Below are 57,441 nucleotides of genomic sequence, written 5' to 3' on the forward strand. Positions count from 1 at the left end.
AGTCGCCGGCTTGGCGGGCCGACCCGGCGGGGCGGGCCGGGATGCGGCAGGCTGGGCACATGCGCCTGGCGACCTGGAACGTGAACTCGGTGAAGGCCCGGCTGCCCCGGCTGCTGGACTGGCTCGCCGGCACCGCCCCCGACGTGGTGTGCCTGCAGGAGACCAAGTGCCCGGACGGGGCCTTCCCGGCCGCCGAGGTCGGTGAGCTGGGCTACGAGGTGGCCAGCCACAGCGACGGCCGGTGGAACGGGGTGGCGATCCTGTCCCGCGCCGGCCTGACCGACGTCACCGTCGGATTCCCCGGCGAACCGGGCTTTCCGCAGCCCGAGGCGCGCGCCATCTCCGCCACCTGCGCCGGCGTCCGGGTCTGGTCGGTGTACGTCCCGAACGGCCGGGCGGTCGACGACCCGCACTACGCCTACAAGCTGGCCTGGTACGCCGCGCTGCGGGACGCCCTGTCGCCGGAGGTGGCCGCCGGTGGGCCGGTCGCCGTCTGCGGGGACTTCAACGTCGCCCCGACCGACGCCGACGTCTGGGACCCGGCGCTCTTCGCCACCTCCACCCACGTCACCCCCGCCGAGCGGGCCGCCCTGGCCGCCCTGCGCGACCTCGGGCTCAGCGACGTGGTGCCCACCCCGATGAAGGGGCCGCACCCGTACACCTACTGGGACTACCGGGCCGGCATGTTCCACCAGAACAAGGGCATGCGGATCGATCTGGTGTACGCCTCCGCGCCACTGGCCGCGACGGTCCGCTCCGCGTACGTCGACCGGGAGGCCCGCAAGGGCAAGGGCCCCTCCGACCACGCCCCGATCGTGGTCGACACCGACCTCCCGCCGGCCGTCGACACGCCCTGACCCGCCGCCCCGGGGCAGCGCCGCCGTTGCCCGCCCAGGGGGGCGGGACGCCCCGGCTGGACGGCTGGCGGGTCGGGACGCCTTGGCGGGTCGGCTGGCGGGGCGGGACAGCTTGGCGGGCGGGACGCCTTGGCCAGGTCGGCTAGCGGGGGTGGGACGCCTTGGCCAGGTCGACGAAGCCGCGCCACGCGCCCGGCGTGAAGGTCAACATCCCGCCGTCGCGGTCCTTCGTGTCGCGGACCAGGACGACGCCGGGCAGGTTGTCCGCCACCTCGACGCAGTTGCCGCCGTTGTTGCCGCTCCTGGTGCTCTTGCGCCACCGCGCACCGGTCACGTCCATGCTGCCGCCACCTTCCGAATGAGATCCAGGGACTGCGCCCGAGGCAGGGCCTCCCCCACTATGCGCGCCCACCGCTGCTCCAAGGTAGCGATATCCTGACGCTGGTCGATGATCTGCGCCCGCACCTGACCGTCCACATGCGCCACCCGCGTCCCGTCGTCGAGGTCGGCCACGATGAACGGTCCGCCGAGGCCGGCGTACATCCCGGTGTCCGCCGGGACCACGTGCACCTGCACCGTCGGCAGCTCGGCGCACTCGGCCAGGTGGGCGCACTGCTCGCGCATCAGCTCGGGCCGCCCCCGCACCGGCCGGCGGAGCACCGCCTCGTCGATGACGGCGACCAGCAACGGCGGGCGGGCCCGGTGCAGGACCGACTGCCGGCCGATCCGCGCCTTGGTGAGCTGATCGACCTCCTCCTCGGTGAGCGCCTCACCCGCCAGGGTCGCCCGTGCGTAGGCTTCGGTCTGCAGCAGCCCGGGAATCCAGGCCAGCTCGAACCCGCGCAACGCGATCGCCTCACGCTCGATGTCGGCCCACCGGCGGAACCACACCGGCTCGCGCCGCCGCAGCGCCTCCGGCCACAACTCCAGGACGTCCCTGCCCAGCGCCATGGCAACCTGGGCGCGGTGGCGGGTCTGGGGAATCCGTCCATGGCTCGCCCACCGCGCGGCGGTCTTGGGGTCGACCCCCACCCGGGAGGCGAGACTCTCGGCGGTCTCGCCGCTCTGGGTCATCGCCTCGATCACTGCCCGATTCATCCCGAGTCCCCTCCGGACGTTCTGAACGGTCGCCGCCATCCTGCTACGCGGTGTGTTCGGACCGCAACTCTCGGCAGGGTGGTTTTCAGAGCGACGCCGCCGGTCGGTGTGAGATCCCCACCGGTCGCGTCTGCCGAGGGGCCGCCCGGTAGGAGGGGACCGGACGGCCCCTCCTCCAACACCCCACGGACAGAAGGGACCCCGCCGTGCCCGAGGAGCAGCCGAAACCACCACCCGCCCCGAACCCACCGCCCCCGCCGCCGCCCCCACCACCCGCGCGCCCGAGCGTCCCCGGCCCGATCGGTCCGTTCATCCCGCCCTACCGGGGGCCGGGCCGGATCACCGGCGTCGTGCCGGCGCACCGCTGGGCGGGGCGGTGCAACCGGGGGCCGCAGTGCCCGGGGTAGCCGTCGCCGCCGGTGACCTGCTACACCTGACCAGGGAGGCGAGCGTGCAGTTCAGCCGGCCGATCACGGTCCGGGTCATCCGGGTGCTGACCGACTGGCACACGTACGACGGGTGGGTGTGGATCGACGCGTACGAGCTGAATGGTGCCGGTGACGCGGTGCGGCGGCGGACCCTGTTCCTGATGGTTGATTCTGCTGTCCCGGTTGTCGGTGGAGGCGACCGACCACCTGACGCAACTCGACAGCGGTCGCCAGGCCGACCTGACCGACCGCTTCCTGACCTGGGCCCGTCCACCCGCCGACTGACCGTCCCGCGCTGGCCGCGCTGCTCCCCACCACTCTGCCGGCGGCTGCCCGCCCCCGCCCGCCACCCGCCCGCCACCCGGCCGGCGACCGGGCGACGCAGCCCGCACACCACGCACCGCCCCGGGTCCGCCCGCCGCATCCTGCACGGCAGCTCCGCGTCGCGCGGGCACCACCGACGGCGTACGGCCAGGCTGGCCGCCGGACGGCCCCGGCCGCAGGGGCGGGGCTAGGGTGGTGGGATGGCAGTCGTGAAGATCAACGCGATCGACGTCCCGCCCGGTGCCGGCGAGGAGTTGGAGAAGCGGTTCGCCGCGCGGGCCGGCGCGGTGGAGAACTCCCCGGGCTTCCTCGGCTTCGAGCTGCTGCGCCCGGTCGCCGGGGAGAGCCGCTACTTCGTCTACACCCGGTGGGAGACGGAGGAGGCGTACCAGGCGTGGGCCGCCGGGCCATCCCGGGCCGCGCACGCCGGTGGTGAGGGTGGCGAGCAGCGGCGACCGGTCGCCTCCGGCGCGACGCTGCTGGAGTTCGAGGTGGTCCAGCAGGTGACCGGCAAGGGCTGAACAGCGATGCCGTCGGGCCGCGCCGGGACTCCACCGGCACCGGCCCGACGGGGAGCCGGCACCGTCAACCCGACGGGAAACCGGCACTGTCAGCCCGACGGGGAGCCGGCGCCGTCAGCCCGACGGGGACCGTCCGACGACGTCGACCTGCCACGGCCGTACCGATCGACATGGCCGACGCTACCCGCAGGAGTAGACGGCCGGCGGACGGTCAGAGCCAGGGCAGGACGGGCGCGGTGGCGGGGGCGGCCAGCCGCGCGAGCCAGCCGGCGATGCCGGCGGCACCCTGCATGAAGCCGGGCTCCGGCGGCAGTTCCGGCGGGGTCCTGGCGTGCGCGGTGTTCGACCAGGTGCCGCCCGCCGGGGTGGACACGGTACGGGCGAGCACGTCCTCGGCGAGCGTGTTCGCCCAGGTGAGCAGCGCAGGGTCGGCGGCGTCCTGGAAGCGGTCGACCAGCACCTGCCCGACCCCGGCGGTGCCGCAGCAGCGGGCGAGATTGTCCCAGTACCCCGGGTACAGCCGTTGCGGGACACGGCTGTCGCGCAGCGCCCCCAGGCACTCCTCGACGGCCTGCCCCCAGCGGGGCTGCGGGTCGACGGCGTCGAGGAGAGCGAAGAGTCGCACCGTACCGGTCGGGCCGTGGCACCAGCCGAAGGTGACCGCCGGGCGGTCCGGGCGGGGCGGAACCAACAGCGGCAGCGCCCATCCGCCGGGGCGGCGGCCCAGGGCCAGCAGGCCGTCGGCGGCGCGGACGGCGATGTGGTGCAGATCGTCGCGATGCAGGGTGACGCCGGCGGTGGCGAGGACGTAGGCGACGCCGGCCGTACCGTGGGAGAAGCCGGGCATCAGGCGCTCGTCCCCCGCCCGCATCCGCCAGTGCGGCCCGTCGGGCTGTTCCTCGGCCAGCCCCACCAGCCCGTCGGCGAGGACGTGGGCCGCCTGCACCACCACGCTGTCGGAACCCTCGTCGAGGGCGTCGAGGAGGGCCAGCAGGATGCCCGCGTCGCCGGAGATGATGTCGGCACACCGGCCCGGGTCCACTGGTCGGTGCAGCAGCCGTTCGGCGATCCCTGCCGTCACCGACGCGGCGGTGTCGAGGGCGGCCCGGTCGCCGGAGACCCGGGCCCAGGCGCGCAACGCGACCGCCACCCCGGCCCAGCCGTCGAACAACCCGTCGTCGGGCATCGTCGAGGCGTCCGGCTCGTGCCGGGCAAGATGCACCAACCGGCCCCGGGCACCGGCCGCGACCCGGTCGAGCGCCGACCCCGCTGCGGTGGCGACGCCACCGTCCGTCGTGGTGACGGCAGGATGGCGGCCGGTGGCCATGGCCTCGGCACAGCCGAGCAGCACCCCGGCGGTCCCGGCATAGAGATCGTCGAAACGTTCGCCTGCCTCCTGCCACCCCAGACCACCGTCGGCGGGCACCGCCACCGACTCGATCCAACTGAACGCCTGCCGCACCACGTCCGCCGTCACCGCGCCGATCCTGCCACCGCCGCCCGACGGTGTCCCCGCAATATCGTGCGCGGCACGGGCCGCGTCGATCAGGGGGAACAGGGCCCGGCGCCTGCGGGCGCGGGGTCGGGGGGAACGGGGTCCGGCCGGCGCCTGCGGGTGGCGTCAGGGTGAGCGGGTTTCGGCCAGCGAGGCGAAGGCGACGACGTTGTCGGCGTAGCCGGTACGCCCGCCGGTCCACTGGCCGCCGCAGGTGATCAACCGCAGGGCGGGTGCTCCGCTGTCGCCGTAGACCCGGTCGGCGGGTAGGGCCGACTTGTCGAAGAACTCCACCGAGTCGACCCGGAACACCACCACCCGGCGGTCGTCCCGGGTCACCTCGATCCGATCGCCGGGCTTGAGCTTGCGCAGGTCGTAGAAGACCGACGGCCCGTCCTTCGAGTCGACGTGGCCGACGATGATCGCCCGGCCCGGCTCACCGGGGGTCGGGCCCCGGTCGTACCAGCCGGTCTCGTGGTGCCGGTCCAGCGGTGGGACGTCGATCGACCCGTCCCGGGCCTGACCGACCGGGGCCACCGGGGCGGCCACCCTGATCGCCGGGACGGTGAGCCGGACCGGTCGGCTGGCCGGCAGGCTGCCTGGTGGGGGGCTCGTTCGGGCATCGGCCGCCGGACGCTGCGGCGGCGTGTCGGTCCAGTCCAGTGGCCCGACCGTGCGCCCCAGCCCGGCACCGGTGGCGAAGACCCCGAGCAGCACCAGCAGCACGGCCAGCGGCACCGACCAGGGACCACGCGTCGGCCCCGCACCCGACGGGGCCACGGTCGACCCCGCACCCGACGGGGCCACGCCCGCTGGCGACGGCGCACCGGCCGGGCCACCGTACGGCGGTACCGGCGTGGCGGGGGGCGTGGTGACGGGCGGCGGCGGGGTGGGGTGGAAGATCTGCAGGCCGGAGGTGGGCGGCTGCGGGGTCGGGCCGTTACGGGGACCTGAGGGGACCGGCGGTGGGGGCATGGTCAGCTCCCGGCGACGCCACGCGGCCGACGGGCCGCCACGATCCCGACGACGGCCCCGGCGATGGTCAGTGCCAGCCCGCCGGGCACCAGCAGCCCACCGGGCAGCCCGCCGCCGGTCGCACCACCGAAGCCGGTGTGCGGCCCGGGGCTCGGCTTCACCTTCTTGACCACCTGGAGCGCCGTCGAGGCGGTCGCCCCGTCCGGGCATTCCAGCTTGATCCGGTAGTTGCCCGGCCGGACCCGGTCCTTGACCATCGGGGCGGCGGTGAGCAGCCCGTGCTGCGGCTGCACCTGGACCCGGCCGAAGGCGTCGGAGACGACGGTCGCCGGGATCGAGTTGTCGTGGCAGCTCGCCTCGATGCCGACCAGGTAACCCGGCTCGACGGTGCCCGGGGTCACCTCGACGAAGAGCACGCCGGGCGGCGGCTGCGGGTCCCCACCCTGGTCCGGCGCGGGCTGACCGGGCGCGGGAACCGCAGCGGCGACCGGCACCGCAACCACCGGCACGGCGACCAACGGAGCAGCCGCCGAAGGAGCGGCGGACAGCGGGGCGGCGTGCCACAGCGCGGGGACGAGGGCACCGACGGCGACCGCCAGCGCGGTGCGGTGCAGCGCGATCGACACCATTCCCCCTTCCGGCGCCCCCGGGCAGCGCCGGACCGACCCGGACGCCGACCTGCCGTACGGGATGAATCGTCTCACCCTCCGCCCGACGGCACCTCCGATACGGCGGAACCGTCGCGTACGCTCGGGTCGCTGTGACCTCCATCGACCCGAACCCCGCCGTCCCGGTGGCCCCGCCGGCCACCGGGATCCGCACCTTCCATCCCCGTCGGGGTCGGATGAGCAGTCGGCAGACCGACGCGCTGACCCGACTCTGGCCGGCGTACGGGATCGGGATCGCCGACCTCGACGGGCCGGTCGATCCGGCCGGGTTCTTCGGCCGCAGGGCCCCGGTGGTGCTGGAGATCGGCTCCGGGATGGGTGACGCCACCGCGGCGATGGCCGCCGCCGACCCGGACCGCGACTACCTGGCGGTCGAGGTGCACACCCCGGGCATCGCCCACCTGCTCGACCTGGTGCAGCGCCACGGTCTGCGCAACGTCCGGATCGCCGAGGGCGACGCGCTGGACCTGGTCCGGGCCATGCCGCCGGGCTGCCTGGACGCGGTGCACGTGTTCTTTCCCGACCCGTGGCCCAAGTTGCGGCACCACAAGCGGCGGATCATCCAGCCGGCGCACGTGGCGCTGCTGCGCTCCCGGCTGACCGGCGGCGGGACCCTGCACTGCGCCACCGACTGGGCCGAGTACGCCGGGTCGATGCGCTCGACCCTCACCGCCGACCCCGAGCTGGACGACGTGTACGCAGGCTATGCGCCCCGCCCCGACCACCGCCCGGTGACCAAGTTCGAACGCCGGGCGCTGACCGCCGGCCGCCCCGTCTTCGACCTGATCCACCGCCGCCGCCCCTGACCGACGAGGTCTCCGCGATCGGTGCGATACCGCCCGGCCGGCGGTGTCCGTCCGCTGGCGATGCCGCAGCTCAGCGATCCCGCGACTTCGACCCGCCCCCGACCTGGGCGAGGCCGGCCGGACCACGACAGGCGGGGGCGGGTCAGGCCGCAGCGGCCGGGGGCGGGGTGGCCCGGCTGGCGTGCGGGGTGGTGGTGCGGGCACGATGGGGGCGCTATGACGCTGACTGCCGCGCTGCCTCGAAGCGCCGACCCCGACACCCTCTTCGACGCGTTCGCCGGCTGGGCGTCCGAGCGGGGGCTGGACCTCTATCCGCACCAGGAGGAGGCGGTCATCGAGATCGTCTCCGGCGCGAACGTGATCATGAATACGCCGACCGGTTCGGGCAAGAGCCTGGTCGCGATCGCGGCGCACTTCACCGCCCTGGCCGACAACCGGACGAGCTTCTACACCGCCCCGATCAAGGCCCTGGTGTCGGAGAAGTTCTTCGCGCTCTGCGAGGTGTTCGGCGCGGAGAACGTCGGCATGCTCACCGGCGACGCCAGCGTCAATGCCGACGCCCCGATCATCTGCTGCACCGCCGAGATCCTGGCCAACCTGGCGTTGCGCGAGGGGGCGCGGGCCGACGTCGGCCAGGTGGTGATGGACGAGTTCCACTTCTATGCCGAGCCGGACCGGGGCTGGGCCTGGCAGGTGCCGATCATCGAGCTGCCGCAGGCGCAGTTCGTGCTGATGTCGGCCACCCTGGGGGACACCACCCGGTTCGTCGACGACCTGACCCGGCGCACCGGGCGGTCGACCGCCGTCGTCCGGTCGGCCGAGCGGCCGGTCCCGCTGATCTTCTCGTACGCGATGACGCCGCTGCACGAGACGCTCGAAGAGTTGCTGGAGACCAAGCAGGCCCCGGTGTACGTCGTGCACTTCACCCAGGTCGCCGCGCTGGAACGCGCCCAGGCGCTGATGAGCGTCAACGTCTGCACCCGGGCCGAGAAGGACATGATCGCCGCCGCGATCGGCAACTTCCGGTTCACCTCCGGCTTCGGCAAGACGCTGTCCCGGCTGGTGCGCCACGGCATCGGCGTGCACCACGCCGGCATGCTGCCCAAGTACCGCCGGCTCGTGGAGACCCTGGCCCAGGCCGGCCTGCTGAAGGTCATCTGCGGCACCGACACGTTGGGCGTGGGCATCAACGTGCCGATCCGCACCGTGCTGTTCACCGGCCTGAGCAAGTACGACGGGGTGCGTACCCGGCTGCTCAAGGCCCGCGAGTTCCACCAGATCGCCGGCCGGGCCGGGCGGGCCGGCTTCGACACCCTCGGGCGGGTGGTGGTGCAGGCCCCCGAGCACGTCATCGACAACGAGAAGGCCCTGGCCAAGGCCGGTGACGACCCCAAGAAGCGGCGCAAGGTGGTCAAGAAGAAGCCGCCGGAGGGCTCGATCGGCTGGGGCGAGCCGACCTTCCAACGCCTGGTCGACGCCGAGCCGGAGCCGCTCACCTCCAGCTTCCAGGTCAGCCACTCGATGCTGCTCAACGTGATCGGTCGGCCGGGCGACGCGTTCACCTCGATGCGGCACCTGCTCACCGACAACCACGAGGACGCCGCCGCCCGGCGTCGGCACATCCGCCGGGCCGTGGCCATCTACCGGGCGTTGCGCGCCGGTGGGGTGGTCGAGCAGCTCGACGAGCCCGACGAGACCGGCCGACGGGTCCGGCTCACCGTCGACCTCCAGCTCGACTTCGCGCTCAACCAGCCGCTGTCGCCGCTGGCCCTGGCCGCCATCGAGCTGCTCGACGCCGAGTCCCCGTCGTACGCCCTGGACGTGTTGAGCGTGATCGAGTCGATCCTCGACGACCCGCGCCAGGTGCTGTCCGCGCAGCAGTTCAAGGCGCGCGGCGAGGCGGTCGCCGCGATGAAGGCCGACGGCATCGAGTACGAGGCCCGCATGGAGCTGCTCGACGAGGTGACCTGGCCCAAGCCGCTGGCCGAGCTGCTGCACGCCGCGTACGAGATGTACCGGCAGGGGCACCCCTGGGTCGCCGACCACCAGCTCTCCCCCAAGTCCGTCGTCCGGGACATGTACGAACGCGCGATGACCTTCGGCGAGTTCGTGCAGTTCTACGGGCTGACCCGGTCCGAGGGGCTGGTGCTGCGCTACCTCGCCGACGCCTACAAGACGCTGCGGCAGACCGTCCCGGAGGACGCCAAGACCGAGGAGCTGATCGACCTCATCGAGTGGCTGGGCGAGCTGGTCCGCCAGGTCGACTCCAGCCTGATCGACGAGTGGGAGCGGCTGCGCAACCCCTCCGACGTCGCCGACGCCGCCCTGGCCCACGCGTCGCTGGAGGAGCGGGTGCCGGCAGTCACCCGCAACGCCCGCGCCTTCCGGGTGCTGGTCCGCAACGCGCTGTTCCGTCGGGTCGAGCTGGCCGCCCTGCGCCGCTGGTGGGATCTCGGCGAGCTGGACGGCGCGACCGGGTGGGACGCCGACGCCTGGGCGGAGGCGCTGGAGCCGTACTTCGAGGCGTACGACGGGATCGGGGTGGGGCCGGACGCCCGAGGGCCGGCGCTGCTCATGATCGAGCAGGGGCGGGAGAAGTGGACCGTCCGGCAGATCCTGGACGACCCGGAGGGCGACCACGACTGGGGGATCAGCGCCGAGGTCGACCTGGCCGCCTCGGACGAAGCGGGGGCCGCCGTGGTCCGGGTGACGGACGTCGGGCAGCTCTAGCTGTACTGACCCGAGAGGTTGGGGACGTGGCTGGCGGGTCCGGGTCCAGTTCCGCCCCGCCCTGTCCGGTCGGCCTCAGCGCACTGTCGTGCTCCCGGATTCCGGCCACCGGACGCCACAGGTCGTGGCGGTACTTCTCGGTCCAGCAGAGAATCCCGCCGCCCGCCATCGCGGTGTTGACCAGTGCGAACAGCCTGGCGTTGGCGGCCGGGTCGTTGCTCCGCGCCCGGGCGACCCGCCGGACGATCTGGTTGAACAGCCGTGGTGGCGTACCGAGGCCCTTGGCACCGTCGTAGGCCCAGAACAGCCCGATGCCGGTTTCGGTGGGCGTCCGCTGCGGGAACCGGTCGGGCAGCGTACCGGTGAGGTGCGCAGCGATGCCCTTGCCGCGGATCTGCCGCAGGGCCCGCCGGTAGGCCCGGTCGCCGGGACGCGGCGGGCCGTCGAGACGGTGGCGGACGCTGACCGCGAAGCAGGGCTGAGCGGGCACGTGGAAGGGCGCGTAGAAACCTGCCCGGGGTTGTCCGGGTCCTCCCGGTGGTGTTCCGGGGCGAGCGAGGGCACGTAGCCCTCGTCGCCGTGACCAGGGTCGCCCCGGCGCCAGCGCCAGCAGTTCCCCGGCCACCCGCCGCCCGTAGTCGTGGCTCTCGGCGGCGTGTTTGCCGTCGACCAGCCCGGCCGCGAGGTGCCGTGCCGCGAAGTGGTCCCGCTGCGCCGGGTAGAGCGCGCTCAGCGTCGCCCGGGCCGCGCCCGCGACGGCGGCGGCCACGTCGCCCCCGGTCGGCGGCATCGGCGGCCGGCTGCCGAGGTACGGCTCCTGCCCGCCGGCGATGCCGAAGAACGCGTCGTGCATGGCGAGGTGGGTGATGGCCAGCGCCCGCGAACTGCCGAGCGGGCCCCGCGTCCCCGCCTCGGTCGGATCACCCGTCGTGTGGGTGACCCGGTCCGCTTCCAGAGCGACCTCGTTCCAGTGAGCCTTTTCCAAGCTGATCTTGCAGCTCAGGGTGGGTGTGGCGGGCCGGTGGTCGGTGGGTGCGAGGCTCCAGGTAGGACAGCTGTCGACCAAGACCCGAAGCCCCGACCGGGAGCCTCGCCATGCTGTCGTACCCTGCCACGATCCCGTTGTCCAGCCGGACCCTCCACCACCTCGCCGACCGCATCCGCGCTCACCGCCAGCAGCGCCGATCTCGATGGCGTCGTCTGAACCCCGGCCGCCAGGCCTTGCTCGTGCTGGCCCATCTGCGTAATGGCGACACCTACACGCACCTCGCGGCCGGCTTCGAGATCGGCGTGGCCACCGCCCGGCGCTACGTCCAAGAGGCAACAACCCTGATCAGCGCCACTGCCAAGGACCTGAACACCGCCATGCGGCGCATCCGGCTCCTGGCCTACGCGATCCTGGACGGCACCCTCATCCCGATCGACCGCGTCGCCGACCAGGAGCCCTACTACTCCGGCAAACACAGACGCCACGGCGTGAACGTCCAGGTCATCGCCGACGCCGCCGGTCGACTCGTCGGGGCCTCCGCCACGCTGCCGGGAGCCACGCACGACCTGACCGCCGCCCGCGCCCACGGCATCATCGACGCTCTGACCAGCTCGAACGTGATGACCTTCGCGGACAAGGGCTACCAAGGCGCCCACGGCAGCGTGCGCACCCCGTTCGAACGGCGCCGCTTCCGGCCGAAGCTGTCACGCCGGCAGAAGGCCGTGAACCGGGCGCACGCAAAGATCCGCGCCCGTGGCGAACGCACGATCGCCACCCTCAAGACCTGGAAGATCCTGGTCAAGCTGCGCTGCTGCCCCCGCCGCGCGACCACGACCGTGCAGGCCATCCTCGTCCTGCACCGCGTCGAAGCAGACCGCTACGCACGATGAGAAAGGCGCAGTGTCGGGCAGCGCGCGGACCGGCTCGGCATAGTTGCCACGTTGGTAGAGGCTGTCGATGCGGGCTACCCGCTGACGGACTCCGAAAGCTCGGTGGTCAGGTCGAACCGCCTCGTCACCGCTACGCTGGCCGATCCCTACAGCGGAACGGCCTTGATGGCGCTGCCCCAGGGCTCGGTTTCGACGTGAGTCAGATCTGGGTTGGCACCCAACTCGGCTGCCGCAGCACTCACCAGACGTTGGAAGGGCAGAACCGAGACCAGCGGACGCAGCAGCGGGTGCGTCTCGGCGAACCCGAGATCAGCCGTGGGTGAGGTGCTGACTGTCAGCACCGGCGCGCTTAACGTCCGCAGCAGCGTACACAGATCATCGCTGCGCCCACCGTCATCTGCCTCCGCAACCAGCACGAAAGCGCTGACCTCGGCAGAGAACACGGCGGGCGTGCCGTGCAGGGCGAACTCGGTGTGCATCCCCTCGGCCCACCGGTATGTGCCCTCTTTGATTTTGAGCGCTGCCTCGGCGGCGGTGATCGCGTCCAGCCCGGTGCCGGTGACAATTGTCGGCAATCCACGGACAACGGCGTCAACGGCGATCTTTGGCAGCGGCAGGGCCAGTGTGTCCCGCATCGCCTGCGGGATCTGGCGCAGCGCTGTGGACAGTTCCTCGCCACAGGACGCGCCGCTGCCGCTGAGCGAGGCCGCGACGATTCGGGCAAGCACGACCAGCGCGGACGTGTAGGAAATGGTGTGAGTGCTGGCGCGTTCCTGCGGGCAGGTGCGAATCACTACATCGGCGTCCGGTTCGGTGGACCCTTGTCCGGTGACGGTGATGGTGCGGGCACCAGCCTTGCGGGCGGCGGCGAGCACCGCGTTGGGATAGCGCTTCGTCCCTCGGTGGCTGACTACGACGACCTGATCCTCCGGGCGCAGCGACTCGCGCAGCGCCACGTCGTGCGCGTCCAAAGCAGCCGGTCGGACCTGGCCCTGGCTCAGCAGCCGAAGCCAGGTCGCCGCGATGCGACACGCGTGCAGCGAGGTCCCGATGCCGCTGAAGACGATCGGACGGTTCAGATCCAACGCCGGAATGCCGTCCTGGTCCAGCAACGTCGCAACCACGTCGGGTTGCTCGGCGACGTGTTGGTCGAAAACGTAGCCGCTCATCATGTGCTCCTCTCCGTCGCCGGCAGATCGTGATCTTGATCGTACCGGGCCAGGTTCTCGGCAAAGACGTGTTGGTACACCTCGAGGTTGACCAGTCTGCCGAGCTTGAATCCGATATGACACAGTATGCCGGAGGACTTGTAACCGGCGGCGGTTACCATCCGGATCGATGCGATGTTGGTGTCAGTGATGAAGCACATGACGGTGCTGTAGCCCTCGTCGCGGGCCAGCCCGGTCAACGCCGCGCACAGGCTGGTGCCCACGCCGCGTCCTTGGTCGCCCGGTGCGACGTAGATGGATATCTCGGTGCTGGCGAAATAGCCACCTCGGGTGGCGAAAGGGCTCAGTGTGCCGTAGCCGAGCACTCGACTGTCCCGTTCGACCAGCAGCGCGGCGTTGCGGCCCTGGTGCGCGGCGAGCCAGTCGAGCATCTGGGCAGGACTCTTCTCCTCAGTGTCCAAGGTGGCATCCGTATGAATGACAGCGTGGTTGTAGATGGCGCGCACCTGTTCCAGGTCGCCGGCCGTCACTGGGCGTACGAACTGACTCACTATCGCCCTTCCTCCAGTAGACCGAGCTCGGCGAAGCGGTTACAGGCGGCTTGGTCTTCCAGCACGCCGACCGCGGCGAAGTAGCGCATCGTCTGGCGCGAGGTGTCTCGAGCGTAGGCATTGACGGTGCCATCGTCGTACACCTCGGCGAGAATCTGTTCGATCTGGTCACGGTTGAACCCGTACCCGGCGAGTTCACACCGGATCGCCGGCAGGTCGGGACGCAGAAAGGCGAGCAGCAGGTCGGGCAAAAGCCGGGCCATGGCGCGTCGCTGACCGCTGTCCATCTCGTACCACAAGAACTTCAGGAAAGCGGCGAAATACGCGTGATGCCGACGTTCGTCAGCGGCATGGTCTCGTATCGACCGGCGTACTGCGGTGTCGACCCGCGGGTCATCGGGCACCTCGGCGAGCGTCGCGGAGATCAGCGTTTCAGAACATACGACGAACAGCAGCTCCACCAGCGCACGCAACTGCGGCTCGACCGACTCCTGCAGGCGACGCAACTGGGTGAGGAAGTACGGTCGTTCGTCGAGCTGAGGCGGTAGTCCAGTGCGGGCGTGCACTTGGCGGATGAGATCGGCTGAGAACAGAGCGTGGTACGCCTCATCGCAGTAGATCTTGTATGCGTCGAAGACCATCTCATCTGGCAGATGGAGGTCGACGCCGCCGTTGGCGATCGCCAGGACCGTCTTGTTGACGACGAGCAGTTCCAGCTTCGTGGTGAAGTCAAGGTAGCGGTACAGGTGCTGGGTGAGGATCTGTTCGAAAAGGGCTGGCGGCAACGCGCGGACCATGTCGTGCCGGGTCAACGCGACAAGTTCCGGCGGGAACATGTGTGCGCCGCCGGCCTCGTCAAGCATCCGGCGCGGCGATCGGCGGACGCTGGATTTCTCGAACCAAGATCCGAATGCGCTACGGTAGGGGGGCGAATCCCCTACGATCCGGTGATCGCTCGCGCCATCGCCTGCTGCTCGGGTGGCCTCTGACACATCGGTTGCCTGCGACGCGCGGGCCGTGAGCAGGGCCGACCTCGGGCACTCGGTTGTCGCTAAGCAGCCGACGAACAGGCCTACCACCCCGCACACGGCGACCCAAGCTTCCGGTACACGCCGGTCCCTTCCGAGCTGGGGTAGACGCGGTGGACGTTGTAGTGCTCGGTCAGGTGCGTCATCCATTTACCGAACTGCGCCCGGTTGTGCTCGATTCGGCCCGCGAAGTAGGCATTCGCGGTTAGATTCTGCAGCAGGACGTTGTGTGCCACCAGGAGTGCGTTGGGAAGCAGAGCCGGCGTCACTGCCTGCGTAATCGGGAAGTAGATCGCCTTGTCCAACAGGTCTGGGACCGGTCCTTCCTTGGGGCCTTCGGCATCCAGTACGCACAGGTCCACGTCCCGTAACTGGTGTTGGGCGAAATCGATGGCGTCGGCCACCACAAAGTCGACTGAGTCGGCGAAGCCGAGCGCGGCCATGTTGCTTCGTGCCGTCGCCATCGCGTCGGCATCGACATCTACCAGGGTCATCCGGCCACCGCTGGCCAGCACGGCAGGAGCTGCCCAGATCGCCCAGTACCCGTAGTAGGAGCCGAGGAAAACAGCGTTGCGCGGTCGTACCTGGTGCGCGAGGGCAAACAGCAGTCTGGCTTCTTCTGGGAAGATGAACGTCGTACGCCCGGCGTGCTCGAACCGGTCGACCACCAGGTTTGCCAGCCGCTCGAATTCGGGCCGTGGATAGCGCGCCTCCGGTACGAGGCCGGCGTCGGCGAGATCGGCGAGTACGTCCATGACAAAGCTGTGATCATCAGCTGGGAAGCGGGTAGACAGATGCTGCATGTCATCGTCGAGGCCGGTGGCACTGAGCGTGTCACGTTGGCTGGCGACCCAGGCGCAGTACCCGTCTCGGGTCAGTAGCCCAGCTCGCCACGCACGGTACTCAGGAAAGCGCCGAAGTGTGCGGTCGATGAGGGCGAAGGCCGTACCACTGCTCGTGGTTGGCGAAGACACAGCCGCCTCCAGGGGGTGAGGTGGTTATACAGGGCACGATGCGGTTGCGGCGTAGGCCGGCATTTTGGCGCTGGTCAATTCAGATCCCCCGGCCGATAGGCCGGCACGTTGGCGCTGGTCAATTCAGATCCCCCGGTCGATTGGCCAGCGCTCCGGCTAGGCGAGCCACTGACGGTCCCGAAGCGCCTGACCAGATCCTCGCGGCTGTCACCGGAGTCGTAGCGCGCCCGCCACGCGGTACAGCGATCCTGGTACGCGGCAAGCTCGTGACGAGCGAAATGGGCGCGGTCCCAGTCGGAGGTCGCTACCTGCCAATGGTGCTTTGTGTCGTCGTAGCGGTACGTCCAGCTAGACCCGAGCGCGCACAGCTCGATCGCCGCGAGGTCGTACCCGGGCCCTTCAAAGGCGTTCATGATTCGCCATTCATCGTCGCTTAGACCGACGATTCGTGCTCCCCACGTAGCGCCGGGCGCCGGCATCAGTGCCGGAAACGGCCGATCGAGCAGCGCTGCGGCCCGCCACCCGTGGGCATGTGCCAGCCGGGAGGTCGGAACCCTGCCAAGGACGGCTGTCAACACCTGGGGGAAAGTTAAGCTGCCATACACGAAGAGGGAATCTGGTGCCACTACGAGCCGCCCCAGACCGTTAGGCGCGTCATGAATCCACTGTGGCAGCTCGAGCAGTAACGACACAGCATTCCATTGATGGCTGTGACTAAGGTCACACTCAGTTGTCAGATGACTACACAGATGTGAGCCTCAGCGGTGTGTCGGTTTCCTCCACAAACAGCGACTTCCGGCTGCTCTGGATTGGGCAGACATCCAGCGTTGTTGCTGGGCAAATCGGTGACGTGTCGGTCCGCCTGTTGGCCGCTACCACCCTCGCCGTCACCCCCTTTCATCTAGGTTTGCTAGCGGCTGCCCAGACGGTGGGATTTCTCCTGGTCGCTCTTCCCGCTGGCGTCCTCGCCGACCGAGTGTCCAAACGTCCACTGCTGATTGGCTGCGACCTGGTTCGTGCCGGATCGTTGCTCGCCGTGCCGGTGCTCTGGTGGCTTGACTGGCTCACGTTCACCCAGTTGCTGATAATCACTCTCGCCGCTGGGCTGTCCCAGGTGATCTTCGATGTGACCTACCAGTCGTATGTACCGATGCTTGTCGGTCGCGCAGGACTGGTCGTCACCAATGGGCGACTGGAGTCGAGTCGATCGGCGGCCGTTGCGGGCGGACCGGCTTTGGGGGGGATGCTAACTCAACTCGCCACTGCGGTCGGCGCAATCGGAGTCTCGGCGGTAGGTTACCTGGGATCCGCTGCAATGCTGTGGCGGATCCGTACATCTGAGCCGCCCATTCCGAAGCAGGGCAGGCGTAGTATCGCCGCGGATGTCATCGAAGGTCTACGGTTTGTCATGGCCAATCCGCTTCTGCGGGTTACCACAGCAGCCGCTGCTATCTTCAATTTCTGTTACGGGATGATGCAGCCGCTGGTGATCCTGTTGTTGGTTAGGCAACTTGGGCTGCCGGACTGGATGGTAGGCATCCTCCTCGCGCTGGCCGGGGTGGGCGGCATCCTGGGAGCTCTGGTCGCCGGTCCGGTGGCCGGTGCGCTCGGGAGGGCACGCGTGATCTGGCTGGCGGAGCTGGTGTGCGTGCCCTCTTTCCTGCTCCTGCCGGCTGCCGGCGCAGGCCTGCAAATGGTTCTGTTCGCTGCCGGATACATGCTGCTGCATGTGGCTCTGTCCGTGTTCAACGTCGCGAACCTCAGCTTCCGGCAGGCAATCTGCCCGGACCGTCTGCTGGGCCGGATGAACGCCAGCGTTCGGTTCCTGATGTGGGGGGCGCTTCCGCTGGGTGCGTTGGTTGGCGGCCTTGCGGGCGAGCATTTGAGCGCACGAGGAGGGCTGGTCGTGGCCGGCCTCGGAGTGTTCCTAGCCGTCGCTGTACTACTGGCGTCGCCGCTGCGCAGCATGCGCGACCTGCCAATGGAGGCACAATCATGAATCTGGTGACCGATCACTATCTGCGCGAGAGCAGCGCGGAAGGCTCCGGGCTAATAAGTGCACTGCGTGATGCTCCGCTGCCAGCGTCGTATCGCACGTGTTGGGGGTCCCGCATGTTGCCCCGCCCGCTGTTCGTCGCGCAGCAGGAGATCGATTCTGTCGCCGCCGACATCTGCACTGTCTTCGACTTGCTCACCTCGCTGCCGGATCGGTTGTACGACGGGGATGTGATCAGGTACTGCGCAGCGCTCGGTATCGACCAACGTCGGTCAACTCTACTGCGGTCGTTTTCTCGCCAACCGATCACCCGATATGGCCGGGTCGACCTTTACCACGACGGTGGATCATTCCGGATCCTGGAGATGAATGTCGCCAGCGATCTGGGGGGGATTGACCGCTCTGTACTAAACTCGGCATTGCTTGCGCTGCCGGATTTCAGCCGGTTCGCCGAGACGCACCGGCTGTCGTTCGTTCATACCGGAGAGCATGTGAACCGGGCATTGCAAAATGCCGCACCTTGTTCGGATCCAGCTGTTGCGATGATCTGCGCGAACGGCGAGTTGGCCCGCTACCGGCACTTGCTGGATTCGAGCGCGGACATGCTACGCAGCCTGGGGACGCCGGTGTTCCTGGGTGAGCTCGGTGACGTACGTGTCCGCGGCGGCCGACTCTATCTGCACGGTAGCCGAGTGGATGTGGTATTGCGCTACTTCACCATCGACCACGCCGTTGACGACGAGGATGTCATCGCATCGATTCTCGACGCACACGACAGCGGCAATGTGACATTGTGGACCACGATGGACAGCTCGCTCTACTCGAACAAAGGTGCCCTCAGCATACTCTCCGATCCCGGGCTTGGAATCTGTACCGCCGCCGAGCGCCGGATGCTGGATCGGATCTTGCCGTGGACTCGTCTGCTGACTCCGGAACTCGTCGGCCGCTGCCTGACCGAACGTGAGCATATGATCCTCAAGCCGCGCCGTGACTTCGGCGGTGCCGGGATTCACGCGGGATGGGAGCACTCCGACCAGCGGTGGCGGTCTCTCGTGCAGTCGTGCGTGGGTCAGGGCTACATCGCGCAGCGCCGAGTGGTCCCAGTTGCCGAGCGGATCTCCGACCCGGACACCGGGACCACGCAGGAGTGGATCGCAACCTGGGGGGTGTTTGTTACTCCGCTGGGATACGCCGGCACCGATATCCGGGCCGCCCCGGCCAGTGCCGGTGCCGTCGTCAACTACGGAGGAAACCCAGCGACTCGGGTTACCGGTGTCTTCACCTACCCTGCGGACCTCGCTGCGCCTGATCCCTGATGCTGCGTATTCAGCTGTCAACGTCGGGAAGTTGCGCGAGTACCTCCGACGGCCGACGAGTTCTCCGACCCGCAGCCCGGTCTAGAGCAGCAGGGAGGCGTTCGCCATGTCGGGCGGTTTGGGGCTGGTACCGGCGTCGGCCGCCCCGAGCAGCGCGTCGGCCTGCTCGCGCCCGCGCCTGCGGATCTCCGCGCCACGCTCCTGACTGGCGGCTGCGCCACAACAGCGGACCCGTCCGGCAGGGAAGCAGGGGTCCCTGGGTGGCGGGCCTCGTGTTGATCGCGCGGTGCTCCGATGGTGCTCGGATGTTCGGCACCGGACGAGCACGAATACAAACCTTGCCGTACGGCGCGACCAGCACCGCCTGCCGCCGCGCCGGAGCTGACGAGCCGGAGTATTGCCGGGCCACACCCGGCGCGCCCGGTTCACGGCCTTCTGCCGGCGTGACAGCTTCGGCCGGAAGCGGCGCCGTTCGAACGGGGTGCGCACGCTGCCGTGGGCGCCTTGGTAGCCCTTGTCCGCGAAGGTCATCACGATCGAGCTGGTCAGAGCGTCGATGATGCCGTGGGCGCGGGCGGCGGTCAGGTCGTGCGTGGCTCCCGGCAGCGTTCCTCCTACCGGTCGGCAGCCTGTTCACCGCAATGGCCGGCAGCCCGCCGGTCAACAGCGCCGACCAGGACACCATCGGAGCGCTGATCGCGGTGGTGGTCGGCCTGGTCGTGGCTCGGCTGCTGCGGCCGCTGGTGTTGGACCCGGCGCCGGGACTGCCGGTGTCGGGCGCCACAGCACCGGCCGGTCAAGACGAGCCGCCGTTCTGGCGGGCCTTCCAGGGCTCCTGAGCAGCGCGGACACGGCCGCTGTCCGGTCCAGCTGAAGATCTCGGTCGGCTGGTCGCTGGCCAGCGCCCCGAAAAGTAGGTCTGGACGGTCACCGCGGAGTCCGTCCAGACCTGCATCGCGTATGCCACAAACGGACCGTTCTACGTCAACCCCCGCCAGGTGGATCTGGACACCGCAAGGCTCGACTGGACGGGACGAGAGGAACCTCCTCCAGACCCTGGGAGATGTCACACCCGTCGATTAGAATGTATGTACTAATCGAGTTCCTGACCTGGGAGGACGCTCGTGACCGCGCCCGTCAACGCCCCCCTCACGCCGTACGCCACCCTCCTCGGCTTCACCCGGTACGTCGACCGCACCGGGCCCACCAAGGCAAGCTTCGTCGGCGGGCTGCGCAAGCAGCGAGCCAGCCGGCACGGCTTCAACCCGCACGGCCAGTTCGTCAAGGCGCTCAAGGCCGACATCGCCTTCCACACCGGCGGCACCCACCTGGCCGGCGTGGCCGACGTGGTCAAGCCGCGCTGGCGTCCGCTCTACCAGGCGCTGGTGCCCGGCGCGACGGCCTGGCTGGAGTCGCTGGGCGAGCCGGCCGGCATCGACCTGGCGCAGACCCGCGACGCCCTCGCGATGCTCGGCGACCTACCCGTCAAGATCAACCCCCACTTCGGCATCCGGTACGCCGACGGTCACGCCGAGGCGGTCCGGCTGCACTTCGACGAGGCCCCGCCGAGCGAGGAGGCGGCCCTGGCCACCCTGCACCTGATGGCCCGACACATGGATGCGGTGCTGCCGCACGCCGAGCCGGTCCTGGTCGACGTCCGGCGGGGCGTGGCGCACCGGACGCCCGAGCACGTCAGGTCGGCTCAGGTCGAGCAGTGGCTGGCCGGTGAGGCCGCCGCCTTCCGCGCCATCTGGTCCACCGCCGCCTGACCCAGCTCGGGGAGCACCGCTTTATTAATTGACGTGAGTAATTGTCGATGACAGATCGGGCGGCAGCGCCGCCGTCCGATCTGTCCGTCGTTGCAGACTTCCCCAAAGACGGCTCCGATCGTCTGCCGAGGCGACCCGGCCCGTAGAGTGTTGCGGAAATCAGTTCCATCTATATCGATGCATAATGGCGCAGGGAAACACCAGATCGATCGGGGGTGGAGTTTTCGATGAGTCACGTCCGGTTCCGCTACTTCGACGGGGCCGCCTCGATCCCACCGGACTTCGTCCACCGAATACGCACCGACCTGGCCCGGTCGATGCCCCGTCACCAGGTGGCCGACTACCTGACCACCAAACAGCACATCCTGCGGGAGAGCGACCACCTCGTCACAGCCGAGACGACGAACGGGTGCGTCGGTCTCATCGCCGCCACCGCACGCGACTGCGACGGCCGGCCCTTCACCTACATCGAGACCCTGCTGGTCGCCGAGGAACAGCACGGGGGCACCGTGGCCTTCGGTCTCGTCGCCCGGATGTTCCGCGAGATCACCCGGCGGCTCGGTGACTTTCCGGAACTGGTCGCCATGAAGACCTACACGCCGAAGGCGTACGCGCTGATGCACCGGTTCACCGTCCACGACGACATCCGCTGCTATCCGTCCCTGGACGGCTCCGACCCCGACCAACTGCGGCACCTCGCCGGTCGGCTGGCCGCCGAACTGTCGCCGGAATGCCGGTTCGATTCCCGCACCGGGGTCGTCGTACACGGTGGCGGCACGGTCGGAAGCGACTTCTGGCGATACCGGCCGCGCTCCGGAAACCGCAGCGTCGACGACTTCTTCGCCGCCGAGGTCGGGGAGTTCGACCGGCTGCTGTGCCTGGTGCACGCCCCGACGCCGGCCGCCAGGACGACACTCGCCACCGCACTACGCATCACCCTGACCCCGGCACCCCGACAGGAGATCGCGTGACTGACGTAACCATGTCCGCAGGTACGGCCCGGGACTGGCTGTCGGCCAGGGGATATCCCTTCACCGACAACGTCGAATTCCACCGTTCCGACGGCGAGTTCGACGGTGGCGGCCAGTTCGGCGTCGAGATCCCCGCGGTGAACTCGATGCGCGATCTGGAGATCATCGTCAAACTGCTCAACGACCAGGGGGTCCGGGTCACCCGATTCAACGAGACGTTGGGTTCCTTCCTGCTCTCGGACGCCGAACTGTCCGACATGTTCGCGCTGTGCCGGGAGAACGACCACGGCATCGTGATCAGCCTGGGCCCCCGACCGGAGTACGACACGAAGAGCGCCTTCTACCGCACCGGCTTCGGGTTGGAGATGGGCCGCCAGATCAACAACAGCGACGGCATCCGGGCCTGCGTGGCCGAGGCGCTCCGGCTCGCGGCGCTGGGCTGCCGGGGCATCACCGTCTATGACATCGGCGTGCTGCGGGTGCTCGCGGAGCTGCGCACCGACGGGCTGCTCCCGTCCGACCTGGTATTCAAGACGTCCAGCCACTGCATGCCGACGAATCCCTTCCTGGCCAGGATCTTCGCCGAGAACGGCGCCGACAGCATCACCCTGGCGCACGACCTGGGCCTGCCGATGATGCAGGAGATCCGTCGCCTCAACCCGGGGCTTCCGATGGACGTGCCCACCGACGTCTACCGCACCAAGGGCGGTTTCATCCGGTTCTACGAGCTGGCCGAGATCGTGCAGATCGCCGCGCCGGTCATGCTCAAGATGGGCGCGAGCGTCCAGGAGCACCCCTACGACCCGCCGAGCGAGACGCGGACCGCCGAGCGGGTCCGGCGCGTCGCCCGCGGGCTGGAAATGCTGGATCGTCACCTCCCCGACAAGACCACCATCACCCGCCGCAGCCGGCAGTACGCGATTCCGGCTGCGCCATCCGACGAACGACAGGGGCCGGCAGCCAGATGACCAGGAACGAGCACGCCGAGTTCAAGCAGGAGGTCGACGAGCTGCTGCGAGAGATGGTGCAGCAGTTCTACCGCGAGGTCGAGGGCGCGGATCACCTGTTCCGGGCCAAGGACATCAACCTGGCCTACTACCAGCGACACGTCATCGAGATCATTCTCCGGCTCCGGATGAAGCGGTGGATCGACGCCCTGACGATCCACTACTTCACCAAGCACAACCCGGTGCTGGCCAAGAAGTGGTGTGCGTACACCGAGGACGAGATGTTGCACGACTCGATGTTCGCCAAGGACCTGGAACGGGTCGGGGTGAGCCGGGAGGAGATCTACTCGACCGAGCCGATGTTCTCCACCAAACTGCTCCAGGGCTACTTCTACTACGGGCTCGAACACGAGGGTCGCCCGCTGGCCTCGTTGTCCAGCTCCTACTTCATCGAGAACGTCTCGTTGATGACCCAGCCGGGCTGGATCGAGAATGTCGAGCAGGTCCTCGGCGCGGGCATGGCCAAGGGGCAGCAGGCGCACGTCAATCACGACCTGGAGGACGACCACACCGACTTCGTCTGGGACGTCCTCATGACGTTCGTGCACACCGACGACGACCGGCGTCGGGTGGTGGAACACATCACCAATGTGTACCGGCTCTTCTGCGCCTTCTACACCGAGCTGTACCACCGGACCGTACTCCAGCAGGACGGCGCATTCGCGGTGGTGAAAGCGCTGACCCGTCCGTGACGGGCGAATCGCCGTCGACGGATCTGTTACCTCGGGCCGCCGGTGGCGGTGTTAGGGTCGCCCGAAGCTGACCGTCGGAGTGGGTCGGTCACGTCATCCGGTGACGTGACCGCCCCACCACGTCGTTTCCGAGGAGAATGATCGCGATGGCCGTCACCGGCAACCGTCGTGCCGTCGTGTCCGTGCAGAGCCGGGAATGCAGCCCCGAGTTGTTGGAGCGGTTGAGCGGGTCGACGCTGTTTCCCGAGCGGCCGGTCGGGGCGACGATCGTCGCGGTGGTCTGCCGGGGCGGCGGCACGCTGCTGTATGTCACCGCCCCCCGGATGGTCGACGCCGATCGACAGGTGGAGTACTTCCTCGGCCTGTTGCCCGAGGACCGGGCCGAAGATCGGGCCGAGGACCGGGCCGGCGGGTCGCCGCCCCGCCGGGAGCGGGTCGTGATCGGCAGCCTCGACGACTCCTCCCCCCGGTGGTTGAGCGACAAGCTGCTCGACCCGACGAACGCCGAAGCCACGCGGTTACGCGCCGCCGTACGCGACTTCGTCACCACCGAGCGGCAGGCCGGCGCCGAGGTCGAGTTGAGTTACTTCGAACCGTCCCGCCACCTCCAGGACTACGCCACCGCGCTGGGCCTGCCCGGCGACCAGGCGGACGCCGACCACATCCCCCTCGGCACCAAGAGCGCCGGCCGCGCCATGTTCCGGACGATCGGGATCGACGTGCCGGCGGGCACCCCGCTGTGCCACGACGTCGGCGCGCTCGCCGAGGCGGTCGCGGATCTCGTGCTGGCCGGGCGCCGCAGGCTGGTGCTCAAGCTGAGCAGCACCGCGTACGGCGCGGGGATGGGCAACGCGACCCTCGATCTGACCGACGTCACCGGCACCGACCGCGCCGGGGTGGTCCGCGCGGTGGCCGAACGCCTGCCCGGCAGCCACCTCGTCGACGGCAAGCTGAGCTGGGCGGAGTTCGCCGCCCTGATCGCCCGCGCCGGCATCGTCGCCGAGGAGTTCGTCGAGGCCGACGAGTTGCGCAGCCCCAGCTTCCAGGGTCGGGTGACCCGCGGCGGTGACGTCGAGTGCGTCTCGACGCACGACCAGGTGCTCGGCGGGGTGGGGCTGACCTACGTCGGCAGTTCGTTCCCGGCCGACGCCGCCTACCGGGCGACGGTGGTGGAGTACGGCCTGCGGGTCGGCCGGTACCTCGTGGAGCGGGGCGTCACCACCGGCGACTACGGTGTCGACTTCATCGCCGCCCGCCGGGGTGACGCGTTCCAGGTGCTCGGCTGCGAACTGAACCTCCGCGCGACGGGGACCAGGCACGGTTTCGTGATGGCCAGCCAGTTGCTCGACACCCTGCCGGACGTCGACGGCCGCCTGTTCACCGATGCCCCCGAGGGCCGCTCGGAGCGGGTCTACCAGGCGTCGGACGCCATCACCGACCCCACGTTGGTGGGGATGACCCCGGGTCGGCTGATCGACGCCGTCGAGCGGTCGCCGCTGCGCTACGACCACGTCCGGCGCACCGGCACGGTGTTGCACATGCTCAGTGCGCTGCCCCGCTACGGCAAGTTCGGGGCGGTCTGCATCGGGCGGGACGCGGTGGAGGCGGCGGAGCTGATGCGCCGGACCCGCGACCTCGCGCGCGACGCGGCGGCCCGTACCGCCTGAACGCGCCATACCCCGCGCTCCTCGGCCGCCGGAGCGCCGGAGGCTCAGTCCTCCGAGGCGGCCCGGCTGGCCGGGACCGTCGGCATCGGCCACTGTCCGGTCCGCACGATCGCCGACGCATCCAGCCGCTGGTCGGCCCAGACGTAGCTGTCCGGCAGCAGGTCGGTCACCGGCAGTTTCCGCAGCGCGTCGATCGGCCCGACGATGACCTGGATGCCCGGGTGGTAGTCGAGCAGCACCTGCCGGCACCGTCCGCACGGCGGGAGCACCCCACGCCCCCGGTCCCCCACGGCGACGATGGTCTCCAGCTCCGCTTCCCCCTGGGTGGCGGCGGCACCGAGGGCCACCAGCTCGGCGCAGGGGCCGCCGGTGAAGTGGGCGAGGTTCACCCCGGTGAACACCCGGCCGTCGGCGGTCCGGGCCGCCGCGGCGACGCTGTGGTTGTCGCTGCGGCAGCGCAGCTTGGCGACCGCCGTGGCGGCCTGGACCAGTGCGCGGTCGGTGTCCAGCATCGTCGTCGTGGTCATCCGGCAGCCCCCCGTGTCGCGTCGTCCGGCGGTCAGCGTAGCCCGGCGGCGGCCGGTTTCCCGGGCAGCGCTCCGGCGGACGTGACCGCGTCTGATCCGGCCGGCACGACGCGGCCTGCTCCACCCGGTCCCGCCGCCCGCAGCGCCACGACCTGCGCCGCAGCGGCCAGCAGGGAACCCCGCGCCCCACCCGGGCGGGCCGGCACGGAGCACCCCGACCAGGGGGCGGACCGGGCCACCGTGCGGCGGTGGGGAGCCGCGCGGCGGGCCGGGAGGGGTAACCCGGGGGCGATCCGGCGGCGGGCTGCCTATCCTTGGCGACGACATGCAGAATCCAGCCGCCTCCGATCCCGCCGCACCCACCGACGCCGTGACCGTCCGTGAGCTGCACCGCCGCCTCACCCCGCTGATGTTCCGCGACCAGCGCCGCCTCCAGCGTCGGCTGGACGGGGTCCGCAAGCTGCGCGACCCGCAGCGGCACGCCGAGGCGCTGGCCGAGGTCGCCGGGGACGTGTCCCGGGCGGAGGCCCGGCTGGCCACCCGGCGGGCCGCCGTGCCGACCATCACCTACCCGGCGCAGTTGCCGGTCAGCGAGCGCCGCGACGACATCGCCGCCGCGATCCGCGACCACCAGGTGGTGATCGTGGCCGGTGAGACCGGCTCCGGCAAGACCACCCAGCTGCCCAAGATCTGCCTGGAGCTGGGGCGGGGGATCACCGGGCTGATCGGGCACACCCAGCCCCGCCGGTTGGCCGCCCGGACGGTCGCCGACCGGATCGCCGAGGAACTCGGCACCGACCTGGGCGACGTGGTGGGTTACAAGGTGCGCTTCACCGACCAGGTGAGCGACCGCAGCCTGGTCAAGCTGATGACCGACGGCATCCTGCTGGCCGAGTTGCAGACCGACCGGATGCTGCGCCAGTACGACACGTTGATCATCGACGAGGCGCACGAGCGCAGCCTCAACATCGACTTCATCCTGGGTTACCTGCGGCAGCTGCTCCCCCGCCGCCCCGACCTCAAGGTGGTCATCACCTCGGCGACCATCGAGACCGCCCGGTTCGCCGAGCACTTCGCCGACGCCGCGGGCCGGCCCGCGCCGGTCGTCGAGGTCTCCGGGCGGACGTACCCGGTCGAGGTGCGCTACCGGCCGCTGGTCGAGGTCGACGGGGGCGACGACGACGGGGGCGACGACGAGGAGAACGTCCGCGACCAGATCCAGGCGATCGGCGACGCGGTGCAGGAGCTGGCCGCCGAGGGGCCGGGCGACATCCTGGTCTTCCTCAGCGGCGAACGGGAGATCCGGGACACCGCCGAGGCGCTGGGCAAGCTGACCCAGTCGAAACGCTCGCTGCTAGGCACCGAGATCCTGCCGCTCTACGCCCGGCTGTCGGCCGCCGAGCAGCACCGGGTCTTCGCCGCCCACCCCGGACGCCGGGTGGTGCTCGCCACGAACGTCGCGGAGACCTCGCTGACCGTGCCCGGCATCAAGTACGTGGTGGACCCGGGATCGGCCCGGATCTCCCGCTACTCCAGCCGGTTGAAGGTGCAGCGGCTGCCCATCGAGCCGGTCTCCCAGGCGTCGGCCAACCAGCGCAAGGGCCGCTGCGGCCGGACCTCCGACGGCATCTGCATCCGGCTCTACGACGAGCAGGACTTCGCCTCCCGGCCGGAGTTCACCGACCCGGAGATCCTGCGCACCAACCTGGCCTCGGTCATCCTCCAGATGACCGCGATCGGCCTCGGTGACCTCGCCGCGTTCCCGTTCATCGACCCACCGGACCGGCGCAACATCGCCGACGGGGTCAACCTGCTGCACGAGCTGGGCGCGTTGGACCCGACCGAGGCCGACCCGGACCGGCGGCTCACCCCGCTGGGCCGGCGGCTGGCCCAGCTCCCGGTCGACCCCCGGCTGGCCCGGATGGTCATCGAGGGCGAACGCAACGGCTGCGCCACCGAGGTGCTGGTGATCGCCGCCGCGCTGTCGATCCAGGACCCCCGGGAGCGGCCGGCGGAGAAGCAGGCCCAGGCCGACCAGGCGCACGCCCGGTTCGCCGACTCCGAATCCGACTTCGTGTCGTTCCTCAACCTCTGGCGTTACCTGCGTGAGCAGCAGCGGGAGCTGTCCTCCAGCGCCTTCCGCCGGATGTGCCGGGCGGAATACCTCAACTACCTGCGGGTTCGCGAGTGGCAGGACATCGTCGCCCAGTTGCGCCAGGTGCTGCGTACCCCGGAACAGGGTGACGGGCGGCGGGCCCGGCGGGGCGCGGCGCAGGCCCCGCCCGACGGTGGCCGGCGCGGCCCGGCCGCCGACCTGCCGGAGGAGATCGACACCCCGAAGGTGCACCAGTCGCTGCTGCCCGGCCTGCTGTCGCACATCGGGCTCAAGGACGCCCAGAAGCACGAGTACCTGGGCGCCCGGGGGGCGAAGTTCGCGGTCTTCCCCGGCTCGGCGCTGTTCAAGAAGCCGCCGCGCTGGGTGATGGCCGCCGAGCTGGTGGAGACCTCCCGGCTGTGGGGCCGGGTCGCCGGCCGGGTCGAGCCGGAGTGGGTGGAGCCGCTGGCCCAGCACCTGGTCAAGCGCAGCTACAGCGAGCCGCACTGGGAGAAGAAGCAGGCCGCCGTCATGGCCTACGAGAAGGTCACCCTGTACGGCGTCCCGCTGGTCACCTCCCGCAAGGTCAACTTCGGGCGGATCGACCCGGCGTTGAGCCGGGAGCTGTTCATCCGGCACGCCCTGGTCGAGGGGGACTGGCAGACCCACCACCCGTTCTGGCGGGACAACGAGAAGCTCCGCACCGAGATCGAGGAGCTGGAGAACCGGGCCCGCCGCCGGGACATCCTGGTCGACGACGAGAGCATCTTCGCCTTCTACGACCAGCGCATCCCCGCCGACGTGGTCTCCGGTCGACACTTCGACTCCTGGTGGAAGAAGGCCCGTCACGAGCAGCCCGACCTGCTCACCTTCACCCGGGAGCTGCTGGTCAACGCCGGGCGCGGCGGGGTCGACGAGGGCGACTTCCCGGACGAGTGGCAGGCCGACGGGGTGACCCTGCCGCTGACGTACACCTTCGACCCGACCGCGCCCACCGACGGCGTCACCGTCGACATCCCGCTGCCGCTGCTCAACCAGGTGCCGGCGGAGAGCTTCGACTGGCAGGTGCCGGGGCTGCGCGAGGAGCTGGTGATCGCGCTGATCCGGTCGCTGCCCAAGCCGATCCGGCGCAACTTCGTCCCGGTGCCGGACCACGCCCGCGCGGCGCTCGCCGCGATCACCCCCGGCGAGGAGCCGCTGCTGGACGCGCTCAGCCGGCAGCTGCGCCGGATGACCGGGGTGACCGTCCCCCGGGAGGCGTGGGAGCCGGCGAAGCTGCCGCCGCACCTGCGGGTGACGTTCCGGGTGATCGGTGACGCCGACAAGCCGGTCGCCGAGGGCAAGGACCTGCCGGCCCTGCAACGTCAGCTCCGCCAGGAGGTACGCCAGGTGGTGGCCGCCGCCGCCCCCGAGCTGGCCCGGACCGGGCTGACCGGGTGGAGCATCGGCACCCTGCCCCGCACCATCGAACAGGTCCGGGCCGGCTACGCGGTGACCGCCTACCCGGCGCTGGTCGACGAGGGCACCACGGTCGGGGTGAAGGTCTTCGACTCCGAGGCCGAGCAGGCCGCCGCGCACTGGGCGGGCACCCGGCGGTTGCTGCGGCTGACCGTGCCGTCACCGGCGCAGTTCCTCCAGGGGCGGCTGAGCAACGAGGCGAAGCTGGCGCTGAGCCGCAACCCGCACGGTGGGGTGCAGCAGCTCATCGCCGACGCCGCCGGGGCCGCCATCGACAAGTTGATCGCCGACGCGGGCGGGCCGGCCTGGGACGCCGACGGCTTCGCCGCGCTGCGTGACCGGGTCCGCGCCGACCTGGTCGACACGGTGGTGGAGGTGATGGGCCGGGTCCGCCAGGTGCTCGCCGCGGCGTACGCGGTGGAGCAGCGGCTCGGCGCGACCCGCAACCTGGCGGTGGTGGCCGCCCTCGCCGACCTGCGTCAGCAGCTCACCGGCCTGGTGCACGACGGTTTCGTCACCGAGACCGGCTACGCGCGCCTGCCCGACCTGCTGCGCTACCTGACCGCGATGGAGCGCCGACTGGACCGGTTGGCCGCCAACCCGCAGCGGGACAAGTCCCAGCAGGACCGGATCGCCACGGTGCAGAAGGAGTACCGGGACCTGGTGGCCGGGCTGCCCCCGGCCCGCCGTGCCTCGGCCCCGGTGCGGCAGATCCGCTGGATGATCGAGGAGCTGCGGGTGAACGTCTTCGCCCAGGCCCTGGGCACCCCGTACCCGGTCTCCGAGCAGCGCATCTACCGCGCGATGGACGACGCCGAGGCCCGCTGATCACGGCAGCGGCTCCACGCCCGGGGGCAGGTCGCTGCTGCTGGTGGCCGCGTGCACGTAGTCGAGCAGGATGCGGCGCAGTTCCCGCCCGGCGTGGGTGGGGACGACGTCGCGGCGGCGGGCCACCGCGATGGTCCGGCGCACGCCGGGCGGGGCGAGCCGGGTGACCCGGATGCCGGGGCGGCGGCTGACCACGATGCCCGGCACCAGGGCGATGCCCAGTCCGGCCTCGACGAAGCTGAGCACCGCGTCCATCTCCCCACCGTCGACCGAGAAGGTGGGCTCGAAGCCGGCCTCCCGGCACGCCTGGATGGTGGCGTCGCGCAGGTCGTAGCCCTCGCGGAACATCACCAGCGGTTGGTCACGCAGGTCGGTGATCCGCACCTCGCCGCTGACCAGCGCGGCGGGCAGCGGGTCCACCGAGGCGATCACCAGGCTCTCCCGCAGGATCGGGTCGACCCGCAGCCCGGGGTCGGCCCCCTGGGCCGGCATGATGATCAGGGCGAGGTCGAGGTCGCCGCGCAGCAGGTCCCGGACCAGGTCCTGCGAGCCGCCCTCCTCGACCCGCAGGTCGACGGCGGGGTGGGCGTCGCGGAACCGGCGCAGCACCGGCGGGGCGAGCGAGGTGGCCAGGCTGGGGGTGGCCCCCAGCCGGACCCGGCCCCGGCGCAGGCCGACCAGCTCCTGCACCTCCCGGGTGGCGGTGTCGACGTCGGCGAGTATCCGCTTGGCCAGCGGCAGCAGCACCTCACCGGCGGCGGTCAGGGTGATGTTGCCCCGTACCCGTTCGAACAGCGGGGCGCCGAGGTCGGTCTCCAGGGCGTGAACTTGCTTACTCAACGACGGCTGGGTTATGCCGACGATGTCGGCGGCTTGGGTGAAATGTCGTACTTCCGCCACCGCGACGAAGTACTTCAGCTGATGGAGCTGCATCTTCATAGCTTATGGCTATCGAGACTGCGAGGTCGATGCATTGGACGACTGATCGCAGGGCTCCTAGCGTCGGTCAGGTGGTAATCACGAAAACTCGGTCGCCCATCCGCTCGAACGTCGGCCTCAAGGCCGTCATGGCGGTGACGGGCATCCTGCTGGTGCTGTTCCTCGTCGCCCACATGCTCGGCAACCTCAAGGTGTTCACCGGCGAGACCTCGTTCGACCACTACGCCCACTGGCTACGCGACATCGGCAAGCCGCTGCTGCCGGGGGTGTGGTTCCTGTGGATCCTGCGGACCGCACTGGTGGTGGCGGTGCTCGGACACATCTGGGCGGCGACCGTGCTGGCCGTACGGGCCCGCGCCGCCCGCCCGGTGCGCTACGCCCACCGCAAGAAGGTCCAGGGCAGCTACGCCGCCCGCACCATGCGCTGGGGCGGAGTGATCATCCTGCTCTTCGTGATCTACCACCTCCTGGACCTGACCACCGGCACCCTGAACCCGGTCGGCGACGCCAGCAACCCGTACGGCAACGTGGTCGCCGACTTCGCCCCGCAGCGCTGGTACGTGACGCTCTTCTACACCCTGGCGATCGTCGCCGTCGGCTTCCACCTGCGGCACGGCGTGTTCAGCGCGTTGCGCAGTCTCGGTCAGCAGACCCCCCGGGGTGAGCGCCGGGCCCGTACCGCCGCGCTGGTCTTCGCCGTGGTGCTCTGCGTCGGCTACCTGGTGGTTCCGTTCGCCGTACTCACCGGATTGGTGTCCTGACATGGAACTCTTCACCGAGGGCGAGCCGCTCGCCGACCCGAAGGCTCCCGACGGCCCGGTCGAGAAGCGCTGGGAGACCCGCCGCTTCGAGGCCAAGCTGGTCAACCCGGCGAACCGGCGCAAGATGACGGTGATCGTGGTGGGCACCGGCCTGGCCGGTGGCTCCGCCGCCGCCACCCTCGCCGAGCAGGGCTACCGGGTCCGCAGCTACTGCTACCAGGACAGCCCGCGCCGGGCGCACTCGATCGCCGCGCAGGGGGGCATCAACGCCGCCAAGAACTACCGCAACGACGGCGACTCGGTGCACCGGCTCTTCTACGACACCGTCAAGGGCGGCGACTTCCGCTCCCGCGAATCGAACGTGCACCGGCTCGCCGAGGTGTCGGTCAACATCATCGACCAGTGCGTCGCCCAGGGCGTCCCGTTCGCCCGCGAGTACGGCGGACTGCTGGACACCCGCTCCTTCGGCGGCGCGCAGGTGCAGCGCACCTTCTACGCCCGGGGGCAGACCGGCCAGCAGTTGCTGCTCGGCGCGTACCAGGCCCTGGAGCGGCAGATCGGCCTGGGCAACGTGGAGATGCACACCCGGCACGAGATGCTGGAGCTGGTCGTCGTGGACGGCCACGCCCGGGGCATCGTGGTCCGGGACATGGTCACCGGTGAGATCAGCACCGAGATGGCCGACGCGGTGGTGCTCGCCTCCGGCGGCTACGGCAACGTCTTCTACCTCTCCACCAACGCCAAGGGCTGCAACGTCACCGCCAGCTGGCGGGCGCACCGCAAGGGCGCGTACTTCGCCAACCCCTGCTACACCCAGATCCACCCGACCTGCATCCCGGTCTCCGGCGACCACCAGTCCAAGCTGACCCTGATGAGCGAGTCGTTGCGCAACGACGGCCGGGTCTGGGTGCCGCAGCACCAGGACGACGACCGCGCCCCCCGGGACATTCCCGAGGACGAGCGGGACTACTACCTGGAGCGGATCTACCCCTCCTTCGGCAACCTGGTCCCCCGGGACATCGCCTCCCGGGCCGCCAAGAACGTCTGCGACGAGGGGCGGGGCGTCGGCCCGACCAAACTCGGGGTCTACCTCGACTTCGCCGACGCGATCGACCGGCTCGGCCGCAAGGCCATCGAGGCCAAGTACGGCAACCTGTTCGAGATGTACGAGCGGATCACCGGCGAGGACCCGTACCAGGTGCCGATGCGGATCTATCCGGCCGTGCACTACACGATGGGCGGGCTCTGGGTCGACTACGACCTCCAGTCGACCATCCCCGGCCTGTTCGTGATCGGCGAGGCGAACTTCTCCGACCACGGCGCGAACCGGCTCGGCGCGTCGGCGCTGATGCAGGGCCTGGCCGACGGGTACTTCGTGCTGCCCACCACCATCGCCCACTACCTGGCGTCCGGGCCCCGGGAGAAGGTCGACGCCAGCCACCCGGCGGCGGTGCAGGCCCGGCGCGAGGTGGAGGACCGGATCGCCCGGCTGCTGGCCGTCGACGGCGACCGGACGGTGGACTCGTTCCACCGGGAGCTGGGCCAGATCATGTGGGAGCACTGCGGGATGGAGCGCTCCGAGGCCGGCCTGCGCAAGGCCATCGACGAGATCCGGGCGCTGCGCGAGCAGTTCTGGCAGCGGGTCCGGGTGCCGGGCGACGGCGAGGGGCTCAACCAGTCGTTGGAGAAGGCCGGCCGGGTCGCCGACTTCTTCGAGCTGGCCGAGCTGATGTGTGTTGACGCCCTGCACCGTGAGGAGTCCTGCGGCGGCCACTTCCGGGCCGAGCACCAGACCCCCGATGGTGAGGCGCAGCGCGACGACGACCGGTTCGCCTACGTGGCGGCCTGGGAGTACACCGGCACCGGTGAGCCGGCCGTGCTGCACAAGGAAGACCTGACCTTCGAGTACGTCCACCCCACGCAGCGGAGCTACAAGTGAACCTGACCCTGCGCATCTGGCGTCAGTCCGGCCCCCAGGACAAGGGGCGGATGGTGACCTACCCGGTCGACGACGTCTCCCCCGACATGTCGTTCCTGGAGATGCTCGACGTGCTCAACGAGCGACTGATCCTCGCCGGGGAGGAACCGGTCGCGTTCGACCACGACTGCCGCGAGGGCATCTGCGGCATGTGCGGCCTGATGATCAACGGGGACGCGCACGGCCCCCAACGCGGCACCACCGCCTGCCAGCTGCACATGCGGCAGTTCAAAGACGGCGAGACGATCGACATCGAGCCGTGGCGGGCCCGCGCCTTCCCGGTGATCAAGGACCTGGTGGTCAACCGGAACGCCTTCGACAAGATCATCGCGGCCGGTGGCTACATCACCGCGCCGACCGGCAGCGCCCCCGAGGCGCACGCCGCCCCGGTGGCCAAGGCCAACGCCGACGCCGCCTTCGAGTCCGCCGCCTGCATCGGCTGCGGCGCCTGCGTGGCGGCCTGCCCGAACGGCTCCGGGATGCTCTTCACCGCCGCCAAGGTCACCCAGCTCTCGCTGCTGCCACAGGGCCAGCCGGAGCGCTACACCCGGGTGATCGGCATGGTCGACGCGCACGACGAGGCCGGCTTCGGCGGCTGCACCAACGCCGGCGAGTGCACGGCGGTCTGCCCCAAGGGCATCCCGCTGAACACCATCGGCCGGCTCAACCGGGACTACCTCACCGCCACCGCCAAGCGCGGCGACACCCCCGGCTCCTGACCCCCCCGCTCCACCACGACCGCCGCACCCCGACCCCGGGGATGCGGCGGTCGCCGTCTTCCCCCGGCGCGGCGGTCGCCGTCTTCCCCCTGACGCGCGGCCGGTCTCTTCCCCCTGACGCGCGGTCGCCGTCTTCCCCCTGGGTGTGCGGCGGGCGGTCCGGCGCGGGCAACGCGTACGCCGCCGGTTCAAGCGCCCCTGCCGGGGTAGCAGACCCGTCGACGGCACCGAGAGGGGACATCAGCGATGAAGGCACTGACCTGGCACGGCAAGCGCGACGTCCGGGTGGACGAGGTCCCGGACCCCCGGATCGAAGCGCCGACGGACGCGATCGTCCGGATCACCTCAACTGCGATCTGCGGCTCCGACCTGCACCTGTACGAGGTGCTCGGGCCGTACCTGAAGCCCGGTGACATCCTCGGGCACGAGCCGATGGGCATCGTCGAGGAGGTCGGCTCCGGGGTGACCCGGCTCAAGCCCGGCGACCGGGTGGTCGTCCCGTTCAACATCGCCTGCGGGCACTGCTGGATGTGCGAACGGCAGCTCTTCGCCCAGTGCGAGACGACCCAGGTGACCGCCGAGGGCAAGGGCGCGTCGCTGTTCGGCTACACCTCGCTCTACGGTGCGGTCCCCGGCGGCCAGGCCGAGTACCTGCGGGTCCCGCAGGCCCAGTTCGGCCCGATCACCATCCCGCAGACCGGCGCCGACGAGCGCTACCTCTATCTCAGCGACATCCTGCCCACCGCCTGGCAGGCGGTGAAGTACGCCGACACCCCGCCCGGTGGCACCCTGGCCGTGTTCGGGCTCGGCCCGGTCGGGCAGTTCTGCGCCCGGATCGGCCGGCACCTCGGGGCGGGCCGGGTGATCGGCCTGGACCTGGTGCCCGAGCGGCTGGAGATGGCCCGTCGGCACGGCATCGAGACGCTCGACGTCAGCCAGCTCGACGACGTCCCCGGCGCGCTGGTCGACCTGGTCGACGGGCGCGGCCCGGACGCGGTGATCGACGCGGTCGGGATGGAGGCGCACGGCTCCACCAGCGGCAAGCTGGCCCAGCACGCCGCCGGGCTGCTGCCGGACAAGCTGGCCGAGAAAGTGATCGACAAGGCCGGTGTGGACCGGTTGACCGTGCTGAAGGCCGCCCTCAAGGCGGTGCGGCGCGGCGGCACCGTCTCGATCTCCGGGGTCTACGGCGGTGAGGTGGACCCGATGCCGCTGATGGAGATGTTCGACCGGGGAATCCAACTACGGATGGGCCAGTGCCACGTGCGGCGGTGGACCGACGAGATCCTGCCGCTGCTGTCCGGCGACGACGACCCGCTGGGCGTGGAGGACCTGCGGACCCACCGGATGCCGCTGGTCGACGCGCCGAAGGCGTACGAGATGTTCCAGAAGAAGGAGGACGGCTGCGTCAAGGTCGTGCTCGCTCCGTGAGTCGGGTGGGTGCCCCACGGACAGGTCCGCTCACCTAGAGTGGTGACCCGGAGACGGCACCGGGTATCGCTCGACGGGAGAGACGTGACCAGCAGGGTGAACCGCAGGACCGCGCTGGGACTCGGCACGGCGGCCACGGCCGGGGCGGTGCTCGGCGGCGCACCGGCACCGGCCGCCGCCCGCCCCGGCAAGTCCGCTGCCGCCGCCGCGAGCCCCGAACTCGTCGCCCCGAGGATCGCCGCGGCCTTCCAGCGGGAGAAGGCGCTGACCGGGGGCAACTGGCAGGTCCACCTCAGCCTGGAGAACGGTGCCACCCCGTTGGTCGCGGTGTCCGAGTCCGCCGACCGGCGGGTCGAGGCGTACAGCGTCAACAAGATCGCGGTGGCCGTCGCGGTGCTCGACAGGATCGACCGGGGGCTGCTCACCCTCGACCAGCGGGTCGAGGTGGCCGCCTCGACCGTGGTGCCCGGCGGGGACGGCATCTTCGTCCTGGACACCGCCTACCCCAGTGCGGTGACCGTGGGGCACGTGCTGGCCAACCTGCTCACCGTCTCCGACGACACCGCCTCGCGGCTCTGCGGCCTGGTCTGCCCCGCCGCCGAGATCAACCGCACCCTGGTCGCCAAGGGTTTCCCCAACACCCAGGTGCAGCCGCTGTCCGAACCCCACCGCTTCTATCTCGGCACCAGCACCGCCCGGGAGATGCACGCGCTGCTGCGCGCCCTGGTCGCCGGCACGCTGCTCTCGCCGTCGTCGACCGCCCTCGTACTCAAGCTGCTGCGCGCCCCGGTCGCCTTCACCGACGGCATCCGGCGCACCATGTCCTCGGCGGAACGGGCCCGGGTGGCCACCAAGGCGGGCTGGTTCGTCGACGCCCGGCACGAGGCCGGTGTGGTGTTCGACACCACCGGGGCGGCCGTGCTGACCTATGTGCTCTTCGCTGACGGCCAGGCCGACCGGGACAACTTCGGCGCCACCCACCCGGTGGTGCAGGCCCGGGCCCGACTCGGCCGGTTCTTCCTGGACGCCACCGCGCAGCTCAGGGGCACCGCCGACGCGCCCCGGCACCGGGTGGCCCGGCAGCGGCCCAGCAACGGCGGCTGACCACCCCGACGTCCACCCCTCCCCCCGCCCGACGACCGGGCCGGTCACCCCGACCGGGACCGGCCCCCGCCGCCGCCCTCCGTCCGCCCCGCAGCCGGACGGACCGTGCGGCGGCGTGGGCGCAACGGGCCGGTGATGGCTACCGTGTACTGCGGGGACACCGGCGAGGGGGACACGGATGCGGCAACCAGCGGAACGCACGGTCGAGCGGACGCGCGGCGGACGACTGTGGCAGGTGGCGGGGTTGGCCGCGATCGCCGGCCTGGCCTGGACGGCGCGGGACGTGCCCGCGGCGCTGGGCGGCCGACTGACCGGCGCACGTGCGCAACGGGCCGCCCGCTCGGCGCAGTTCCGCGACGGGACCTTCCACAACCGGGTCGCCATCCGCACCATGCCCGGCGGCGACTCCGGCCGCAACCTGCTCCGGGAGCTGCTCTTCGGCCAGCAGCGTCGCCGCCCCACCGCCCCGGTCCCGCTGGTGCGGCCCGCCCCGGCCCCGACGACCGACGTCGACCGGGAGCTGAACATCGTCTGGTACGGCCACGCCTCGACGCTGATCGAGATCGAGGGGCACCGGGTCCTGATCGACCCGGTGTGGAGCGACCGCTGTTCGCCGTCTGCGGCGGTGGGCCCGAAGCGGCTGCACGAGCCGCCGGTACGCCTCGACGAGGTGCCCGCCGTCGACGCGATCCTGATCTCCCACGACCACTACGACCACCTCGACATGGCCACCGTCCGGGAGCTGGCCCGCCGGCAGTCGGCGCCGTTCCTGGTGCCGCTCGGCGTCGGCGCGCACCTCGACCGGTGGGGGGTGCCGGCCGACCGGATCATCGAGCTGGACTGGTCGCAGGGGCACCGGGTCGGCGGCCTGGAGATCACCGCCACCGCCGCCCAGCACTTCTCCGGCCGGGGGCTGCGGCGGGACGGCACGCTGTGGAGTTCGTGGGTGGTCGCCGGGGCGCACCGGAAGGTCTTCTACACCGGCGACTCGGGCTACTTCGACGGGTACGCCGAGATCGGTGCCACGCACGGGCCGTTCGACGCGACGCTGATGCAGATCGGCGCGTACGACCGGGCCTGGCCGGGCATCCACATGTTCCCGGAGGAGGCGGTCGCCGCCCACCTCGACCTGCGCGGTGACCTTCTCGTCCCGGTGCACTGGGCGACGTTCAACCTGGCCCTGCACGACTGGTCCGAGCCGGTGGACCGGCTCTGGGCCGAGGCCAAGGCGCGCGGCGTGCGGCTGGCGGTGCCCCGTCCCGGCGAGCGGGTGGTGGCCGACGACCCGCCGGCGGTCGACGGCTGGTGGCAGACGATCGCCTGACCGGCGGCCCCCGGGTTGCCGCTCACAGCACGAAGGCGTCGGTCCACAGCGCCCCGGAGCGGCCGGACAGGACGTCCAGCATCGCCACCGCCTGACCGTCGGTGAGCTGGGCGACGAAGTCGACGATGGCCCGGCCCCGGGCCCGCCCGATCCGGTCCGGGGTACGCGGGTGCAGCTCCGCCTCGGCCAGCTCCACCAGGTCGGGCAGCCGGCGGGGCAGCCGCGACTCCTCCTCGGGGTCGAGCAGCCACTGCCAGAGCGCGTCGACCAGGGTGTCCAGCAGTCGGGCCTGACCCCGCTGGTGCAGGGCCAGGTCGGGGCGGGCCAGCACGAAGCGGTGGTGGACGAACTTGAGCACCTGCACCTCGTGCCACTGCGCCTGGGCCAGCAACACGTGGCCGGAGCGTACGTGCGGGGAAGCGGTCACCGTGATCGCGTCGACCAGCCGGGTGGTCCACCGGGCCGAGAACCGGGCCACGTACTGCTCCGCCTCGATCGAACCGTCGAAGGGCAGCGCCAATAGCCCGTCCACCAACTCCTCACGGACGTGCTCGACGGCGGCGGCGAACGCGTCGTCGTCGGCGATCCAGGCGTCCTTGCGGTGCAGCTGCCGGCGCAGCGCCTCGATCGCCGAGCCGGGACGGCGGGCGGCACCGGCCAACGCCGGGTCGGTGACCGCGCGCAGGTGCCCGCCCTCGCGCTGCCAGGCCATCAGCTCGGCGGCGACGGCGCCCTGCTGGAGCACCCCCACCCGATAGAAGTCCTCCACGTCGTGGATGGCGTACGCGATGTCGTCGGCGGTGTCCATCACCGACGCCTCGACGGTCTGCTGCCACTCGGCGATCCGCCCGGCGAACGGCGCGCGGGCCTGCCGCAGGTCGGCGAGCTCGGTACCGTACGCGCCGAACTTCACCGAGCCGCTGTCCGGGTCGTCCGGCGGGGCGGCGGCACCACGGGGGGCGGGACGCAGGTGCCGGGGGTGCGGGTCGGGGTGGTCCAGCCGGGTCCACGGGTATTTCAGCATCGCCGCCCGGACGGCGGCGGTCAGGTCGAGACCGGTGGTGGCGGCCCCCCGGATCTCGGTGCTGGTGACGATCCGGTACGACTGGGCGTTGCCCTCGAACCCGTCGGCCAGCCCCAGCCGCTGCCGGGCCAGCCGGTCCAGCACCCGCTCCCCCAGGTGCCCGAACGGCGGGTGACCGAGGTCGTGGGCGAGGGCGGCGGCCTCCACCACGTCCGGGTCGCAGCCGCCCAGCTTGTCCAGCAGGTCCCGCTGGGTCGGATCGGCGGTCAACCGCTCGGCGATCGCCCTGGCCACCTGGGCCACCTTGAGACTGTGGGTGAGCCGGTTGTGCACCAGCAGCCCGGAGCCGACCGGGCTGATCACCTGGGTCACCCCGCCGAGCCGGGCGAAGAAGGGTGAGGCGACGATCCGGTCCCGGTCGGCCCGGAACGGGCTCGCGGCGAGGTCACCGAGGGCTCGGGCGCTGCCGCCGAAGAGCCGGCGGGCACGCCGATCCGCAGGTTGTTCCATGATCGCCACGCTAGCGCAGCGGACCGACCGGCCGCGGCGGCTCGCACCGGGTCACCGGCGGGGGTGGCGCGCGGCGTCGGGGGTGGGCGGCAGAATGCACCAGGGAACCCGAAACGAAGGCGGATCAACATCGTGACCCAGTCAGTCCATCAGCGGATCGCCGACGAGCTCGGCGTCGCCGAGCGCCAGGTGCGGGCGGCCGTGGAGCTGCTCGACGGCGGCGCGACCGTGCCGTTCATCGCCCGCTACCGCAAGGAGGCCACCGGCCTGCTCGACGACGCCCAGCTGCGCACCCTGGAGGAGCGGCTGCGCTACCTGCGGGAGCTGGACGAGCGGCGGGCCGCGGTACTGGAGTCGATCCGCAGCCAGGGCAAGCTGGACGAGGCGTTGGAAGCGCAGCTCATGGCGGCCGACTCGAAGTCCCGGCTGGAGGACATCTACCTGCCCTACAAGCCGAAGCGGCGGACCCGGGCGCAGATCGCCCGGGAGGCCGGGCTGGAGCCGCTGGCCGAGGCGCTGCTCGCCGATCCCGGCCAGGACCCCCGGGAACGCGCCGCCGGGTTCGTCGACGCCGGGCGCGGGGTGGCCGACGTCGCCGCCGCGTTGGAGGGCGCGCGGGCCATCCTCATCGAGCGGTTCGCCGAGGACGCCGACCTGATCGGCACCCTGCGTGAGCAGATGTGGTCGCGGGGCCGGCTGGTCGCCCGGGTACGCGACGGGCAGCAGGCCGCCGGCGCGAAGTTCGCCGACTATTTCGACTTCACCGAGCCGTACCCGAAGCTGCCCTCGCACCGCATCCTGGCGATGTTCCGGGGGGAGAAGGAGGGCGTGCTCGACCTCACCATGGCCCCCGACGCCGAGGAGGACCCGGGCGCCCCGCCCACCGGCCCGACCCGCTACGAGGCGGCCATCGCCGGCCGGTTCGGGGTCACCGACGCGGGCCGGCCCGGCGACCGGTGGCTGGCCGACACGGTGCGCTGGGCCTGGCGTACCCGGATTCTGATCCACCTCGGCGCGGACCTGCGGATGCGGCTGTGGCAGGCCGCCGAGGAGGAGGCCGTCCGGGTCTTCGCCACCAACCTGCGTGACCTGCTGCTCGCCGCCCCCGCCGGCAGCCGCACCACCATGGGTCTCGACCCGGGCCTGCGCACCGGGGTGAAGGTGGCGGTGGTGGACGCCACCGGCAAGGTGGTCGCCACCGACACGATCTACCCGCACGAGCCGCGCCGGCAGTGGGACGCCTCGATCGACACGCTGGCGAAGCTGGCCGGGGCGCACGGGGTGGAGCTGGTGGCGATCGGCAACGGCACCGCCAGCCGGGAGACCGACAAACTCGCCGGTGAGCTGATCACGCGGCACCCGCAGCTCGGCCTGACCAAGGTGATGGTCTCCGAGGCCGGCGCATCGGTCTACTCCGCCTCCGCGTACGCCTCGCAGGAGCTGCCCACGTTGGACGTGTCGCTGCGCGGCGCGGTCTCCATCGCCCGACGGCTCCAGGACCCGCTGGCCGAGCTGGTCAAGATCGACCCGCGTTCGATCGGGGTCGGGCAGTACCAGCACGACCTGTCCGAGGTGAAGCTCTCCCGCTCGCTGGACGCGGTGGTGGAGGACTGCGTCAACGGCGTCGGGGTGGACGTCAACACCGCCTCCGCTCCCCTGCTGACCCGGGTCTCCGGCATCGGTGCCGGGCTGGCGGAGAACATCGTGCTGCACCGGGACGCCAACGGGCCGTTCCGCACCCGCGCCGAGTTGAAGAAGGTGGCCCGGCTCGGCCCGAAGGCGTTCGAGCAGTGCGCCGGCTTCCTGCGCATCCCCGGCGGCACCGACCCGCTCGACTCGTCCAGCGTGCACCCGGAGGCGTACCCGGTGGTGCGCCGCATCCTGGCCGGCACCGGGCAGGACCTGCGCTCGCTGATCGGCAAGTCGGCCATCCTGCGCGGGCTGCGGGCCACCGACTTCGTCGACGACACCTTCGGTCTGCCCACCGTCACCGACATCCTCGCCGAGCTGGAGAAGCCCGGCCGGGACCCACGGCCGGAGTTCCGCACCGCCACCTTCGTCGAGGGGGTGGAGAAGATCAGCGACCTCACCCCCGGGATGCTGCTGGAGGGCGTGGTCACCAACGTGGCCGCCTTCGGCGCGTTCGTCGACGTGGGCGTGCACCAGGACGGCCTGGTGCACGTCTCGGCGATGTCGCACACCTTCGTCAAGGACCCGCGCGACGTGGTGAAGTCCGGTGACGTGGTCCGGGTCAAGGTGCTCGACATCGACGTGCCGCGCAAGCGGATCTCGTTGACCCTGCGGTTGGACGACGAGGCGGCGGGGGCCGGGCGGGGCGGCGGCGGGGCCGACGCCGACCGGCCGCACCGGGGCGAACCGGGCCGGGCCGGCCAGGGCCGCGGCGACCGAGGCCAGGGCGGTCAAGGTCAGGGCGGCCAGGGCCAGGGCGGACAGGGCCAGGCCGGGCAGGGGCGGAGCGGTCAGGGACGCGGCGGTCAAGGTCAGCCCGGACAGGGCCAGGGTGGTCAGGGGCGCGGCGGTCAGGGCCAAGGCGGTCAGGGACGCGGCGGACAGGGGCGCGGCGGACAGGGCCAGAGTGGTCAGGGCCAGGGTGGTCAGGGCCAGGGTGGTCAGGGGCGCGGCGGACAGGGACGCCAGGGGCGCGACAGCGGTGGGCCGCCCGCCGACAGCGCGATGGCCGACGCCCTCCGGCGGGCCGGCCTGCTCTGAGGCCGGCCGCGAGGGCTGCCCGGCTGCCTGCTGTCCACGGTGGACCTGCCGACCGCCGTGGCCCGGGGCGGCGACGGCGGCGGTGACCGGCGTACCGTCGGGTGATGGTCACGGACGACGGCGCGGACTGGCGCGAGACGCGACGGCACGCGGTGCAGGCGCACGCCGCCGCCGACGAGCGGCGGCGTGCGGCGGAGCAGGCGGAGGCGGCGGAGTTGGTCGACGCCTTCGTCGCCGAGGCACGACAGCGGGGGCTCGCCACCACCCGCCTCGTCGCCGTGTCCTACGACGGGCGGCACCGCTACCGGACCGGGCTACACGGTTGGTACGTCGACCGGGCCCGGCACCGGGCGGTCGACGCGGCAGGACGGTTCCACCTGCTGACCGTGCCGGCCAGCCTGCGCGCGCTGCTGTTCGGCGCCACGCCGGAGCCGTCCCCGCCGCCGCTGGTCATCGGCCGTGGTGGCCGCGACGGCGAGTCGCTACCGCTGGAGGCGCTGCTGCGCCGCCGGCTCAGCGCGGGCGACGACTGGCCCTGACCCGGCCGTCGGCCACCATCTCGTGCAGGGTCCGCTCGACCCGGTCGGCACCGGCGGCCACGGAGAAGACCCGGTCGTAGTGCCCCCGACCGGCCTGACCGAGCAGTTCCAGCTTCTCCCTGCCCAGGTCGCAGACCTCCCGCAGGGCGTCGGCGATCGAGTCGGGGTCACCGGGTCGGGCGGTGATGCCCGCGCCGCTGTCGCGCGCCACGGCGGCGGCGTCCCCCTCCGCGGCGACCAGCAGCGCCCGCCCGGCGGCGAGGGTCGCCTGCACCTTGCTCGGCATCGTGTACGCGGACATGCCGCCGGGCCGCAGGCTCACGTAGTGCGCGTCTCCGGTGGCCATCAGCGCGGGCATCCGGTCCCGGGGCAGCTGCCCGAGGAACCGGACGTTCGTCGCTCCCACCGCCCCGGCCCGACGACGCAGCCGCTCCTCGGTGGTGCCGGAGCCGGCGATCAGGCAGACCAGCCGGGGGTCACCGGTGCGCGCGCAGGCGTCGATCAGCGAATCGAGCCCCTGTGCCTCACCGAGCGCCCCGGCGTAGACCAGCACCACCTGGTCGGTGCGCAGACCGAGTTCGGCGCGCAGGTCGGCGGTGCGGGCCCCCAGCGTCTCGTCCGCCCACACCGGGATGTGCACGAGCTTCTCCCGGGGCACCCCCCGGTCGGCGAGCAGGTCCGCCGCACCGGGTGAGACGTGGGCGACCCGGGCCGCGCTGCGGTACATCGCGCCGCACCAGGCAGCCATCCCCCGCTCGATGGTCCGTGACACCCTGCCGGTGCCGAGGAAGCCGCTGGCCAGCACGCTGTCCGGCCAGAGGTCCAGCACGTGCAGCAGCACCGGCACCCGGTGCACGTACCGGGTGAACCACATCGGCAGGGCGACGCTGATCGGCGAGTTGCCGACCCAGAGGGCGTCCAGGCCCCGCAGCGCCGGGGTGCCGGAGAGCAGCGCGGAGACGGCGAAGGAGCCGTAGTTCGCCACCCGACGCGGCGCGGAGCGGTCGTGGCTGGGATAGAGGGCCACCCGGCGGACCCGGAGCGGGCCGTCGGTCTCGTCGAGGCGGCGGGCCAGCCGGTAGCCGGGTGCCAGCCGACCGGTCGGGTAGTTCGGGAAACCGGTGAGCACCCGGACCTCGTGTCCCCGGTCGGCGAGGGCGCGGGCGAGCATCCCGGGCAGGGCCGCCGGGCCCGGCTCCGGGTCGAACCACTGGGTGAGCAGGCCGATCCGCATCGACCTCACCCCGCCGCCACGCCGGCCACCGGGCGGGTGGGTGGCGCGCCGTCGGCCCGCCACAGGGCGCGCAGCGAGTCGGTCAGGTCGTACGCCGGGGCCCAGCCGAGCACCCGACGGGCACGGTCGAGGTCGGCGCACATCCAGGGCACCGCGGCCGAGCGGGTGGCGTCGGGCGGGAAGGTGCCGGGCCGGATCTCACCGGGGAACCCGGCCACGTCGGCCAGCAACCGGACGACGTCCCGCGTCGCCGCCGCGCGTCCGCTGCCCACGTTGACGACCCGCTCCGCGCCCACGGCGCACCGCGTCGCGGCCAGCACCGCCGCCGCCACGTCCCGCACGTCGACGAGGTCCCGGTAGGTGTCGTGCAGACCCAGGGCGATGTCCCCCGCCCCGCCGGCCGCCGCCGCCCGGACCATCGCGGTGACCCGGGCCAGCATGTTGCCCGCCGGCATTCCCGGCCCGACCGGGTTGAAGACCCGCAGCACGATCGTGTCGAGGCGGCCGGCGTCGCCCGCGAGCTGCGCCAGGCGGGTCGCGGCCAGGTGACTGAGCCCGTACTCGCTCACGGGTGCGGCCGGGTGGTCCTCCCCGACGGCGAGGCCGTACGGCACGACGCCGTACTCCGCCGCCGAGCCGATCCGGATCAACCGGGCCCCGGGTGCGGCGACGGCCACCGCCTCGATCAGTTTCGCGGTGGTCACGACGTGCGCCCGCACGAAGTCCAGCCCGGAGCCGACGATCCGGCCCGCCGCGCTGACCACCACGTCCGGTCGTTCCCGGGCGACCAGTGCGGTCAACTCGGGCAGCTCCATCCGGACCAGGTCGCACTGCGCGCGGGTGGGCGACCGCAGGACGGTGTGCCCGGCCAGCACGGCACCGATGTGGCGGCCCAGGAAGCCACCGGCACCCAGCAGCAGCACCCGGTTCATCGGCGGTACGCGGCGTCCCGGTCGTCGACCGGCGACGACCCGTTCGGCTGGTCCCCGCCCGGTGACGAGCCGTTCGGCCGGTCGCCGGTCCGCGACGACGCGTTCGGCCCGTCGCCAGCCGGCGCCGACGCGGGCGGCCGGTCGTTGCCGGTGAACTCGTGCCAGGTGGCCGCGCCGGGAGCCGAGATGCCCTCCCGGCTGAGCACCACCCGGACGGTGGTCAGCAGGATCTTCAGGTCCAGCAGGAAGGACCGCCGGTCGACGTAGTCGATGTCGTAGCCGAACTTCGCCTCCCAGCTCAGGGAGTTGCGCCCGCGTACCTGGGCGAGCCCGGTGATGCCCGGCCGCACCTCGTGCCGGCGGGCCTGCTCGGCGTTGTAGAGGGCGAGGTACCGCACCAGGTGCGGACGGGGACCGACCACGCTCATCTCGCCGCGCAGCACGTTCCAGAACTCCGGCAGCTCGTCGAGGCTGCTCGCCCGCAGCCAGCGGCCCACCCGGGTGAGGCGCTGGGCGTCGGTCACCAGCCCCCGCTCCGGGTCGGGATGGCGCATGGTGCGGAACTTCACCACCTGGAACAACTCGCCGTGCAGGCCGGGACGGGTGTGCCGGAACAGCACCGGCCGCCCGTGCGTCACCAGCACGACCAGGGCGACGAGCGCCAGCAGCGGTGCGCCGACGGTCAGCACGACGAGGGCGCCGAGCACGTCGAGGAGCCGCTTCCAGCGGTCGTACGGTCGCCGGGGCGCCGGGGCGGCCCCCCGTCCGGCCGCCGGGCCGTGGGCACCGGCGCGCGGCTGCGCCGCGGGGACAGCAACTTTGGGCATGGAACAGACCTACCACCTTCACGGCGAACGATCCGCGCTTTCACATCCGCCACTCCGGGCGGGTCGACAATGGCACCCCCGCAAATGTGAAACGTGATTGTTCCTCCCTTTACCGGAAGCGCGCCCGGTCTCGTTATGGCAACAGTATGGTCACCATTGACGAGATCGCGATTCCCGAGGATGGTCCGCCGGGAAACAGGCAGGAGGAGATATGCTTCCCTCGCTTTCGGAGAGGCGTTTCCTGATCACCGGGGGCACCGGGTCGTTCGGCCAGACAATGGTCTCCCGACTGCTCGACGCCGGCGCCGCCGAGGTGCGGGTCCTCAGCCGTGACGAGTCGAAACAGGACGCGATGCGGCACCGCCTCGGCAATGACCGGGTCCGCTACTACATCGGCGACGTCCGGGACTACGACAGTGTGCTCAAGGCCGCCCGGGGCATGGAGTTCGTCTTCCACGCCGCCGCCCTCAAGCAGGTGCCCTCCTGCGAGTTCTTCCCGCTCGAGGCGGTCCGCACCAATGTGCTCGGCAGCGCCAACGTGGTGGACGCCTGCGAGCGGGTCGGCGTGGAGACGCTGGTCCTGCTGAGCACCGACAAGGCCGTCTATCCGGTCAACGCGATGGGCATGACCAAGGCGCTGATGGAAAAGGTGGCGCAGGCGCACTCCCGCAACAACGCGTCGGCCCGGACCCGGGTCTGCTGTGTGCGCTACGGCAATGTGATGTACTCGCGTGGATCGGTGATCCCACTGTTCATCGACCAGATCCTCCGCGGCGGTCTGCCGACGGTCACCGATCCGACGATGACCCGTTTCCTGATGTCGCTGCCCGAGTCGGTCGAGCTGGTGGAACACGCGTTCGTGTTCGGCCAGCCGGGGGACGTCTTCATCCGCAAGGCCGACGCCTGCACCATCGGCGACCTGGCCACGGCGCTGTGCAACCTGTTCGGGGTGCCGGCCAAGTTCAACGTGCTCGGCATCCGGCACGGGGAGAAGCTCTACGAGACCCTGGCCAGCCGGGAGGAGCTGGCGTTCGCCGAGGATCTCGGCGACTTCCTCCGGGTGCCGGTGGACAGCCGCGACCTCAACTACTCCCTCTATTTCGAGGAGGGCGACGTCGAGCACGGTGGCCTCGCCGACTTCCACTCGCACAACGCCCGCCGACTGTCCGTACCGGAGATCGAGTCGTTGTTGATGACGCTGCCCGAGGTGCGCGCGCAGGTCCAGGCCGCCGCGGCGGCCGTGGTGACGACATGAGCACCGCCGCCGACACCGGCCGACCCGACCGGGTGCCCCGGCGGCGCAGCGACCACCAGGCCGACCAGCGGACCGACCACCAGGCCGACCAACGCCCGGCACGACGGGTCCTCGTCGTCGGCGTCACCGGCATGCTCGGCCACGCCGTGCTGCGCGAACTCGACGACGATCCGGAGCTCGACGTCCACGGTCTCGCCCGCAGCATCGACGACCGGGCCGGGTGGTTCCCCCGGCACCTGCTCGACCGCATCGTCCCGGCCGTCGACGTGACCCGGTTCGATCACGTCCGGCGACTCGTGGACGAGTTGCGGCCGGACGTCGTCGTCAACTGCGTCGGCGTCATCAAGCAGCGACCGGACGTGCAGGACGCGGTGCCCACGGTCACCCTCAACGCCCTCTTCCCCCATCTGCTGGCCGACGCCTGCGCGCAGGTCGGCGGCCGGCTCGTGCACGTCAGCACCGACTGCGTGTTCTCCGGCCGCCGGGGCGGTTACGTGGAGGACGACCTGCCCGACCCGCCCGACCTCTACGGTCGGTCCAAACTGCTGGGCGAGGCGACCGGGGTCGCTGCGCTCACCCTGCGTACCTCGATCGTCGGGCACGAGCTGACCACGAACCGTTCCCTGGTGGACTGGTTCCTCTCCCAACGCGGTCAGGTACACGGTTTCACCAGGGCCATCTACAGCGGGGTCACCACCGTGGAGTTCGCCCGGTTGCTGCGCACGGTGGTCCTGCCCCGGGCGGAGCTGACCGGCCTCTACCACGTCGCCGCCGCACCGATCACGAAGTACGACCTGCTCCGACTGGTCGCCGAGGTGTACGGGTGGTCCGGCGAACTGGTGCCGGACGACGAGTTCGCCTGCGACCGGTCGATGCGCGCGGACGCCCTTGCCCAGGTCACCGGCTATCACCCGCCGAGCTGGCCGGACATGATCGCGGCGATGCACGCCGCCCGGCCCCGCTGGGCGCTCGACCAGGCCCGACCGGGCCTGGCGGGCGTGCCGCGCTGACGGACCAACAGACCACCGCCGGCACCGCCGGCCTGCTGGAGTCAAAGGACATCACGTGGGGAACCGAGTGGGTCAACTGTGCCTGATCGTCGGGGCGTTCGCCGTCGCGGTGGCCACCACCGTCGCCAGCGTCAACGTCCCGCTGGTCGCGGTCGGGGCGGTGGCGTTGCTGCTGCTCGCGCTGTTCGCGCTCGCGCAGCAGATGGACGGCTGGCGGTGGCTGCTGGGCCTGACCGTGGCGCTCCTGGTCTGCGCCTCGTCCAAGCTGCCGGCCCTGGTGGAGGCCAGCTTCTATCCCCGGTACGCGGCGGTCGCCGCCCTGATCGTCTGGGCGCTGGGCAGGCCGGGTCGCACGGTGGCCCGGTTCGACCCGTGGACCCGCCTGCTCATCGGCGCGCTCTGGGCGATGGCGGGTCTCGCCACGCTGAGTTTCACCTGGTCGGTGGTGCCGCTGGAGACCCTCCAACGCGGCGTCGCGCTGCTCCTGCTGGCCGCGTTGGTGCACGTCCTGATCCGCTTCCGGTGGTCGGACCGGACGGTCATGCTGGCCGACCTGCGCGTGGTCTATCTGGTGCTCAGCGGCTCCGCCCTGATCAGCCTCGGCTTCGGGCTCACCGACGGCACGCTCCTCGCCGCGCTGTCGCAGACCGACCGGTTCGAGGGCCTTTACAACAACCCCAACATGCTCAGCATCGTCTGCGCCCTGACCATCCCGCTGGGCTGGGCGGTCTACCAGCAGTCACGGCGGCGGCGGGAACTGCTGGGCATGGTGCCGGCCGTCGCCTGCCTGCTGCTCTCCCAGTCCCGCACCGGGCTGATCGCCGTGCTCGTCGGCGCCCTCTGGGTCGTGCTGCGGCACGGGCTGGGCCGGGTGGTCCGCCTCGCCGCCGGGCTGGCCGCGGGGCTCCTGGTGGCCTACCTGTTCAACCTGCTGCCGATCATCTTCGCCGGCCCCTGGATGCGGCAGCTCGTACTGCGCTTCACCGACCCCACCGACGGCGACCTGTCCAACGGCCGCACCGAGATGTGGCAGGCGACGGTCGACCTGTGGTGGCAGAACCGCCCCGCCCTCGGCTTCGGGTACGCGTCCCGCAACCACCTGTTCGCCCTCGCCAGTCTCGACGAGTCCTTCGGGGCCGGGGTGAGCGTGGTGCACAACAGCTATCTGCAACTGCTGCTGGAGTTGGGGCTCGCCGCCGTGGCACCGCTGGCGCTGCTGCTGCTGGCCGTCGGGCGGGTCGCGCTGCGGGCACCGGTGCGCCGGGCCGACTCGGGTCTGGTCTGGCTCGTCGTCACCGGTCTGCTGATCCAGGTCACCGAGTCGGCCATCTTCGGCACCGGACAGACCTACCCGTACGTCTTCTGGCTCGTGACCGCCGGTGTGCTGTTGCACCTGCCCGGCATCCCGGCCGACGCCGACGACGGCGTCGAGCCGTCCCCCGCGCCGGCACACCCGCACCAGGTCCACCCCCCGGTGGACGCCGCGCCGCGCCGGCCGGTGCCGGTGCTGCGCTGAGGTCACGCACCCGTGCTGGGCGGAGAGACCGCACCACGTGCTGGCCTGGGACCGCACCAGTGCTGCCCTGAGACCGCCCCCCGGTGCTGGGCTGATCGCCCGCAGTGCTGGGCTGATCGCCCCACCGTGCCGGGCTGAGATCACACTTCGGTGCCGGGCCGGAGACCGCACGACGGTGGGCGTCCCGATCGGGACGCCCACCGCTTGTCATACCGTCCGGCTCAGCCCCGGTCGTCGGCCGCCACGAAGGTGCTGACCCGGTCCCGCCAGGCCCGGTGGTCGAACGACTCGCGGGCCCTCGACCGGGCGGCCCGGCTCATCGCCGTCCACTCCTCGTCGGACAGCCGCAGCGCCCGTTCGATCGCCCACCGCACATCGTCCGGGCCGTTGCCGTCGAGCACCAACCCCTCGACGCCGTCGTGCACGTAGGCGGCCAGGTCGCTGGTGTGGTTGAGCAGCACGGGGCAGCCGGCGGCGAGGCTCTCCGGCACCTTGGACGGGAAGCCGTTGGCCGCGTAGCCGCCGGTGGGGCGGACCAGCATCGAGAAGTGCGACTCCGCGAGCAGCGCCAGCACGGTGGCGCGGGGGACCCGGCCGAGAAACCGCACGTCGGCGCAGAGGCCGTCGAGCACCGAGACGTCCAGATCCGAGTGGGCGGCGGCGTCCTCGCGGGTGACCCCGGCGATGGTGAGGCTGACCCGCCGCTGCTGCTCCGGGCCGAGCCGGCTGATCCCGCGGACGATCACGTCCAGCATGTCCTTGCGGCCGGGGGTGCCGGCATAGAGCAGGCGCAGGCCGGTGGAGAGGGCGGGCGGCTGCCCGGCCCGGAAGTCGTCGCAGTCCACCTGTGGCGGCACCACCAGCACCTCCAGCCCGTGTGCCGTGAGATAGCCGGCCAGCGTGGTGGAGACCGCCGTGGCGCGACCGACGAGCCGGGTGGTCAGGAACGTCGACCAACGGTGCCGGACGAGGTACGGGGTGAGCCAGCCGTGCCGGAACTGCCGCCGGTCGTGCCGCTCGCTGGCGTCCACCACCACCGGGCAGCGCAGCGCCAGGCGCAGGACCGTCCAGTTGCCGAGGGTCATCAGCGCCATCGGCAGCAGCACCACGCTCACGTCGCCCCGGCGTACCCCCTGCCGGCGGGTGGCCCGCAGCACCCGGACCGGGCGGGCCAGCCGGGCCGGCAGCCGGGTGAGCCGGTGCAGACCACGTACCCGCAGGGTGACCAGGTCGACGCCGGCCGCGCCGGGCGGCCGGGCCGGGAAGGCGACCTCGCAGGGCCAGTCGTTGACGACCAGGGTGCGGCTGCCCTCGGGGGCGGCGGACCGGGCGAGTTGCAGCAGACGGTTGGAGGTGGCGTCCCCGTGCGGGAAGGCGTACGCGCCGACGAGCAGCGGACGGGGACGGTCGGTCCGCCCGGTCGATGCCCCGTCCGGCCATGGCTCCCGGCCGACGACCATGGTCTGATCGGTCATCTCTCCCACCGTCCCGAGCCGACCGGTGGTCGGCTGCTCTCTCGTGGCGCCAGGTCCCGCCCCGGGCGGGCCGATGCCCACCGTCGGTAGATCTCCAGGTGGATGGCGGCGGCCCGGTCGATGGCGAAGACGCTGTGGACGAACCGGTCCGCGGCCACCGCAGGGGCGGTCGACGCGGTGAACGCCGCCGCCCGGTCCACCGCCCGCGCCCACACCTGCGCCGGGGCGTCGATGCCGACGATGGTCACCCCGGGCAGCCGCTCGCCGATGAAGCGCACCCCCGGCAGGTCGGCGGCCACCGTGCCGACGCCCAACGCGACGGGTTCCAGCACTCCCCCGGGCAGCCCTTCCAGGCACGAGGGGTGGACGACGACATCGGCCTGCCGCAACAGCCCGCCCACGTCCTCGCGCGGGCCCAGCAGGTGCACCCGGTCGCCGAGCCCGGCGGCAGCCGCCGCCGCCCGGACGCGGTCGTCGTCGGCCGGGTCGCCCGGCCCGACGAGCACGGCGTGCGCGGACACGCCCCGGTCCCGCAGTGCCGCCAGGATCGGCGGCAGCAGCCAGCGGCGCTTCTCGGGCGAGGCCCGGCCCACGGTCACGCAGATCAGGTCCCCCGGTCCCGCGCCGATCAGGGTCCGGAGGTCGTCGGGGCTGGGCCGACGCAGCCGGTCGAGGTCGAGTCCGTTGAGCACCACCTGGCAGCGGGGGTCGTCGCGCCAGCACGGGTGGTAGCCGAACGTCAGCGAGCTGGGCGAGACGCCGAGGATGTCGGTGGCGGAGATCCGCAGCAGCCGGCCACAGACCCACCGGTAGATCCGGCGGCGCAGGGTGCGGTGCTGGTTGTCGTCCCCCCGGAAGTGCGCGACCCGGCCGGGTACGCCGCACAGTGCGCCGAGCGCGAGCGGCACGCCGGAGAAGTTGGCACAGTCGGCGTGCACCACGTCCGGGCGCAGCTGCCCGAGCAGGCGTAGGAAGCGGGCGGGGAAGCGCGGGTCGAGCGGCATCGCCGTGACGGTGCCGCCGTACCGGGTGACCATGTCGGCCAGCGGCCCCGGCCCGACCGCGTCGCTGAGGGTGACCAGGTGCAGCTCGGTGCCGGCGGCCGCGAGCCGGGGCAGCAGTTCGGCGGTGCGCATCTCGGTGCCGCCGAAGTTCAGCTCGCCGACGACCCGCAGCACCCGGACCCGGCCGGTCACGACGGCCCGCACCGGGCGAGGGCCCGCCGGTATCCCACCAGCGCCGCCGGCACCACGGTGAGCAGGTACGCGACGCAGGCCGCCCCGGGCAGGCCGGCCAGGCCGAACTGTCGCAGCCCCCAGACCTTGAGCACGGTCGCCAGCACCAGGAACGACGCCCAGCCGACGAACTGCGGCCGGAGCAGACCGATGCTGTTCTGCACCATGAGCAACGGGGAGGTGACCGCCACCAGCAGGGACCAGCCCGCCAGCCCGACGAGGACCGGGAGCCGGATGGTCGACCGGTCGACGGTGCCGACCCAGAGTTCGATCAGCCGGTGGCCGTAGCCGACCAGCAGCAGCCCGACCGCTCCCACGATCACGCCGTAGAGCGCCACCATGCGCCGGGTGTTGCGGCGTACCCAGGCCACCTCACCCTGCGCCAGGGCGGCGCCGTTGACCGGCCAGACCGTCATGCCCACCAGTCCGACGAAGATCCACAGAACCCCGAACAGCTTTCCCACGACCGCGTAGTGCGCCGCCACCGTCAGTCCCAGGACGTTCGCGACCAGTGGGTTGTCCACGTTCAGCGCGATCGACGACATCATGGTGAGCGCGAAGAACTGCAGGCCCAGCCGGAGCAGGCCGACGACGGTCTCCCGGTGCACGAGTCGCGGCGTCGGCCGGTCGGCGGGCCCGGCGGACCAGAAGTAGGTCACCGTGTTGAGCAGGTTGGTCACCGGCACGGCCAGCACCGCGCCGCCGACGACCACCAACGGTCCCCAGTCGGCGGCGATGGCGACCAGCACGACGGCCATGGCAGCCAGCGCACCGGCCGACTGCCACACGCTGCTCTGCACCATCTGACCGCGGGCGTACTGGATGCGCTGGATCAGCGAGAGCGGGATGTTGACCGCGAAGGCGCCGAAGCAGATCAGGACCAGGGTGCCGGTCTGCGCGGCGACGGTCGGGTCGCGGACGGCGAACAGCTCCACCCAGGGCACCACCGGGGTGACCACCACGAGTGCCGCCAGCAGCAGCACCGCGACCACGCCGAGGGTGGCGAAGGCCCCGGAGATCTCCCGGGCCTGTTGGCGGGGGTCGTCGGCCAGCTGACCGAGCCGGGTGAGCAGCCCGTTGCCCAGCCCCAGATCGGCGAACCAGGCCATCCCGGTGAGCGCGGTGATCGCCATCCACAGGCCGTACCGCTGGTCGCCGAGATACCGGAAACAGGCGGGCGTGATGACCAGCGGCGCGGCCAGGCCGATCCCCTTGGCCACCATCGCGGTGGCGATGCCGACCGTGACCGTGCGGTCCCGACTGGGCCCCGACGGCGGGCCGGACGTCGATGCCGCATCGGACGTCGGGACCAGGGAGGCGACCGTCGTGTCGACCGGCTGCGCGGCAACGACCGTCGCCCCGGTGGCAACCGTCGCCCCGGCAGCTGTGAGCCCGGCAGGGATCGACCCGGCAACCGGCGGCCCGGCGCCGACCGGCCCGGCAGCAGGCGGCCCGGCAGCGACCGGCCCGGCAGTAGGGAGCCTGGCAGCGACCGGCCCGGCAGTAGGGAGCCTGGCAGCGACCGGCCCGGCAGTAGGGAGCCTGGCAGCGACCGCCTCAGCGGCGGCCCGGCCCACGGCCCGGATCACCGGAGTGGGGCAGGGACGACGCCCAGCCGCTCGGCCATCCACTCGCCCGTCGCCCGCAGCCCCTGCACCCGGTCGACGGGGGTGACGTCCGGGAACAGGTGCCGCAGGGTGGTGTTGTCCGCCAACGAGTGTGGGACGTCACCGGTACGGGGCGGCGCGTGCTCCCGGTCGATCGGCCGCCCGAACAGCTCCTCCAACTCGTCGAGCACCTGGAGCAGGCTGACCCGCGCCCCGAAGGCGAGGTTGACCGGATGCGGGTGGTGCACCCGGCGGCGGAGCGCGTCGAGGATGACGTCGCAGACCGTGCCGACATAGGTGAAGTCGCGGGACTGGGTGCCGTCGCCGTGCACCACCACCGGCTCGCCGCGCAGGGCGGCGTGGGTGAACCGGGGGATGACGGCCGCGTACGCGTGGTCGTGCCGCTGCCCGGGGCCGAAGACGTTGAAGAACCGGAAGGCCAGCGTGGGCAGCCCGAACGACGCCTGGTGCGCCAGGGCGTACGCCTCGGTGGCGAGCTTGCTGGCCGCGTAGGGGCTCATCGGACGGGTCCAGGTCAGCTCCACCTTGGGCAGCGCCGGGTTCATGCCGTACACCGACGAGGAGGAGGCGACGAGCACGTGCCCGACGTCATGCCGTCGGGCCGCCTCCAGCACCATCAACGTGCCGGTGGCGTTCGCGTGGTGGGAGGCCAGCGGGTCGCGCAGCGAGCGGGGCACGCTGGGCAGGGCGGCCAGATGGACCACCGCCTCCCGGCCCGCCATCGCCGTGTCCAGGGCGGCCGGGTCCAGGATCGACCCCTCGACGAGATCGACGTCCAGCCCGTCGAGGTTGCCCCGCAGCCCGACCGAGAGGTCGTCCAGGACGCTGACCTCCTTGACGGCCGGCTCGCACAGGGCGGCGCGGGCCAGGTTGGCGCCGATGAAACCGGCCCCCCCAGTGATCAGAATGCGCATGAACAACCCCCCGAATACGCACGTCACCTGTTCATCGAGCAGGTGTGCAGCACATTACGGCAGAATCGGGCACCTCATCCTATTAAGGACAAAGTTCGCAGTTGTCCATCGCCGCTGCCCGGCCAGGGTCCACCGAACGGCCGTCGGCGCTGTCCGGGAGCCGACCGACAACCGCCGCCAGCGGCACAAACGCGCACAGTGACAGCATCGTCGCAGGTCAACACCGGAGGTGTGGAGGATGGCTGAGCTGATCGTCTACCGGTCCAACGCCCTGATGTCCGTCCGATCGCGGATCGACGCCACCCGGGACGTGGTCATGCCCGTCAACCTGGCGTACGCGGAGAGCATGGTCGGCCTGTGGCACTCCGGCCTGCCCCAGGTGAGCCTCGTGCCCTCGACCGCGACCGACGCCCAGGTGTGGCCGGTCATGTCCGCCGTCGGCACCAGTATCCACGACACCTCGGACGACAACTGCCCGATCAACACCGGCTGGTCGTACGTCGGCGGCAACCACGGCTACAACGTCGGCAACCAGATCGTCGTGACCAACCACGGCAAGACGACCACCGACGTGGGTTCGCAGTGGAGCGACGGCAGCCGCATCTTCACCCTGCTCGCCATCACCAGCACCAGCAGCCTGCTGTTCGGTAACCCGTACACGATCGTGGACGGCATCGCCCAGGGCGCCCGGGTCAGGCCGACCGCGCCGCTCACCCACGTCTCGGGGGCGACCAACCGGACCACCGTGCCGATCACCGGCCTCACCCCGGACGTGCAGATCCGCCCGGCCACCCACTCCCACACGGCGGCCGTCGAACTCGACGGCCGGCCGGTGCCCGCCGGCCGGTCGACCGGCCAGGAGCTGGTGATCCGGGAGTCCTACGTCATCCCCACCTACCAGGGGATGATCGACACGGCCCGAGCGCGGATCGGCACCCCGATCGCCACGATCATGCCGCAACTCCCGTCCCTGTGCCGGATCTCGAACGAATACCGCTGGTCGCCCGGTGGCAGCCTGATCGTCGCGCAGACGGTCACCGCCCTGAGCCGGTTCACCCTCAACGCGGGGGTCACCCAGTGCGGGCCGTTGACCCCGGTGGCCGGCGGCACCCGTCGGCAGTTCATGCCGAACGTGGGGGTGGCCGGCGGCCTGAACTGGTCCGTCTGGGCGAACATCGACACCCTGACGGCGCTCACCGACTTCACCCCGGCGACGCTGCGGAACCGGCTGATGCCGGCGAGCAGCATGACCCAGTGGGTGGTCAGCGGCGGGGGCGTCCCACAGTGGGGCATCGCCGTCGGGCTGCTGCCGGTCGCGGACGGGACGCCCGAGATCCGGGTCCGTTACACCACGGCCAAGGGCTGGTTCATCAGCTCCAGCCTCAAGAAGAACTACCCGCAACTGGTCTGGGGCCGCACCCTGGCCGCCGGTGAGTCGGTGACCGGCACCGCCTACCGCCGCTATCTGACGCCGCCGTCGACCGCCACCGAGATCGTGGTGTCCGCCGACGGCCAGGACTTCGTGGTGATCGAACGGGTCGGCACCGTGGCGCAGGCCGAGATGGCGGCGCCGCAGCTGTTCCACCGGCTGCTGGTCCCGGTCGGCCCGACGAACCTCGACGTGCCGGACCGGGTCACCGTCGACGGCATCCCGTACCACGTGCCGGTCTCCCCCGGGTACGGGACGTGGCGCGCGGAACCCGACCAGGTCGCATCGGGACCGCTACCGGGGGCGACCGGACCCCGGGGCAGTTACTTCCTCGTCCGGTCCGGCCCGACGCTGAGCCGCACCTGCACCGGCACCTACCAGCGGCTCCTGCTGCACCCGGTCTTCCTGGCCGCACCGACCCCGGTCGACCGGGCGTGTGTGGAGGTCACCGTGGCCGGCACCGGCGTGCTGCGGCACGGCGTGTACGCCCACGATCCGGCCACCGGTCGTCCCGCCGTCCTCGGCCCGATCGCCGACTTCGGCACCGTCGCCGTCACCTCGGTCGGGGTGCGGGAGTCCGTGCTGGTCGCTCCCGTGGTGCTGCCCGCCGGTTGGCACTGGTACGCGCACGTCTGGCAGGCCAGCGGCACCACGCCGCCCGCCGTACGGGTCAGTGGCGTCGGCGCCACCACCACGCTGAACCTCGGTGCCGGCGCGGCGGCGATGACCGGGGACCGGTTCGGCTACGAGGTGACCGGGGTGACCGGGGCGCTGGGCGCGATCACGATCACCGGAGTCCACCAGTTCCCGCCGCCGCAGGTGGCGTACCGGCGGGCCTGACCCGGTGGCCCCGGCGGGCCTGACCCGGTGGCCCGTGCCCCGGCGGGACCGCACCGGCGGACGTCGTGTCCCGGCGGACGTCAGCCGGTCGTGACGCCGTAGATCCGCTTCATCGCCGCGTGTTTGGCCGGGACGGGTAGGTGCCCGATGCCCAGCGACTTGGCCAGCAGCCGTTCGAGGTACTCGTCGGTGGTGCGCACCGGCCGCGCCGGCACCCCGGCCGCCACGGTGTTGTCCGGGATGTCCCGGGTCACGATCG

48 protein-coding genes and 1 pseudogene (1 of these 49 only partly in view) are annotated in these 57,441 nt (G+C 71.5%); 26 read left to right on the forward strand and 23 right to left on the reverse strand.

The window, feature by feature from the left end; all coding sequences use genetic code 11:
* Positions 1-59: 59 nt before the first annotated feature.
* Positions 60-857, forward strand: a complete 798-nt coding sequence (locus GA0070216_RS16415) for an exodeoxyribonuclease III (RefSeq protein WP_091246879.1) — start codon at positions 60-62, stop codon at positions 855-857.
* A 142-nt stretch (positions 858-999) separates the two neighbouring features.
* On the opposite strand, the gene GA0070216_RS16420 is transcribed toward GA0070216_RS16415, so the two are convergent.
* A complete protein-coding gene (locus GA0070216_RS16420) occupies positions 1,000-1,191 on the reverse strand; it encodes a DUF397 domain-containing protein (RefSeq protein ID WP_091246880.1) in 192 nt (63 codons plus the stop codon).
* A complete protein-coding gene (locus tag GA0070216_RS16425; RefSeq protein ID WP_091246882.1) occupies positions 1,188-1,955 on the reverse strand; it encodes a DUF5753 domain-containing protein in 768 nt (255 codons plus the stop codon). The genes GA0070216_RS16420 and GA0070216_RS16425 overlap by 4 nt, the downstream gene beginning before the upstream one ends.
* Before the next feature lie 952 nt (positions 1,956-2,907).
* Here GA0070216_RS16425 and GA0070216_RS16440 point away from each other — a divergent pair.
* A complete protein-coding gene (locus GA0070216_RS16440; protein ID WP_091246605.1) occupies positions 2,908-3,228 on the forward strand; it encodes an antibiotic biosynthesis monooxygenase family protein in 321 nt (106 codons plus the stop codon).
* Positions 3,229-3,439: 211 nt separating this feature from the next.
* On the opposite strand, the gene GA0070216_RS16445 is transcribed toward GA0070216_RS16440, so the two are convergent.
* The 3 genes from GA0070216_RS16445 to GA0070216_RS16455 form a co-directional block, all read right to left on the reverse strand.
* Positions 3,440-4,705, reverse strand: a complete 1,266-nt coding sequence (locus tag GA0070216_RS16445; RefSeq protein WP_176738989.1) for a lanthionine synthetase LanC family protein — start codon at positions 4,703-4,705, stop codon at positions 3,440-3,442.
* A gap of 144 nt (positions 4,706-4,849) precedes the next feature.
* Positions 4,850-5,698: a class F sortase gene (locus tag GA0070216_RS16450; protein WP_091246608.1), complete on the reverse strand. Its 849-nt coding sequence runs from the start codon at positions 5,696-5,698 to the stop codon at positions 4,850-4,852.
* Positions 5,699-5,700: 2 nt separating this feature from the next.
* Complete coding sequence (locus GA0070216_RS16455; protein ID WP_176738990.1) at positions 5,701-6,327, reverse strand: hypothetical protein; 627 nt, start codon at positions 6,325-6,327, stop codon at positions 5,701-5,703.
* A gap of 215 nt (positions 6,328-6,542) precedes the next feature.
* Between GA0070216_RS16455 and trmB the strand changes: the two genes are divergently transcribed.
* Both trmB and GA0070216_RS16465 read left to right on the forward strand, forming a co-directional pair.
* Entirely contained in the window at positions 6,543-7,172 is a 630-nt protein-coding gene (gene trmB, locus GA0070216_RS16460; RefSeq protein WP_218108218.1) for a tRNA (guanosine(46)-N7)-methyltransferase TrmB, read from the forward strand.
* 216 nt (positions 7,173-7,388) lie between these two features.
* Positions 7,389-9,902 carry a DEAD/DEAH box helicase gene (locus GA0070216_RS16465; protein WP_091246612.1) on the forward strand — a complete coding sequence of 838 codons (2,514 nt, stop codon included), beginning with the start codon at positions 7,389-7,391 and terminating at the stop codon, positions 9,900-9,902.
* Here the strand turns inward: GA0070216_RS16465 and GA0070216_RS16470 are convergent.
* Positions 9,823-10,887: a hypothetical protein gene (locus GA0070216_RS16470; protein ID WP_141723109.1), complete on the reverse strand. Its 1,065-nt coding sequence runs from the start codon at positions 10,885-10,887 to the stop codon at positions 9,823-9,825. The two genes, GA0070216_RS16465 and GA0070216_RS16470, sit on opposite strands and share 80 nt — an antisense overlap.
* Before the next feature lie 110 nt (positions 10,888-10,997).
* On the opposite strand from GA0070216_RS16470, the gene GA0070216_RS16475 reads away from it, so the two are divergent.
* Positions 10,998-11,780 (forward strand): transposase family protein, encoded by a 783-nt coding sequence (locus tag GA0070216_RS16475; RefSeq protein ID WP_091246616.1) that lies wholly within the window; start codon positions 10,998-11,000, stop codon positions 11,778-11,780.
* A 146-nt stretch (positions 11,781-11,926) separates the two neighbouring features.
* On the opposite strand, the gene GA0070216_RS16480 is transcribed toward GA0070216_RS16475, so the two are convergent.
* From GA0070216_RS16480 to GA0070216_RS16500, 5 genes are all read right to left on the reverse strand, one after another.
* Positions 11,927-12,949: an SIS domain-containing protein gene (locus GA0070216_RS16480; RefSeq protein WP_176738991.1), complete on the reverse strand. Its 1,023-nt coding sequence runs from the start codon at positions 12,947-12,949 to the stop codon at positions 11,927-11,929.
* On the reverse strand, positions 12,949-13,500 hold the full coding sequence (locus GA0070216_RS16485) for a GNAT family N-acetyltransferase (RefSeq protein WP_176738992.1): 552 nt from the start codon (positions 13,498-13,500) through the stop codon (positions 12,949-12,951). The genes GA0070216_RS16480 and GA0070216_RS16485 overlap by 1 nt, the downstream gene beginning before the upstream one ends.
* Positions 13,500-14,363, reverse strand: a complete 864-nt coding sequence (locus GA0070216_RS16490) for a diiron oxygenase (RefSeq protein ID WP_245722537.1) — start codon at positions 14,361-14,363, stop codon at positions 13,500-13,502. Before GA0070216_RS16490 ends, GA0070216_RS16485 begins: the two co-directional genes overlap by 1 nt.
* A gap of 209 nt (positions 14,364-14,572) precedes the next feature.
* A complete protein-coding gene (locus GA0070216_RS16495) occupies positions 14,573-15,283 on the reverse strand; it encodes an O-methyltransferase (protein WP_176738993.1) in 711 nt (236 codons plus the stop codon).
* A gap of 293 nt (positions 15,284-15,576) precedes the next feature.
* The gene (locus GA0070216_RS16500; RefSeq protein ID WP_342670746.1) at positions 15,577-16,194 is read right to left on the reverse strand and encodes a gamma-glutamylcyclotransferase family protein; all 618 of its coding nucleotides are present in this window, start codon (positions 16,192-16,194) and stop codon (positions 15,577-15,579) included.
* A gap of 38 nt (positions 16,195-16,232) precedes the next feature.
* On the opposite strand from GA0070216_RS16500, the gene GA0070216_RS16505 reads away from it, so the two are divergent.
* Both GA0070216_RS16505 and GA0070216_RS16510 read left to right on the forward strand, forming a co-directional pair.
* The gene (locus GA0070216_RS16505; protein ID WP_091246628.1) at positions 16,233-17,501 is read left to right on the forward strand and encodes an MFS transporter; all 1,269 of its coding nucleotides are present in this window, start codon (positions 16,233-16,235) and stop codon (positions 17,499-17,501) included.
* Positions 17,498-18,814 (forward strand): circularly permuted type 2 ATP-grasp protein, encoded by a 1,317-nt coding sequence (locus GA0070216_RS16510; protein ID WP_141723111.1) that lies wholly within the window; start codon positions 17,498-17,500, stop codon positions 18,812-18,814. Before GA0070216_RS16505 ends, GA0070216_RS16510 begins: the two co-directional genes overlap by 4 nt.
* A 417-nt stretch (positions 18,815-19,231) precedes the next feature.
* Here the strand turns inward: GA0070216_RS16510 and GA0070216_RS16515 are convergent.
* A pseudogene (locus GA0070216_RS16515) lies at positions 19,232-19,420 on the reverse strand (IS5/IS1182 family transposase); the annotation flags it as partial.
* A gap of 35 nt (positions 19,421-19,455) precedes the next feature.
* Here GA0070216_RS16515 and GA0070216_RS16520 point away from each other — a divergent pair.
* The 6 genes from GA0070216_RS16520 to GA0070216_RS16545 all read left to right on the forward strand — a co-directional run bounded on the left by GA0070216_RS16520 (position 19,456) and on the right by GA0070216_RS16545 (position 24,920).
* The gene (locus tag GA0070216_RS16520) at positions 19,456-19,653 is read left to right on the forward strand and encodes a hypothetical protein (RefSeq protein ID WP_091246632.1); all 198 of its coding nucleotides are present in this window, start codon (positions 19,456-19,458) and stop codon (positions 19,651-19,653) included.
* 285 nt (positions 19,654-19,938) lie between these two features.
* Positions 19,939-20,583, forward strand: a complete 645-nt coding sequence (locus GA0070216_RS16525; RefSeq protein ID WP_091246634.1) for a hypothetical protein — start codon at positions 19,939-19,941, stop codon at positions 20,581-20,583.
* 227 nt (positions 20,584-20,810) lie between these two features.
* On the forward strand, positions 20,811-21,554 hold the full coding sequence (locus tag GA0070216_RS16530) for a hypothetical protein (protein WP_091246637.1): 744 nt from the start codon (positions 20,811-20,813) through the stop codon (positions 21,552-21,554).
* Positions 21,551-22,522, forward strand: coding sequence for a peptidase (locus GA0070216_RS16535; protein ID WP_141723112.1), 972 nt, complete (start codon positions 21,551-21,553; stop codon positions 22,520-22,522). Before GA0070216_RS16530 ends, GA0070216_RS16535 begins: the two co-directional genes overlap by 4 nt.
* Positions 22,519-23,253 (forward strand): iron-containing redox enzyme family protein, encoded by a 735-nt coding sequence (locus GA0070216_RS16540; RefSeq protein WP_091246641.1) that lies wholly within the window; start codon positions 22,519-22,521, stop codon positions 23,251-23,253. The genes GA0070216_RS16535 and GA0070216_RS16540 overlap by 4 nt, the downstream gene beginning before the upstream one ends.
* 146 nt (positions 23,254-23,399) lie before the next feature.
* Complete coding sequence (locus GA0070216_RS16545; protein WP_141723113.1) at positions 23,400-24,920, forward strand: peptide ligase PGM1-related protein; 1,521 nt, start codon at positions 23,400-23,402, stop codon at positions 24,918-24,920.
* A 44-nt stretch (positions 24,921-24,964) separates the two neighbouring features.
* On the opposite strand, the gene GA0070216_RS16550 is transcribed toward GA0070216_RS16545, so the two are convergent.
* A complete protein-coding gene (locus tag GA0070216_RS16550; protein ID WP_091246644.1) occupies positions 24,965-25,447 on the reverse strand; it encodes a cytidine deaminase family protein in 483 nt (160 codons plus the stop codon).
* A gap of 325 nt (positions 25,448-25,772) precedes the next feature.
* Here GA0070216_RS16550 and hrpA point away from each other — a divergent pair, with 325 nt between their 5' ends.
* Positions 25,773-29,828: an ATP-dependent RNA helicase HrpA gene (gene hrpA, locus GA0070216_RS16555; protein WP_091246646.1), complete on the forward strand. Its 4,056-nt coding sequence runs from the start codon at positions 25,773-25,775 to the stop codon at positions 29,826-29,828.
* On the opposite strand, the gene GA0070216_RS16560 is transcribed toward hrpA, so the two are convergent.
* Positions 29,829-30,767 (reverse strand): LysR family transcriptional regulator, encoded by a 939-nt coding sequence (locus GA0070216_RS16560; protein ID WP_091246649.1) that lies wholly within the window; start codon positions 30,765-30,767, stop codon positions 29,829-29,831.
* Between the two features lie 29 nt (positions 30,768-30,796).
* On the opposite strand from GA0070216_RS16560, the gene GA0070216_RS16565 reads away from it, so the two are divergent.
* From GA0070216_RS16565 to GA0070216_RS16590, 6 genes are all read left to right on the forward strand, one after another.
* Complete coding sequence (locus GA0070216_RS16565) at positions 30,797-31,528, forward strand: succinate dehydrogenase cytochrome b subunit (RefSeq protein WP_091246650.1); 732 nt, start codon at positions 30,797-30,799, stop codon at positions 31,526-31,528.
* 1 nt (position 31,529) lies between these two features.
* Positions 31,530-33,467, forward strand: coding sequence for a fumarate reductase/succinate dehydrogenase flavoprotein subunit (locus GA0070216_RS16570; protein ID WP_091246652.1), 1,938 nt, complete (start codon positions 31,530-31,532; stop codon positions 33,465-33,467).
* Positions 33,464-34,225, forward strand: a complete 762-nt coding sequence (locus GA0070216_RS16575) for a succinate dehydrogenase/fumarate reductase iron-sulfur subunit (protein WP_091246654.1) — start codon at positions 33,464-33,466, stop codon at positions 34,223-34,225. Before GA0070216_RS16570 ends, GA0070216_RS16575 begins: the two co-directional genes overlap by 4 nt.
* Before the next feature lie 246 nt (positions 34,226-34,471).
* Complete coding sequence (locus GA0070216_RS16580; RefSeq protein ID WP_091246658.1) at positions 34,472-35,656, forward strand: zinc-dependent alcohol dehydrogenase; 1,185 nt, start codon at positions 34,472-34,474, stop codon at positions 35,654-35,656.
* A gap of 84 nt (positions 35,657-35,740) precedes the next feature.
* Complete coding sequence (locus GA0070216_RS16585; protein WP_091246661.1) at positions 35,741-36,760, forward strand: serine hydrolase; 1,020 nt, start codon at positions 35,741-35,743, stop codon at positions 36,758-36,760.
* A 178-nt stretch (positions 36,761-36,938) separates the two neighbouring features.
* Complete coding sequence (locus GA0070216_RS16590; protein ID WP_091246665.1) at positions 36,939-38,084, forward strand: MBL fold metallo-hydrolase; 1,146 nt, start codon at positions 36,939-36,941, stop codon at positions 38,082-38,084.
* 22 nt (positions 38,085-38,106) lie between these two features.
* Here the strand turns inward: GA0070216_RS16590 and GA0070216_RS16595 are convergent, their stop codons facing one another.
* Positions 38,107-39,618: a deoxyguanosinetriphosphate triphosphohydrolase family protein gene (locus GA0070216_RS16595; protein ID WP_091246886.1), complete on the reverse strand. Its 1,512-nt coding sequence runs from the start codon at positions 39,616-39,618 to the stop codon at positions 38,107-38,109.
* A 132-nt stretch (positions 39,619-39,750) separates the two neighbouring features.
* Here GA0070216_RS16595 and GA0070216_RS16600 point away from each other — a divergent pair, with 132 nt between their 5' ends.
* Together GA0070216_RS16600 and GA0070216_RS16605 are read left to right on the forward strand one after the other, a co-directional pair.
* Positions 39,751-42,348: a Tex family protein gene (locus GA0070216_RS16600; protein ID WP_091246668.1), complete on the forward strand. Its 2,598-nt coding sequence runs from the start codon at positions 39,751-39,753 to the stop codon at positions 42,346-42,348.
* Between the two features lie 104 nt (positions 42,349-42,452).
* Positions 42,453-42,887: a hypothetical protein gene (locus GA0070216_RS16605; protein WP_091246670.1), complete on the forward strand. Its 435-nt coding sequence runs from the start codon at positions 42,453-42,455 to the stop codon at positions 42,885-42,887.
* Here GA0070216_RS16605 and GA0070216_RS16610 read toward each other — a convergent pair.
* From GA0070216_RS16610 to GA0070216_RS16620, 3 genes are read right to left on the reverse strand one after another with little or no spacing between them, the layout of a single operon-like run.
* Entirely contained in the window at positions 42,862-44,121 is a 1,260-nt protein-coding gene (locus GA0070216_RS16610; RefSeq protein ID WP_091246888.1) for a glycosyltransferase family 4 protein, read from the reverse strand. The two genes, GA0070216_RS16605 and GA0070216_RS16610, sit on opposite strands and share 26 nt — an antisense overlap.
* 5 nt (positions 44,122-44,126) lie before the next feature.
* Positions 44,127-45,053 (reverse strand): NAD-dependent epimerase/dehydratase family protein, encoded by a 927-nt coding sequence (locus GA0070216_RS16615; RefSeq protein ID WP_091246672.1) that lies wholly within the window; start codon positions 45,051-45,053, stop codon positions 44,127-44,129.
* The gene (locus GA0070216_RS16620; RefSeq protein ID WP_091246675.1) at positions 45,050-45,880 is read right to left on the reverse strand and encodes a sugar transferase; all 831 of its coding nucleotides are present in this window, start codon (positions 45,878-45,880) and stop codon (positions 45,050-45,052) included. The genes GA0070216_RS16615 and GA0070216_RS16620 overlap by 4 nt, the downstream gene beginning before the upstream one ends.
* A gap of 211 nt (positions 45,881-46,091) precedes the next feature.
* Here GA0070216_RS16620 and GA0070216_RS16625 point away from each other — a divergent pair, with 211 nt between their 5' ends.
* Genes GA0070216_RS16625 through GA0070216_RS16635 form a run of 3 tightly spaced genes read left to right on the forward strand, consistent with a single transcriptional unit; the run spans position 46,092 to position 49,661 of the window.
* The gene (locus GA0070216_RS16625) at positions 46,092-47,135 is read left to right on the forward strand and encodes a polysaccharide biosynthesis protein (RefSeq protein WP_091246677.1); all 1,044 of its coding nucleotides are present in this window, start codon (positions 46,092-46,094) and stop codon (positions 47,133-47,135) included.
* Positions 47,132-48,145, forward strand: a complete 1,014-nt coding sequence (locus tag GA0070216_RS16630; RefSeq protein ID WP_091246679.1) for a dTDP-4-dehydrorhamnose reductase family protein — start codon at positions 47,132-47,134, stop codon at positions 48,143-48,145. Before GA0070216_RS16625 ends, GA0070216_RS16630 begins: the two co-directional genes overlap by 4 nt.
* Before the next feature lie 55 nt (positions 48,146-48,200).
* A complete protein-coding gene (locus tag GA0070216_RS16635; protein WP_141723114.1) occupies positions 48,201-49,661 on the forward strand; it encodes an O-antigen ligase family protein in 1,461 nt (486 codons plus the stop codon).
* Positions 49,662-49,882: 221 nt separating this feature from the next.
* Here GA0070216_RS16635 and GA0070216_RS16640 read toward each other — a convergent pair whose 3' ends face one another.
* The 4 genes from GA0070216_RS16640 to GA0070216_RS16655 are packed head-to-tail and all read right to left on the reverse strand — an operon-like array spanning position 49,883 to position 54,913.
* Entirely contained in the window at positions 49,883-51,136 is a 1,254-nt protein-coding gene (locus GA0070216_RS16640; protein WP_091246682.1) for a glycosyltransferase, read from the reverse strand.
* Positions 51,133-52,344, reverse strand: coding sequence for a glycosyltransferase (locus GA0070216_RS16645; RefSeq protein ID WP_091246685.1), 1,212 nt, complete (start codon positions 52,342-52,344; stop codon positions 51,133-51,135). The genes GA0070216_RS16640 and GA0070216_RS16645 overlap by 4 nt, the downstream gene beginning before the upstream one ends.
* The gene (locus GA0070216_RS16650; RefSeq protein ID WP_342670748.1) at positions 52,329-54,002 is read right to left on the reverse strand and encodes a lipopolysaccharide biosynthesis protein; all 1,674 of its coding nucleotides are present in this window, start codon (positions 54,000-54,002) and stop codon (positions 52,329-52,331) included. Before GA0070216_RS16650 ends, GA0070216_RS16645 begins: the two co-directional genes overlap by 16 nt.
* Positions 53,957-54,913: an NAD-dependent epimerase/dehydratase family protein gene (locus GA0070216_RS16655; RefSeq protein WP_091246689.1), complete on the reverse strand. Its 957-nt coding sequence runs from the start codon at positions 54,911-54,913 to the stop codon at positions 53,957-53,959. Before GA0070216_RS16655 ends, GA0070216_RS16650 begins: the two co-directional genes overlap by 46 nt.
* 238 nt (positions 54,914-55,151) lie before the next feature.
* On the opposite strand from GA0070216_RS16655, the gene GA0070216_RS16660 reads away from it, so the two are divergent.
* The gene (locus GA0070216_RS16660; protein ID WP_091246691.1) at positions 55,152-57,182 is read left to right on the forward strand and encodes a hypothetical protein; all 2,031 of its coding nucleotides are present in this window, start codon (positions 55,152-55,154) and stop codon (positions 57,180-57,182) included.
* A gap of 80 nt (positions 57,183-57,262) precedes the next feature.
* Here GA0070216_RS16660 and GA0070216_RS36135 read toward each other — a convergent pair whose 3' ends face one another.
* On the reverse strand, positions 57,263-57,441 hold the 3' portion of the coding sequence (locus GA0070216_RS36135; RefSeq protein WP_281190433.1) for an acyltransferase. It continues 328 nt past the right edge of the window; 179 of the gene's 507 nt are visible here — the last part of the coding sequence; the start codon falls outside the window, past its right edge; the stop codon is at positions 57,263-57,265.

The sequence above is a fragment of the Micromonospora matsumotoense genome, assembly GCF_900091525.1.
GTDB lineage: Bacteria > Actinomycetota > Actinomycetes > Mycobacteriales > Micromonosporaceae > Micromonospora > Micromonospora matsumotoensis.

Excerpts from the sequence above, each read along its gene's own strand:
- GA0070216_RS16480 (WP_176738991.1), bottom strand. The coding sequence starts at position 12,949 with ATGAGCGGCTACGTTTTCGACCAACACGTCGCCGAGCAACCCGACGTG.
- GA0070216_RS16455 (WP_176738990.1), bottom strand. The coding sequence starts at position 6,327 with ATGGTGTCGATCGCGCTGCACCGCACCGCGCTGGCGGTCGCCGTCGGT.
- GA0070216_RS16425 (WP_091246882.1), bottom strand. The coding sequence starts at position 1,955 with ATGAATCGGGCAGTGATCGAGGCGATGACCCAGAGCGGCGAGACCGCC.
- GA0070216_RS16570 (WP_091246652.1), top strand. The coding sequence starts at position 31,530 with ATGGAACTCTTCACCGAGGGCGAGCCGCTCGCCGACCCGAAGGCTCCC.
- GA0070216_RS16415 (WP_091246879.1), top strand. The coding sequence starts at position 60 with ATGCGCCTGGCGACCTGGAACGTGAACTCGGTGAAGGCCCGGCTGCCC.
- GA0070216_RS16545 (WP_141723113.1), top strand. The coding sequence starts at position 23,400 with ATGGCCGTCACCGGCAACCGTCGTGCCGTCGTGTCCGTGCAGAGCCGG.
- GA0070216_RS16550 (WP_091246644.1), bottom strand. The coding sequence starts at position 25,447 with ATGACCACGACGACGATGCTGGACACCGACCGCGCACTGGTCCAGGCC.
- GA0070216_RS16560 (WP_091246649.1), bottom strand. The coding sequence starts at position 30,767 with ATGAAGATGCAGCTCCATCAGCTGAAGTACTTCGTCGCGGTGGCGGAA.
- GA0070216_RS16520 (WP_091246632.1), top strand. The coding sequence starts at position 19,456 with ATGGCCGGCAGCCCGCCGGTCAACAGCGCCGACCAGGACACCATCGGA.
- GA0070216_RS16615 (WP_091246672.1), bottom strand. The coding sequence starts at position 45,053 with ATGAACCGGGTGCTGCTGCTGGGTGCCGGTGGCTTCCTGGGCCGCCAC.
- GA0070216_RS16580 (WP_091246658.1), top strand. The coding sequence starts at position 34,472 with ATGAAGGCACTGACCTGGCACGGCAAGCGCGACGTCCGGGTGGACGAG.
- GA0070216_RS16590 (WP_091246665.1), top strand. The coding sequence starts at position 36,939 with ATGCGGCAACCAGCGGAACGCACGGTCGAGCGGACGCGCGGCGGACGA.
- GA0070216_RS16490 (WP_245722537.1), bottom strand. The coding sequence starts at position 14,363 with ATGCTTGACGAGGCCGGCGGCGCACACATGTTCCCGCCGGAACTTGTC.
- GA0070216_RS16510 (WP_141723111.1), top strand. The coding sequence starts at position 17,498 with ATGAATCTGGTGACCGATCACTATCTGCGCGAGAGCAGCGCGGAAGGC.
- GA0070216_RS16475 (WP_091246616.1), top strand. The coding sequence starts at position 10,998 with ATGCTGTCGTACCCTGCCACGATCCCGTTGTCCAGCCGGACCCTCCAC.
- GA0070216_RS16450 (WP_091246608.1), bottom strand. The coding sequence starts at position 5,698 with ATGCCCCCACCGCCGGTCCCCTCAGGTCCCCGTAACGGCCCGACCCCG.
- hrpA (WP_091246646.1), top strand. The coding sequence starts at position 25,773 with ATGCAGAATCCAGCCGCCTCCGATCCCGCCGCACCCACCGACGCCGTG.
- GA0070216_RS16630 (WP_091246679.1), top strand. The coding sequence starts at position 47,132 with ATGAGCACCGCCGCCGACACCGGCCGACCCGACCGGGTGCCCCGGCGG.
- GA0070216_RS16565 (WP_091246650.1), top strand. The coding sequence starts at position 30,797 with ATGCATTGGACGACTGATCGCAGGGCTCCTAGCGTCGGTCAGGTGGTA.
- GA0070216_RS16540 (WP_091246641.1), top strand. The coding sequence starts at position 22,519 with ATGACCAGGAACGAGCACGCCGAGTTCAAGCAGGAGGTCGACGAGCTG.
- trmB (WP_218108218.1), top strand. The coding sequence starts at position 6,543 with ATGAGCAGTCGGCAGACCGACGCGCTGACCCGACTCTGGCCGGCGTAC.
- GA0070216_RS16640 (WP_091246682.1), bottom strand. The coding sequence starts at position 51,136 with ATGACCGATCAGACCATGGTCGTCGGCCGGGAGCCATGGCCGGACGGG.
- GA0070216_RS16595 (WP_091246886.1), bottom strand. The coding sequence starts at position 39,618 with ATGGAACAACCTGCGGATCGGCGTGCCCGCCGGCTCTTCGGCGGCAGC.
- GA0070216_RS16440 (WP_091246605.1), top strand. The coding sequence starts at position 2,908 with ATGGCAGTCGTGAAGATCAACGCGATCGACGTCCCGCCCGGTGCCGGC.
- GA0070216_RS16625 (WP_091246677.1), top strand. The coding sequence starts at position 46,092 with ATGCTTCCCTCGCTTTCGGAGAGGCGTTTCCTGATCACCGGGGGCACC.
- GA0070216_RS16620 (WP_091246675.1), bottom strand. The coding sequence starts at position 45,880 with ATGCCCAAAGTTGCTGTCCCCGCGGCGCAGCCGCGCGCCGGTGCCCAC.
- GA0070216_RS16465 (WP_091246612.1), top strand. The coding sequence starts at position 7,389 with ATGACGCTGACTGCCGCGCTGCCTCGAAGCGCCGACCCCGACACCCTC.
- GA0070216_RS16610 (WP_091246888.1), bottom strand. The coding sequence starts at position 44,121 with ATGCGGATCGGCCTGCTCACCCAGTGGTTCGACCCGGAGCCGGGCCCG.
- GA0070216_RS16655 (WP_091246689.1), bottom strand. The coding sequence starts at position 54,913 with ATGCGCATTCTGATCACTGGGGGGGCCGGTTTCATCGGCGCCAACCTG.
- GA0070216_RS16660 (WP_091246691.1), top strand. The coding sequence starts at position 55,152 with ATGGCTGAGCTGATCGTCTACCGGTCCAACGCCCTGATGTCCGTCCGA.
- GA0070216_RS16530 (WP_091246637.1), top strand. The coding sequence starts at position 20,811 with ATGAGTCACGTCCGGTTCCGCTACTTCGACGGGGCCGCCTCGATCCCA.
- GA0070216_RS16495 (WP_176738993.1), bottom strand. The coding sequence starts at position 15,283 with ATGGACGTACTCGCCGATCTCGCCGACGCCGGCCTCGTACCGGAGGCG.
- GA0070216_RS16605 (WP_091246670.1), top strand. The coding sequence starts at position 42,453 with ATGGTCACGGACGACGGCGCGGACTGGCGCGAGACGCGACGGCACGCG.